48 protein-coding genes (1 of these 48 running past the window's edge) are annotated in these 57671 nt (G+C 38.8%); 29 read left to right on the top strand and 19 right to left on the bottom strand.

All coding sequences use genetic code 11. From position 1 onward, the window contains the following. The 4 genes from BVC88_RS17700 to BVC88_RS17685 all read right to left on the bottom strand — a co-directional run. A protein-coding gene (locus tag BVC88_RS17700; protein WP_075352058.1) for an ATP-grasp domain-containing protein crosses the window boundary here: on the bottom strand, positions 1-235 show its 5' end (the start). The gene continues 722 nt to the left of window position 1, outside the view; only the first 235 of its 957 coding nucleotides appear in the window; the start codon lies at positions 233-235; its stop codon lies beyond the left edge, outside the window. 21 nt (positions 236-256) lie between these two features. Beyond that, positions 257-970 carry an esterase family protein gene (locus BVC88_RS17695; RefSeq protein WP_075352135.1) on the bottom strand — a complete coding sequence of 238 codons (714 nt, stop codon included), beginning with the start codon at positions 968-970 and terminating at the stop codon, positions 257-259. Positions 971-1081: 111 nt separating this feature from the next. Beyond that, a complete protein-coding gene (locus BVC88_RS17690) occupies positions 1082-1585 on the bottom strand; it encodes a hypothetical protein (RefSeq protein WP_139316599.1) in 504 nt (167 codons plus the stop codon). 139 nt (positions 1586-1724) lie between these two features. Next, positions 1725-2234, bottom strand: a complete 510-nt coding sequence (locus tag BVC88_RS17685; RefSeq protein ID WP_075352056.1) for a gamma carbonic anhydrase family protein — start codon at positions 2232-2234, stop codon at positions 1725-1727. Positions 2235-2361: 127 nt separating this feature from the next. Between BVC88_RS17685 and BVC88_RS17680 the strand changes: the two genes are divergently transcribed. From BVC88_RS17680 to BVC88_RS17645, 8 genes are all read left to right on the top strand, one after another. Beyond that, positions 2362-3087, top strand: coding sequence for a YceI family protein (locus BVC88_RS17680; protein WP_075352055.1), 726 nt, complete (start codon positions 2362-2364; stop codon positions 3085-3087). A 131-nt stretch (positions 3088-3218) separates the two neighbouring features. Continuing rightward, positions 3219-4334 carry a DNA polymerase IV gene (gene dinB / locus BVC88_RS17675; RefSeq protein ID WP_075352054.1) on the top strand — a complete coding sequence of 372 codons (1116 nt, stop codon included), beginning with the start codon at positions 3219-3221 and terminating at the stop codon, positions 4332-4334. Positions 4335-4407: 73 nt separating this feature from the next. Continuing rightward, on the top strand, positions 4408-5886 hold the full coding sequence (miaB, locus tag BVC88_RS17670; RefSeq protein ID WP_075352053.1) for a tRNA (N6-isopentenyl adenosine(37)-C2)-methylthiotransferase MiaB: 1479 nt from the start codon (positions 4408-4410) through the stop codon (positions 5884-5886). Continuing rightward, a complete protein-coding gene (locus BVC88_RS17665) occupies positions 5883-7175 on the top strand; it encodes a sigma-54 interaction domain-containing protein (protein ID WP_075352052.1) in 1293 nt (430 codons plus the stop codon). The genes miaB and BVC88_RS17665 overlap by 4 nt, the downstream gene beginning before the upstream one ends. Continuing rightward, the gene (lptE, locus tag BVC88_RS17660; RefSeq protein WP_075352051.1) at positions 7159-7698 is read left to right on the top strand and encodes an LPS assembly lipoprotein LptE; all 540 of its coding nucleotides are present in this window, start codon (positions 7159-7161) and stop codon (positions 7696-7698) included. Before BVC88_RS17665 ends, lptE begins: the two co-directional genes overlap by 17 nt. 30 nt (positions 7699-7728) lie before the next feature. Continuing rightward, positions 7729-8475, top strand: coding sequence for a hypothetical protein (locus BVC88_RS17655; RefSeq protein WP_075352050.1), 747 nt, complete (start codon positions 7729-7731; stop codon positions 8473-8475). An 11-nt stretch (positions 8476-8486) separates the two neighbouring features. Next, complete coding sequence (secG, locus tag BVC88_RS17650) at positions 8487-8846, top strand: preprotein translocase subunit SecG (RefSeq protein WP_075352049.1); 360 nt, start codon at positions 8487-8489, stop codon at positions 8844-8846. A 117-nt stretch (positions 8847-8963) separates the two neighbouring features. After that, positions 8964-9893 (top strand): sterol desaturase family protein, encoded by a 930-nt coding sequence (locus BVC88_RS17645; protein WP_075352048.1) that lies wholly within the window; start codon positions 8964-8966, stop codon positions 9891-9893. Positions 9894-9897: 4 nt separating this feature from the next. On the opposite strand, the gene BVC88_RS17640 is transcribed toward BVC88_RS17645, so the two are convergent. Continuing rightward, entirely contained in the window at positions 9898-10605 is a 708-nt protein-coding gene (locus BVC88_RS17640) for a hypothetical protein (protein WP_075352047.1), read from the bottom strand. A gap of 215 nt (positions 10606-10820) precedes the next feature. On the opposite strand from BVC88_RS17640, the gene BVC88_RS17635 reads away from it, so the two are divergent. The 4 genes from BVC88_RS17635 (at position 10821) to BVC88_RS17620 (ending at position 18317) form a co-directional block, all read left to right on the top strand. Next, a complete protein-coding gene (locus BVC88_RS17635) occupies positions 10821-11099 on the top strand; it encodes a co-chaperone GroES (protein WP_075352046.1) in 279 nt (92 codons plus the stop codon). A gap of 37 nt (positions 11100-11136) precedes the next feature. Beyond that, positions 11137-12765, top strand: a complete 1629-nt coding sequence (gene groL / locus BVC88_RS17630; RefSeq protein ID WP_075352045.1) for a chaperonin GroEL — start codon at positions 11137-11139, stop codon at positions 12763-12765. 171 nt (positions 12766-12936) lie between these two features. Further along, positions 12937-13320, top strand: coding sequence for a response regulator (locus BVC88_RS17625; RefSeq protein WP_075352134.1), 384 nt, complete (start codon positions 12937-12939; stop codon positions 13318-13320). 443 nt (positions 13321-13763) lie between these two features. Continuing rightward, positions 13764-18317 (top strand): T9SS type A sorting domain-containing protein, encoded by a 4554-nt coding sequence (locus tag BVC88_RS17620; RefSeq protein WP_075352044.1) that lies wholly within the window; start codon positions 13764-13766, stop codon positions 18315-18317. On the opposite strand, the gene BVC88_RS17615 is transcribed toward BVC88_RS17620, so the two are convergent. The 3 genes from BVC88_RS17615 to BVC88_RS17605 form a co-directional block, all read right to left on the bottom strand. Next, complete coding sequence (locus BVC88_RS17615) at positions 18314-19444, bottom strand: serine hydrolase domain-containing protein (protein ID WP_245803675.1); 1131 nt, start codon at positions 19442-19444, stop codon at positions 18314-18316. The genes BVC88_RS17620 and BVC88_RS17615 overlap by 4 nt on opposite strands. 1 nt (position 19445) lies before the next feature. Then, entirely contained in the window at positions 19446-20942 is a 1497-nt protein-coding gene (locus tag BVC88_RS17610; RefSeq protein WP_075352132.1) for a S10 family peptidase, read from the bottom strand. A 337-nt stretch (positions 20943-21279) separates the two neighbouring features. Beyond that, positions 21280-21687 (bottom strand): GNAT family N-acetyltransferase, encoded by a 408-nt coding sequence (locus tag BVC88_RS17605; RefSeq protein ID WP_075352043.1) that lies wholly within the window; start codon positions 21685-21687, stop codon positions 21280-21282. 23 nt (positions 21688-21710) lie between these two features. On the opposite strand from BVC88_RS17605, the gene BVC88_RS17600 reads away from it, so the two are divergent. After that, positions 21711-21977 carry a hypothetical protein gene (locus BVC88_RS17600; RefSeq protein ID WP_075352042.1) on the top strand — a complete coding sequence of 89 codons (267 nt, stop codon included), beginning with the start codon at positions 21711-21713 and terminating at the stop codon, positions 21975-21977. A 99-nt stretch (positions 21978-22076) separates the two neighbouring features. Here the strand turns inward: BVC88_RS17600 and BVC88_RS17595 are convergent, their stop codons facing one another. The 6 genes from BVC88_RS17595 to BVC88_RS17570 all read right to left on the bottom strand — a co-directional run bounded on the left by BVC88_RS17595 (position 22077) and on the right by BVC88_RS17570 (position 33227). After that, the gene (locus BVC88_RS17595) at positions 22077-22496 is read right to left on the bottom strand and encodes a VOC family protein (protein ID WP_075352041.1); all 420 of its coding nucleotides are present in this window, start codon (positions 22494-22496) and stop codon (positions 22077-22079) included. A gap of 47 nt (positions 22497-22543) precedes the next feature. Then, complete coding sequence (locus tag BVC88_RS17590) at positions 22544-23869, bottom strand: DEAD/DEAH box helicase (protein WP_245803674.1); 1326 nt, start codon at positions 23867-23869, stop codon at positions 22544-22546. A 51-nt stretch (positions 23870-23920) separates the two neighbouring features. Beyond that, on the bottom strand, positions 23921-24289 hold the full coding sequence (locus BVC88_RS17585) for a DUF2116 family Zn-ribbon domain-containing protein (protein WP_075352040.1): 369 nt from the start codon (positions 24287-24289) through the stop codon (positions 23921-23923). 88 nt (positions 24290-24377) lie between these two features. Further along, positions 24378-27038, bottom strand: a complete 2661-nt coding sequence (locus tag BVC88_RS17580) for a PQQ-dependent sugar dehydrogenase (protein ID WP_075352039.1) — start codon at positions 27036-27038, stop codon at positions 24378-24380. Between the two features lie 113 nt (positions 27039-27151). Continuing rightward, on the bottom strand, positions 27152-30016 hold the full coding sequence (locus BVC88_RS17575; protein WP_075352038.1) for a PD-(D/E)XK nuclease family protein: 2865 nt from the start codon (positions 30014-30016) through the stop codon (positions 27152-27154). After that, entirely contained in the window at positions 30009-33227 is a 3219-nt protein-coding gene (locus tag BVC88_RS17570) for a UvrD-helicase domain-containing protein (RefSeq protein ID WP_075352037.1), read from the bottom strand. The genes BVC88_RS17575 and BVC88_RS17570 overlap by 8 nt, the downstream gene beginning before the upstream one ends. Positions 33228-33403: 176 nt before the next feature. Here BVC88_RS17570 and BVC88_RS17565 point away from each other — a divergent pair, with 176 nt between their 5' ends. Further along, complete coding sequence (locus tag BVC88_RS17565) at positions 33404-35563, top strand: alpha-glucuronidase family glycosyl hydrolase (protein ID WP_075352036.1); 2160 nt, start codon at positions 33404-33406, stop codon at positions 35561-35563. Between the two features lie 89 nt (positions 35564-35652). Then, positions 35653-36144, top strand: coding sequence for a VOC family protein (locus BVC88_RS17560; protein WP_075352035.1), 492 nt, complete (start codon positions 35653-35655; stop codon positions 36142-36144). Here the strand turns inward: BVC88_RS17560 and BVC88_RS17555 are convergent. Continuing rightward, on the bottom strand, positions 36141-36977 hold the full coding sequence (locus tag BVC88_RS17555; protein ID WP_075352034.1) for an alpha/beta hydrolase: 837 nt from the start codon (positions 36975-36977) through the stop codon (positions 36141-36143). The genes BVC88_RS17560 and BVC88_RS17555 overlap by 4 nt on opposite strands. Before the next feature lie 84 nt (positions 36978-37061). On the opposite strand from BVC88_RS17555, the gene BVC88_RS17550 reads away from it, so the two are divergent. Beyond that, the gene (locus BVC88_RS17550; protein ID WP_075352033.1) at positions 37062-38294 is read left to right on the top strand and encodes a serine hydrolase domain-containing protein; all 1233 of its coding nucleotides are present in this window, start codon (positions 37062-37064) and stop codon (positions 38292-38294) included. A 187-nt stretch (positions 38295-38481) separates the two neighbouring features. On the opposite strand, the gene BVC88_RS17545 is transcribed toward BVC88_RS17550, so the two are convergent. Next, complete coding sequence (locus tag BVC88_RS17545) at positions 38482-39315, bottom strand: 1,4-dihydroxy-2-naphthoyl-CoA synthase (protein WP_075352032.1); 834 nt, start codon at positions 39313-39315, stop codon at positions 38482-38484. Between the two features lie 108 nt (positions 39316-39423). Here BVC88_RS17545 and BVC88_RS17540 point away from each other — a divergent pair, with 108 nt between their 5' ends. The 4 genes from BVC88_RS17540 to BVC88_RS17525 all read left to right on the top strand — a co-directional run bounded on the left by BVC88_RS17540 (position 39424) and on the right by BVC88_RS17525 (position 42872). Continuing rightward, complete coding sequence (locus BVC88_RS17540) at positions 39424-40491, top strand: AMP-binding protein (protein ID WP_075352031.1); 1068 nt, start codon at positions 39424-39426, stop codon at positions 40489-40491. Next, positions 40488-40907: a DUF2141 domain-containing protein gene (locus BVC88_RS17535; RefSeq protein WP_075352030.1), complete on the top strand. Its 420-nt coding sequence runs from the start codon at positions 40488-40490 to the stop codon at positions 40905-40907. Before BVC88_RS17540 ends, BVC88_RS17535 begins: the two co-directional genes overlap by 4 nt. Before the next feature lie 77 nt (positions 40908-40984). Beyond that, positions 40985-41746 carry a hypothetical protein gene (locus BVC88_RS17530; protein WP_075352029.1) on the top strand — a complete coding sequence of 254 codons (762 nt, stop codon included), beginning with the start codon at positions 40985-40987 and terminating at the stop codon, positions 41744-41746. Positions 41747-41813: 67 nt separating this feature from the next. Then, positions 41814-42872: a toll/interleukin-1 receptor domain-containing protein gene (locus tag BVC88_RS17525; protein ID WP_075352028.1), complete on the top strand. Its 1059-nt coding sequence runs from the start codon at positions 41814-41816 to the stop codon at positions 42870-42872. Here the strand turns inward: BVC88_RS17525 and BVC88_RS17520 are convergent. Both BVC88_RS17520 and BVC88_RS17515 read right to left on the bottom strand, forming a co-directional pair. Then, the gene (locus BVC88_RS17520; RefSeq protein WP_075352027.1) at positions 42869-43642 is read right to left on the bottom strand and encodes an XRE family transcriptional regulator; all 774 of its coding nucleotides are present in this window, start codon (positions 43640-43642) and stop codon (positions 42869-42871) included. The two genes, BVC88_RS17525 and BVC88_RS17520, sit on opposite strands and share 4 nt — an antisense overlap. Continuing rightward, positions 43639-43896 (bottom strand): hypothetical protein, encoded by a 258-nt coding sequence (locus BVC88_RS17515; RefSeq protein ID WP_075352026.1) that lies wholly within the window; start codon positions 43894-43896, stop codon positions 43639-43641. The genes BVC88_RS17520 and BVC88_RS17515 overlap by 4 nt, the downstream gene beginning before the upstream one ends. Positions 43897-44241: 345 nt before the next feature. Between BVC88_RS17515 and BVC88_RS17510 the strand changes: the two genes are divergently transcribed. The 8 genes from BVC88_RS17510 to BVC88_RS17470 all read left to right on the top strand — a co-directional run bounded on the left by BVC88_RS17510 (position 44242) and on the right by BVC88_RS17470 (position 55936). After that, positions 44242-47001, top strand: coding sequence for an outer membrane beta-barrel protein (locus BVC88_RS17510; RefSeq protein ID WP_075352025.1), 2760 nt, complete (start codon positions 44242-44244; stop codon positions 46999-47001). 172 nt (positions 47002-47173) lie between these two features. Further along, on the top strand, positions 47174-48388 hold the full coding sequence (locus BVC88_RS17505) for a PQQ-dependent sugar dehydrogenase (protein WP_075352024.1): 1215 nt from the start codon (positions 47174-47176) through the stop codon (positions 48386-48388). Positions 48389-48767: 379 nt separating this feature from the next. Further along, positions 48768-50096, top strand: a complete 1329-nt coding sequence (locus BVC88_RS17495) for a tyrosine-type recombinase/integrase (RefSeq protein ID WP_245803673.1) — start codon at positions 48768-48770, stop codon at positions 50094-50096. Positions 50097-50234: 138 nt separating this feature from the next. Continuing rightward, positions 50235-51608: an AAA family ATPase gene (locus BVC88_RS17490; protein WP_083639143.1), complete on the top strand. Its 1374-nt coding sequence runs from the start codon at positions 50235-50237 to the stop codon at positions 51606-51608. Beyond that, positions 51601-52449 carry a DUF4435 domain-containing protein gene (locus BVC88_RS17485; RefSeq protein ID WP_075352021.1) on the top strand — a complete coding sequence of 283 codons (849 nt, stop codon included), beginning with the start codon at positions 51601-51603 and terminating at the stop codon, positions 52447-52449. Before BVC88_RS17490 ends, BVC88_RS17485 begins: the two co-directional genes overlap by 8 nt. A 169-nt stretch (positions 52450-52618) precedes the next feature. Continuing rightward, positions 52619-53341: a uracil-DNA glycosylase family protein gene (locus BVC88_RS17480; protein WP_075352020.1), complete on the top strand. Its 723-nt coding sequence runs from the start codon at positions 52619-52621 to the stop codon at positions 53339-53341. A gap of 176 nt (positions 53342-53517) precedes the next feature. After that, positions 53518-54663, top strand: coding sequence for a DUF6090 family protein (locus BVC88_RS17475; RefSeq protein WP_139316598.1), 1146 nt, complete (start codon positions 53518-53520; stop codon positions 54661-54663). Between the two features lie 184 nt (positions 54664-54847). After that, positions 54848-55936, top strand: a complete 1089-nt coding sequence (locus tag BVC88_RS17470) for a serine hydrolase domain-containing protein (RefSeq protein WP_175574443.1) — start codon at positions 54848-54850, stop codon at positions 55934-55936. A gap of 268 nt (positions 55937-56204) precedes the next feature. Here the strand turns inward: BVC88_RS17470 and BVC88_RS17465 are convergent, their stop codons facing one another. Then, positions 56205-56759, bottom strand: a complete 555-nt coding sequence (locus BVC88_RS17465; RefSeq protein WP_075352017.1) for a cupin domain-containing protein — start codon at positions 56757-56759, stop codon at positions 56205-56207. Positions 56760-56863: 104 nt separating this feature from the next. Between BVC88_RS17465 and BVC88_RS17460 the strand changes: the two genes are divergently transcribed. Continuing rightward, positions 56864-57502: a TetR/AcrR family transcriptional regulator gene (locus tag BVC88_RS17460; RefSeq protein ID WP_075352016.1), complete on the top strand. Its 639-nt coding sequence runs from the start codon at positions 56864-56866 to the stop codon at positions 57500-57502. Positions 57503-57671 lie beyond the last annotated feature (169 nt).

Here is a 57671-nt window from a genome sequence, read left to right as displayed (position 1 = left end):
TGTTGATAACTGCCGTACCAGTCAATGCTGCATTTTTCAAATATGCTCTGTAGAAAGGTACATCCTGAGAGATTCGGTCGATGATTACTGCATATTCAGAAAGTTTATTCTGAATAACCTTATCAATCTGAACAGCCTCGGCAATTATGCCTTTTTCAGCCTTCTGATTTACCCGGTCTATAAATGCTTGGGGAAATGTATCCTCCATGCCAAAAAGTATTCCAATTTTTTTCATAATAAATTGATATTTAATCGATTAATTAAATTTTATTCTACTTAAATAATGTGGAAACATTTCTTTCCAGACCGGCCAATCATGGTTTTTATTTTGTCGCACGTCCAACCAGTGCCCGACCTCTTTAGATTTCAAAGTTTCGTGTAATTTCAGATTTGCATCGAAGCAGATATCCCAGTTGGAAGTTCCCAAAACGATATCCATTTTCCAAAGCTCCTGATCATTTAATCCAGGAAGATATTCCAAAGGACTGTTGTAATAAATATCATCATGCTGATAGCCGTTCATAAAATCACGAATATCAAATGCTCCTGACATACTGAAGCAATGGCTTACATAGCCTGGATGTCTAAAAGCAAAATTCACGGCATGATACCCTCCAAAACTACATCCTGCCACTACCACTTTTGCAACTGAAGTGTTCAGACGAATTCGCTCTACAATCTCATGACAAATCATTTTATCATATGCGACGTGGTTCTGAATTCGTTGATGAGGATGAATATTTTTGTTGTAAAAACTATCAGCATCGTTACTTTCAGGACAATAAATCTGGATTAAACCCTGCTCAATATACCATCTGGCTGATTCTATTAATCCCATGTCACGGTTCTCATGAAAAGAGCCCTTTGAGGTGGGAAAAACCACTACCGGATAACCGGCATGGCCAAAACGAAGCATTTGAACATCCCGCTGAAGATGAGGGGAAAACCATTTGAAATACTCCTCTTTCATAAGAATATTGGGTGTAGTTATTAGTACCGTTGAATTAGGCATCAAAGGTCTTACTATTTTGCTTTAAAGCCAAAGAAGATAAGAAATACCTCCAATGATTCAATGGGTTTCCTAAAGCAAGCCCTGTCTTTCATGTGAAAAAATCTTTTTCAAAGCTCCTATCAGACTCAAGGCGACCATAATGCCCACAAAGACCCATTTTGTACTCGTGAAAAATGAGGCCCCAAACCCTAAAAAGGAAGAATAGTCAGGGAAAATTTGAATCATACTGTAAATCATTAAATTCTCAAAAAAATCAAAAACTAATACACCAACACAAACTAGTCGGACTTGAGAACCTTTCCATAAAAAATTAAAAAGCTGAATAAACAGAAGGGTATAAATTAACATATAAGGAATATCAAAAATCAAAAGACATTTTATATAATCTTTCCTCATCTCTTCCCCCATGATATCAAGCGCTTGATAAGCTTCGGAAGCAGAATAAGCAAATTTCAAATCCAATACCAAACTCGGAGGCATGGTTTGCTTCAACATCATGTTGAAAAAAATAAAAAGGCAAACTAATAAAACAATACTTCGCCCGCTTAAATTTAAACTAGAATTCTTAGCCATGATTTTACTCAAAAAATTATATAAAAAATTAAAATATTATTATTACAAATTTACTCGAAAAATCCTGTAATAAAAATGAAATGCAATAAAAAGCCTATACTGAACAAAAAACATAGTTCGAAAGTGTTTTTTTTACTTTCTACTCAAACCAAGTAGCATACATAGGATAATTTTTTGCAGTTCGAGAAATCACTTCCTCCATCTCTGGGCCGATCTCCTTCACCCTTTTTGCGGGCATCCCTGCATAAATGGAATTCGATTCAACTACAGTGTTAGCAAGCACTACCGCTCCTGCCGCAATAATGGAATTCGAATGAATAATAGCACCATCCATCACGATCGCACCCATCCCTATTAACACTCGATCATGAATGGTGCAACCATGCACTACCGCATTGTGCGCTATAGAAACCTGATTACCTATATACGTTCCAGCCTTTTTAAAGGTGCAGTGAATCACAACCCCATCCTGAATATTTGTTTCATGCCCGATTCGGATTTCGTTGACATCGCCCCGGATGACGGCATTAAACCATATAGTACAATTCTCTCCTAACTGGACATCTCCTACTATGGTAGCATTAGGTGCAGTCCAACAAGAAGATGGAATTAATGGACTTATTCCATTTACAGGAAGTATACAGCTCATGGGTTAATTTTTTTAAGAGGTTTAAAAGGATTTATTCGAAATTAATTTTTTTTCATAATCAGGTGAACTTTTATTTCTGATTTCAGTTGTGTGTATATACATCTAATGTTTAAACCAATAAAAGCACATGAAACTAGTAAAACATTCAGGATTTTTCATTGCAATTGCAATGATATTATTCTCTTGCAACAAACCTGGAGAAACAGTTGAAACAAGTGAGGCGGAAGTCGCAGCAGAAGCAGTAGGTAAAGCCTTGACTATTGATACCAATGCCACTCAGATTGTCTGGAGAGGATATAAGCCTACTGGTCAGCATTTCGGTCAAATTCCTCCTATCGAAGGAAATCTTGCTGTAATGGGAAACGAAATCACTGGAGGTAAATTCACCTTCGATATCACAAGACTTACAGTTGAAGATATGGAAGAAGGTACTGAATTCCATGGTAAGCTATGGGGACACTTACAATCCGAAGATTTTTTTGATGCAGGAAATCACCCAACTGCTACATTTGAAATCACATCAGTAGAACCTTTTGCAGCTGGTGATATGGTCTCAGACATGGATCAATTTGAAACTGAAAATACACCAAAATCAGCCACTTCCCTTTCTCCTTCCAATCCTACACATTGGATTAGCGGAAATCTAACGATGAGAGGCACTACCAAAAACATTAAATTTCCTGCTACAGTAGCTATGGAAAACGGTGTGGTAACGGCAAAAGCAGGCTTCAATATTGATAGAACTAACTGGGGTTTATCTTATAATGACGAAGCAAATGCAGTTGATAAAGCTAAAGACCAATTTATCTACAATACTGTTTCACTTGAATTAGACGTGAAAGCTTCTGAATAAGAAATCATAACATGAATAGCGAAAGAGGGACCCATTGGGATCCCTCTTTTTTTTGATTCAAAAAGCTTTTAAAATTATGAAGAAGATTTAATTAGATTTGATTAAGCTGAAATCAACCATTTGAAGCACTGATGCAAAGTCTTGAACAAGCTTCCTCTAATCCAATCATTCATCCTACCAAGAAAATCATCCATGTGGACATGGATGCTTTTTATGCCTCGGTGGAGCAGTTGGACCATCCACATTGGCGAGGTAAGCCACTTGCCGTAGGAGGAAGTGAAGTTAGAGGAGTCATCGCTGCAGCAAGCTATGAGGCTAGAAAATTTGGAGTTTATTCTGCAATGTCCTCCGTACTAGCGGTCAAAAAATGTCCACAATTGATTTTTGCAAAACCTAGATTTGACCGGTATAAGGAAATTAGTCTTCAGATACGCGAGATTTTTTATGAATATACCGATCTGGTTGAGCCTCTTTCTCTTGATGAAGCATTTCTTGATGTAACCGAAAATAAAAAAGAGCTTAAATCTGCTATTTTAATTGCAAGGCAGATTCGAGAAAAAATTAAAGAAAAAACAGGTTTAAATGCATCTGCGGGAGTTTCTTACAATAAATTTTTAGCTAAAACTGCCTCTGATCTTAATAAACCCAATGGGCAAGCTGTGATCTTGCCGGAAGATGCAGAGGACTTTTTAGAAAAGCTCCCAATTGGTAAGTTCTTTGGAATAGGAAAAGTGACTGCTGAAAAAATGAAATCTCTCGGAATTCATAACGGGGCAGACCTGAAGCAATTTTCACTGCAGTTTCTTATTAAAAAGTTTGGCAAATCAGGCCTTCATTACTTTAATATCGTCCGGGGAATTCATCTCTCAGAAGTACAACCACATCGAATTCGCAAATCAATTAGCGCAGAAAACACTTTTAACCAAGATTTGATCGAGATTGAAGATTTGAAAAAAGCGCTGGCAGATATTGCAAATGAATTGATTCGAAGAGTGGAGAAAAGCGGAATAAATGGTCGGACGATTACTCTAAAAATTAAATTCTCAGATTTCACCCAGCAAACCAGAAGCCGGACAGTTGAGCAGTATCTACAGCAAAAGGAAATTCAAAACATCGCTTTAGAACTTTTGGAACAGGAAAAGATGCCTTTAGCCGTTCGCCTTTTAGGACTTGGTCTTTCGAACCTAAACATTACAGAGGAGCAGCAGTTTTTTGGTGAGCAGCTAAAAATACCATTTGAACAATAGCGAAATAAAACAGAAAAACCTCTGCCATTTTGTCGCATTTTGTTAATTTCGCCACTCGAATTTGTAATTCCCCATGAATAACTTAATAAAGGATATCGATATCATCTCAGCAGAAGAAGCACAAGCCTGTGACTACAAAACCACCGTTGATGAAGTTACCGGAAAAACCAAAAAACTTTACATTGAAAGCTATGGCTGCGCAATGAATTTCTCGGATTCTGAGATTGTCGCTTCCATCATGAAAGAAAATGGTTTTGATACGACTTCGGATTTTGAGCAGGCAGATGTGATTTTTCTCAATACTTGTTCAATTCGCGAAAAAGCAGAGCAAACTGTCCGAAAAAGATTGACTGTCTTCAACAAAGCAAAAAAGAAAAAGCCGGAAATGACAATAGGCGTTCTGGGCTGCATGGCTGAGCGCTTGAAAGAAAAATTACTTGAAGAAGAAAAGGTCGTGGATATAGTAGTAGGGCCAGATGCCTATCGAGACCTTCCCAACCTCATCAATATCGCTGAAGATGGTCAGAAAGCAGTCAATACTTTTCTTTCACGTGAAGAGACCTATGCTGATATCGCTCCTGTCAGACTCAATTCGAATGGTGTCTCCGCATTTATCTCAATCATGAGAGGATGCGATAATATGTGCTCCTTTTGTGTGGTTCCTTTTACCCGGGGAAGAGAGCGCAGTCGTGATCCACACTCAATCGTAGCTGAAGCTCAGGATCTTTTTGACAAAGGCTACAAAGAAGTGACGCTGCTAGGACAAAATGTGGATAGCTACAAATGGTCAGCGGAGGAAAACAACAAAGCAAGGTTGAATAAAAAGGAAGAGGAAATCAGTGAAGTGGTAACCTTTGCTCATCTTTTGGAAATGGTTGCAAAAGTAAATCCTATGCTTAGAGTGAGGTTTTCTACTTCTCACCCTAAAGACATCACTGATGATGTTTTATATACCATCAAAGCCTACGATAATATCTGTAATTACATCCACCTTCCGGTTCAAAGTGGCAATTCTAGGATTTTAGAAATGATGAACAGAACCTATGATCGGGAGTGGTATCTGGAGCGGGTAGCAAAAATCCGGGAAATCCTTGGGGAGGAATGTGGTATTTCATCAGATATGATCACTGGATTTTGTTCCGAGACAGAAGAGGAGCATCAAGATACTTTAAGCCTGATGGATCTGGTGAAATATGATTTCTCTTACATGTTCTACTATTCTGAACGCCCTGGGACTTTGGCCGCCAAAAAATTTGAAGATGATATCCCTTTGGAAATCAAAAAAAGGCGGCTTGCTGAGGTGATCACCAAGCAAAGTGAGCTTTCCCACAAGCGAAATAAACTTGACATAGGAAAAGAGCAAGTCATTCTTTTAGAAGGTACTTCCAAAAAATCTCAGGATGAATTAAAGGGTAGAAACTCCGCCAATAAAGTAGTAATCGTACCTAATGGAGATTATCAAAAAGGAGATTACCTCAAAGTACGGATCACAGATTGTACTACTGCAACCCTCTTTGGAGAAGTGTTGGAAATAAACCCTGCTTCACTATGATAACTCCTTCAGAAATACAAACTGTCAAGCAGCGATTTGGAATTATCGGTAATAGCCCTCAACTGAATCACGCCATCCAAGTGGCCATGCAGGCCGCTCCTACTGATATGACTGTGTTGATCACAGGTGAAAGTGGAAGCGGTAAAGAAAGTTTTTCCAAAATTATTCATTCGCTCAGCTTGCGGAAGCATGGTAAATTCATTGCAATCAATTGTGGTGCAATTCCTGAAGGAACGATTGATTCTGAGCTTTTTGGCCATGAAAAGGGTTCATTTACAGGTGCTCATGAGGCAAGAAAAGGCTATTTTGAGGTAACTGACGGTGGTTCTATCTTTCTCGATGAGGTTGGGGAAATGCCACTAGGTACACAAGCCCGTCTTCTTCGTGTCCTTGAAAATGGTGAATTCATCAAGGTGGGTTCGTCCAAAGTTCAAAAAACCAATGTTCGTGTCATCACCGCTACCAACGTCAATTTGTTAAAAGCGGTAGAAAAGGGGAAATTCCGGGAGGATCTTTATTATAGATTGAATACGGTACCCATTTTCGTCCCTCCACTAAGAGAGCGTGGAGAAGATATAGCATTGCTATTTCGGAAATTCACATCAGATTTTTCTGAAAAATACCATGTCAAGCCAATCTCTTTAGATAGAGAGGCACAACGGCTCCTAATTGGATATTCTTTTCCCGGCAATATTCGACAGTTGAAAAACCTTGCTGAACAAATCTCCCTTTTGGAAGAAGAGCGAGAAGTTGATGCAACTACTTTGGCAAAATATCTACCAAGAGAAAGTTCAAAACTACCGATGACTCTTTCAGGGATAGCATCAGGCAAGGAAAACACAGATTTTTCGGAACGAGATATTCTCTACAGAGTACTTTTTGATATGAAGCGAGATATGAATGATTTGAAAAAGCTCGTACTTGAGACTTACAATGCAAACGGCTTAAGCGCTAATATTATGCAGAAGCATCAGAGTTTGTTTGAAGATTTGGACCCGAGCTTTTCTTCAAAAGAAAATTCTGAATCTCCATCAAGTTTTTCAGTTCCGCTCGTTATTGATCCAAAGAAAAACGCTTCAGCAAATGACGAAGATTATCAGGATGAGGCAATTGAAGACATTCTCCATGAAGAAGATGACAGCTCGCTTTCCTTGGAGAAAAAAGAAAAGGAAATGATCTTGAGAGCTTTAAGTAAACATAACAATAAGCGAAAATACGCTGCAAGCGATTTAGGAATATCCGAAAGAACACTCTATCGAAAAATAAAGCAATATGAAATCGACCAGTAAATTTCTGATTCCTTGTTTGGGTTTGGTGTTTTTGCTTTTCCAAAGCTGCTCTGTCAAGTACAGCTTCACTGGAACAAATATTAATTACGAGTTGGTAAAGACCTTTTCGGTAGATAATTTTTTTAATGATTCGGGGGGAGGGCCAGCCAACATGGAACAACGATTCACAGAAGCTATCAAGGAATATTATCAGCGAAACACTTCTCTTGAATTAGTTCGAACCAACGGTGACCTTCAATTCTTGGGAGCAATCAATCGATACACTCTTACCCCACAAGCAGTAGTCTCTAGCGGAGACCCTAACCTACCCGATCGAGCAGGCCAAATGCGATTGACCATAGGGATAGAGGTAGAATATATCAACTTGTCTAATGAGGAAGAAAACTTAAAACGTTCATTTTCCTTTTTTCAAGATTATGACCCTCGGACTACCACGCTTTTGGATGTTGAAAACGAACTTGTAGATATTATTTTTGAAAATATAATTCAGGATATCTTTACAGCAACAGTAGCAAACTGGTAATTTTCTTAACTTGAAACAAAACAACACGAAGTGAACGGAGCCCAATTTTTAGAATTAATCCATCGGTCAGATACTTTAGAGAAAAACGAGGTATTGCAATTAAAAAAAGTGCAACAAAATTTCCCTTACTTCCAGATTGCACATGTTTTGGTCGCCCGCTATGAATTTTTGAAACATGGGAATGGAGGTACTCCATCTTTGTCAAATGCGGCAATTACCAGCCCGGATCGAATTTGGCTAAAATCAATTATTGAAAAAGAAATAAAAGAATCTCCAGTTTCCGAAAGAAAACTAACGAAGGAGGATCTTCTTCCGGAAAGCGAAACTGAAATACCAACAGCTTCCAAACGTACTGAGACCCTGGTCAAACTAGAGGCAAGTTTAAAGGAAAAACAGGTAGAGGAACAAAAAATCGATCCACTTCAACGAACTCGCCGAAAGGCTCCAAAAGATGATTTGATTGAAACCATCAGGAGAAAAGAGAAGAAAGAAATTCTAGACGAAAAGAAGAAAGAGCAAATTGATCTGATTAAAGCTTTTAGCAAGAAGTCGATCAAGATGGCTACGATCAAAGAAATAGAAGCCAACCAAAATACTGAGAACCTTGCTGCTTCCAGTACTCAAATCAATGATAAATTGATTTCCGAATCATTTGCTAAAATCCTTGCTAACCAGGGTAAGTCAAAAATGGCTGAAGAAATTTATCAGAAGTTGATATTGAAGTTTCCGGATAAAAGGACTTACTTTGCGGACTTAATTGAAAAACTGAAAGAATAACACCCAATCATATGTTTACTTTATTGATTACAATCATCCTTATTTTAGCTGTATTGCTTATTTTGGTTATCCTTGGACAAAACTCCAAAGGCGGAGTAGGTGCAGCATTCGGAGGAAGTGCCTCTCAAATTATGGGAGTAACCAGAACTGGAAACGTTTTGGAAAAGGCTACTTGGGTACTCGCTATTGCAATTCTTGCTTTATGCCTTGCAACTTCGGCTTTCTATACTGATCCACAATCTAATCAGTTCGCATCTCCAAACATTGAAAGTGCTAAACAGCAAGTAGTAGCTCCTGCTTTTGGTGAGACAGAAAATTTACTTCCTGCAACTACCGAAGAGACAATCCCGGATTCTACCTCAGAAAACTAATTGATATTTATCTAAAGAAATTGAAGCCTGCCCACTCCGAGCAGGCTTTTTTTATTTATCTTCGACACTCTTGAGTTTTTAGAATTTAATTAAAAAGGTCAATACAAGATTTCGTTTATGAATGATAAACCGCTTCTTCTAGAAGATTTGAATTTAGGTCCTAATCTTATTCTCTGGGCTGCACCACTTATGTTTCTACTCGTTTTTATTGAGTGGGGAATTTCCTGGCGCCAAAAAAAGGATGCCTACGATACTAAAGACTTTTTAGCTGCTTCCACCATCGGTCTGGTCAATGCAGGTATTAGTGCCCTGATTAAAGTGACCATTTTCGGCTCCGCTTTATTCTTTTACAATATTTCTCCTTTCAGGATACCAGCAACTTGGTGGTCATTTATTCTTTGCTTTTTCGCTGTGGATTTTGCAAGGTATTGGGCGCATCGAATTGCACACGAGCAGCGTTTTTGGTGGGCCACCCATATTACCCATCATAATTCCTCCAAATACAATCTGTCAGTATCATTTCGATTAAGTTGGACCCAACATATTAAGATTATCTTTTTCTTTCCAGTGATGTTTATGGGTTTCGATCCATTTGTGTTTTTCATTTGTCACCAAATCGCAGTGTTGTACCAATTTTGGATTCATACAGAGTACATTAAAAAACTACCAGCACCTATTGAATTTTTCTTTACTACGCCATCACATCATCGAGTTCACCATGCTAGTGATGCACACTATTTGGATAAGAATTACGGTTCCACATTTATAATTTGGGATCGAATGTTCGGAACATTCATGCCAGAAGCAGAGCGGCCGACTTATGGCATCACAAAACCGGTTACTTCATACAATCCCATATACTTGGTATTCCACGAATGGGTAGATATCTTCAAAGATTTGGCAAAAGCCAAAAACTTTAAAGAATGTTGGCAAATTCTATTTGGAAAACCTGGCGATGATGTAATTGCAAAAAGGGAGCGCGCCACTCAACAAAAAGAATTACAAACTACCCTATCTGAAGCTAAAGCTGAGGAAGTTACAGTATAATTTCTTAAGAAACTGCTTTCAAAAGCAGCCTTTTTCCTATTGGGATAAGTGTTTGCTCAATGGGTAAATTTTGCCTGGAGTGAAGTCTCCAAGTAGCTGGATTTGGCAATTCCTTAATCTCCTTAACCAATTCCATTTTAATTCGCTCAAAGGTATTGGTAATTGATTTTGTAAAATATCTAATCATCCAAATAGCAATACTTCTGAATTTCTCTCCGGCATATTGCAGAAGGTCAGATTTATATCGAAAGGCATAAATATCTGAACTATACTCTTGAGACAAAAGGATAAAACCTTCCCGATTATAAATAGGCAAAATTCCTACAGGGTCAAATTCAATTTGTTCTTCAACAAAATCGTAAATAGCCATACCGTCTTCAATCTTAGAAGCAAAGCGCGATAAAGCAAAATCATTGATTTTACTTAATTCTTCCATCAAAGAATCTTCTTTAATTTTATTGGAATAGTTTAAGGAAAACTGCTTAAAATCAATTGAGTCCAACTGCTTTGGAAAAAGCTTTGAGAGTTCCAATTTTCCCGACTTGATTTCATCCGCTACTCGGTGATGATCGATCAGATCACTCAACATCGGATAAAGTTTTATATTTTTAAATTCTCTGTTTGCTTCCTTCAGATATGCCAAAAGCTGATACTTTTTGTATTCAAAATCAATCAGACCTTCCGTCATCCAGTTTTTCGATAGTGTTTTCATGCTTTTTCACTTTAGGAATAATTTAAACATTTCTGACATTTTTTACGACAGCAAGAGAAAAATTGGCAGATTTTATCGCTTTTTATGACTTAAGAATCATTTAATGATTAGCGAATCTCAGCCGATTTGTCAGCATTTGATAGATATTCCCCCTTGGCACAAGAACTGCTATTAGGCACATGCATTTTAATCTAAACTTTAAACAATTTCATACTATGTCAAACGTAAAAATCAAACCTCTTGCTGACAGAGTTTTGGTACAACCAGCCGAAGCAGAAGTAAAAACAGCTTCTGGACTCTATATCCCTGATTCGGCTAAAGAAAAGCCTCAGAAAGGAACAGTAGTAGCAGTCGGTAATGGCAAAAAAGATGAGCCATTGACTGTAAAAGTTGGTGACACGGTACTTTACGGTAAGTATTCAGGCACTGAACTAAGTGTAGAAGGAAATGAATACCTGATCATGAGAGAATCTGACATTTTTGCGATTCTTTAATCAATCAAACTCAATCATTAACTAAAAAATTATAAAAATGGCTAAAGAACTATTTTTCGACACAGATGCTAGAGATCGCCTTAAAAAAGGTGTTGATGCATTAGCTGATGCGGTAAAAGTAACATTAGGACCTAAGGGTAGAAATGTAATCATAGATAAGAAGTTTGGCGCTCCTACCATTACCAAAGATGGTGTATCCGTAGCTAAGGAGATCGAATTGACAGAACCGATCGAGAACATGGGCGCACAGCTTGTGAAAGAAGTTGCTTCAAAAACTGCAGACAATGCAGGTGATGGAACAACTACTGCTACCGTTCTAGCTCAATCTATCTTCAACGTAGGTATCAAAAACGTTGCGGCTGGCGCAAACCCAATGGATCTTAAGAGAGGTATTGACAAAGCTGTAGCTGCGGTCGTTGCTCGACTTAGAGAAAATTCCAAAGGAATTTCTACTTCAAAAGAAATCGCTCAAGTTGCCACAGTATCTGCTAACAACGATGAGGAAATCGGTAAAATGATTTCTGATGCAATGGATAAAGTGGGTAAAGACGGTGTAATCACTGTAGAAGAAGCGAAAGGAACTGAAACTGAAGTGAAAACTGTAGAAGGTATGCAGTTTGACAGAGGCTACCTTTCACCATACTTCGTGACCAATACTGAGAAAATGGAGGCAGAACTTGATCAGCCTTATGTATTGATCTACGACAAGAAGATTTCTTCAATGAAAGAATTACTTCCTGTACTTGAGCCAGTTGCTCAGACTGGTAAGCCTCTTTTGATCATTGCTGAAGATGTGGATGGCGAGGCACTTGCTACCTTGGTAGTGAATAAAATCAGAGGTGCTCTCAAAGTTGCTGCTGTAAAAGCTCCAGGTTTTGGAGATAGAAGAAAGGCAATGTTGGAAGACATCGCAATCTTGACTGGTGGTACTGTAATCTCTGAAGAGAGAGGATTCAAATTAGAGAACGCTACTCCAGACATGCTTGGAAGAGCTGAGAAGATCAATATCGATAAAGATAATTCTACAATTGTAAATGGTGCCGGTGATGCTGGCGCAATCAAAGGTAGAATCGCTGAGATTAAAGCTCAAATCGATAAGACTACTTCAGACTACGATAGAGAGAAACTTCAAGAAAGACTTGCAAAACTTTCTGGTGGAGTAGCCATCCTTTACATAGGAGCTGCGACAGAAGTTGAAATGAAAGAAAAGAAAGACCGAGTAGATGATGCATTACATGCTACTAGAGCTGCGGTTCAAGAAGGTGTAGTAGTTGGAGGTGGAGTTGCTCTTGTAAGAGCTGCTGATGCTCTTGCTACACTAAAAGGACTTAATGAAGATGAGGATACCGGTATCAATATCGTGAGACAGGCTATTGAATCTCCATTAAGAACAATCGTATCAAATGCAGGTGGTGAACCATCAGTAGTGATCAACAAAATCAGAGAAAACAAAGGCAACTACGGTTACAATGCTAGAACAGATGTTTACGAAGATCTATTCAAAGCTGGTGTAATTGATCCTACCAAAGTTACTCGCCTAGCTCTAGAAAATGCCGCTTCTATCGCTGCACTTCTATTGACTACCGAGTGTGTGGTTGCAGATAAGAAAGATGACTCTCCTGCTATGCCTCCTATGGGCGGCGGAGGAATGGGCGGAATGATGTAATCATAGCCCTCAAGAATCAAAGGAGACTCTATGAGTCTCCTTTTTTGTTTTGTAGAAAATTTAAAAGCTACCTAATTAAGTCAAAAAGCCAATTAAAATTTTTAATTCAATTAGGAATAATTGTATTTTGCCAGAGCAAAAAAATATTTTTGTGAAACCTTGACTATCCCAATGATCCAATTTGACACCATTTTTCTAGTGGATGATGATCCTATAAATAACCTTATTAATAAACGGTTATTGGGGAAATTTGGAATTTCTGAAAATATACATGAGTTTCTTGAAGCGGAGGATGCCCTTACAGAATTAAGCAAACTGCCAGAAGATCAGATAGTTGTTATTTTTCTGGATTTAAATATGCCTGTTTTAAACGGCTGGGAATTCCTTGATAAATATATTGAACTCTTTCAAGAGCGAAACGACAAAATCATAATTCTATCCAGTTCTATTGATTTCCTAGATCGTCAAAAGGCAAAACTATATGAGTTGGTTTCAGGCTTTTTAGAAAAACCATTAACGATGGATAAAATTTCTTTGACCTTCAAGAATTATTAGCCCTCAATGTTTTTTGACTCAGGACACGTTTCCGTGATGTAATTTCAGAATTTCGCTACTGAAACACACAATAGCTCATTAAACAATCCAAAATTGAATTTTATTAAAATTAGTGCCTCTTTTGTTGTGAAAGACTAGAATAGATTTAAATAAAATTTACTTTAGTTATAACTATATTCAAAAAGCATTATAAATCATATTTAGTACAATTTTATATATACAAAATAAATATTATAGGTTTATTCAAAATATAAAAATCAAAAAACTCGAAAGTGATTTAAATTAAGTATCATACAGATGATAGTTTTTGCTTTAAAAGGAATTAACCCATAATTGTTTTTAATAAAAAAGTAAGTCTCTTTACTGTTTTTTTTTAAAACCTTGAATTTTAATTTGACTAATTAGCATTACATTTGTTAATCCTTACATAATAATCTTTTGTTTTGTCAAGATTAATTCTAATTGGTTTATTTTTATTATTCCAACAAGTTTGTTTTGGACAAACGTGGATTGGCGTAACTAGCACCAACTGGAATACTGCATCAAATTGGAGCCCTGCCAACGTACCCGGGACTAATAGTGATGTAATTATCAATAATCCCACAGCCCCAAATCAACCAATCTTACCAGGTAATATTTCCATAAGAGATTTAACAATAACTAACGGAGCATTATCTCTTTCTGGTTTTACTTTGACGGTAACTAGGAACGGAACTATTTCAGGTGGTTCTATTTCCAATGGCACATTGAATGTAAGAGACTATAATGCACTCCAAAACACAACTTTCAATGGAAACATAACTCTAATTAAAACAGGCTCGAATAATGATGATACAGCCGGAGGGAATATTTACAATGGTCCTACAACAATTAGAAACAATGACAACAGTAGATGGAGGCATGCTAATTTGAATGGTGACACCTTCAATTCCACTGTTACTTTTATTAAAGCATCCAGCGGAGATTTACAAATTGCATTTAACGGATCAACAATTTTTAACGGTCAAGTAACCATCAATAACTTAAATGGAGGAGGAACTTTAAGTATAGGCTTGGGATCTGGTACAAGTACTCTTAATGCTGGAGGATTAATTACCTCGAGTTTTGCGCTGGGAAATTTAGATATTCGGAATTTAACTCAAACTACAAATACTCCAAATGGTACTTTCAGCCCTACCTTATTTACGATAGGCAATTCAACATTACTTGGAAATTTCAACCTTACTGCCGCAAATGGAATCACTGTTTTAGGAAATAATCGGTTTTGTACTGGGGCTGGATCCCTTTGTACTATTGTAAAGAATGGTGGTGGAAATAATGATTGGGTTGGTGGAAATACTTTTGGTACAGTTTCGATTACTAACAATTCTAATTCAAGATTAAGATTGGCAAATTCGGGAGGTGGAGATACTTTTAACTCATCTTCCACCTTCACCAATACTGGAACTAATTTTCTTGGAATTGCTTTTTCGGGAACAAATACATTTGCTCAGCAAATTACCATCAATAACTCCAATGCAAATGGAGAGGTCCGATTTGGTGAAGGAGGAGGAACATCAACTTTAGCAACTGGTGGCGTTGTGACTTCTGGATTCTCAGTAGGTACTCTTCTGGAATTCAATAATTTCACTCAAGTTCAAAATTCTCCCAATGGTAATTTTGGAGTTACTACATTTACTTCAATAAACTCTTCCTTTCAAGGAGACTTTGGGGTTACCGCAACAACTATCAACTTTACCCAAGCGAATACTTTTGCCAGAAACGGAACCTTCACGGCAGCAAATATCAACATGACCCAAGCAGGGAATTCTTTTGCGACAGCTGGTGGGTCAGTAACTTTTACAAAAACCGGAGGAGGTACTAATCAATGGAACGGAGGAAATACTTTTGGTATCGTAACAGTGATAAATAACTCTAACTTACTATTTAGGCTAGGAGCAAACACTGGTGATACCTTTAATTCAACAAGTACCTTTACTAATACAGGGACCAACTTTCTAGGAATAGCATTCAGAGGTACCAATACTTTTGCACAACAAATTACTATCAATAACTCCAGTGCAAATGGTGAGGTCCGATTTGGGGAAGGAGGAGGAACATCAACTTTAGCGACAGGAGGAGTTGTAACTTCAGGTTTTTCTGTAGGAAACATTCTTGAATTCAACAATTTCATTCAAGTTCAAAACTCCCCTAACGGTAATTTTGGAGTTACTACATTTACTTCAATAAACTCTTCATTTCAAGGCAGCATAGGGGTAAATGCCACTACCTTCACTTCAGATAACTCCGTTTTCCAAAGAGACATTACAGTCACTGCAACCACCATTAATTTTACGCGAGCTAACACTTTTGCACGCAATGGAACATTCACTGCTACAAATTTCACACAAACAATAGCAGGAAGTTCATTTGCAACAGCTGGAGGAGCTGTCACTTTTACCAAAAATGGCGGCGCTGCCAACACATGGTATGGCGGTAACACGTTTGGCACGTTCACTTTTATCAATAATTCTAATTCTACTTTAAGATTAGCTAATAATGTAGGTGATACTTTCATTTCAACTAGTGTATTCTCAAACAATGGGACAAATTTTATTGACATCGCATATCGAGGAGCCAATACTTTTGCTCAACAGATTTCACTGAACAATTCCAATGCTGCCGGAAGTATTCGTTTTGGGGAAGTCACTGCTTCCTCTACTTCTAACTTGATAACGGGTGGGATTGTGACAAGTGGGTTTACCACCGGCGCCTTACTGGAATTTAATAATTTCACGCAATCTCAAAATGCCCCTAACGGCAGTTTTGCTGTTACCACTTTTACTTCAGCGAGTTCATCGTTTCAGGGAGACTTTGAGGTTACTGCAACAACTATCAACTTCACCCAAGCGAATACTTTTGCCAGAAACGGAACCTTCACTGCAGCAAACATCAACATGACCCAAGCGGGGAATTCTTTTGCGACAGCGGGTGGGTCAGTTACTTTTACTAAAACCGGAGGAGGTACTAATCAATGGAATGGTGGAAATACTTTTGGGATTGTAACTGTGATAAACAACTCTAACACAATCCTTAGGTTAGGGACAAATGCTGGTGACACCTTTAATTCAACTAGTACTTTCACTAATACTGGGACCAACTTTCTAGGAATCGCCTATCGTGGAACCAATACTTTTGCACAACAAATTACTATCAATAACTCCAATGCAAATGGTGAGGTCCGATTTGGGGAAGGAGGAGGAACATCAACTTTAGCGACAGGAGGGGTTGTAACTTCAGGCTTTTCTGTGGGAAACATTCTTGAATTCAACAATTTTACTCAAGTTCAAAATTCCCCTAACGGTAATTTTGGAGTTACTACATTTACTTCAGTAAACTCTTCCTTTCAAGGAGACTTTGGGGTTACTGCAACAACTATCAACTTTACTCAAGCGAATACTTTTGCCAGAAATGGAACCTTCACTGCGGCAAACATCAACATGACCCAAGCGGGAAATTCTTTTGCGACTACTTCTGGAACTGCTAATTTTACAAAGACTGGAGGAGCTGCAAATAATTGGTTTGGAGGAAATAGCTTTGGGACAACAATTATTACAAATAACTCTAACTCAAACCTTAGACTAGCAAATAATAACGGAGATACTTTTAACAGGAACGCAACATTTATAAAATCAGGTTCAGGAAATATTGAACCGGCTTACAATGGAATAACCAGTTTTAGAGGGAACATTTCTACCGTGGGAAGTAATGCCAGTATATTCTTTGCGGAAGGAAATGGAACAGTACTCATAGATGGAAATACTTCCCAATTATGGGAAGGAAACTTAGCGCAACCCCCAATTGCAGAGTTGGTTCAAATGAATACTTCAGGAACACTAACTCTAAATGTCCCTTTACAAATAGATCAATCTCTTACCTTTAGCAGTGGCTTTATTAATACCACGAATACCAATACTCTTACATTTATAGATAATGCAACATCTGTTGGCGCATCTGATGTCAGCTATGTAGACGGACCTGTAACAAAAATCGGGAATGATAATTTCGAATTCCCCATTGGAAAAAGTGGATCCTACGCACCATCTACAGTTGGAGGAGGAGGAGGCACATCGGATTCATACAGTTCAGAGTACTTCGCTATTGCTCCGGTAAATATTCCAACTGATACTGTCGGAAAAGATCCAACGATTGGACTAATGAATCAATCCGAACATTGGAGTTTCACTCGGAATACAGGTACTGTTGCCCGGTCCTTAGCTTTGAGTTATAATTCAACACGTACATCACCTATTATAGATCATACCGAACTCCTCCTGATTAATTGGGATGGTTCAGCTTGGAAGGATTTAGGAGGGACAGTATCCGGAAGTGCTACTTCAGGAACTGTAACAAGAGGTTCAAATTCAACATTTGGACTTCTCTCAATCGCTAGTTCATTTAGGATATTGCCAATTGAATTATTGGAATTTAAAGCAGAAGAGACTTCAGATAAAAATATCAAAGTAATCTGGGTCACAGCTACCGAAAAAAACAATGCGTTTTTTACTTTGGAAAAATCTTTTGATGGCAAAACCTGGGAAACTATTGCCCTAATTCCAGGATCTGGTAATTCTTTGGAGCAGAGAACCTATGACTTTATAGATAAAGATGTTCGTTATGGTCGCCAGTTCTATAGATTAACTCAAACTGATTTCGATGGTCGATTTGAAACTTTTCAGGTTATAGGAATCAGTTTAATTGAAGATCAAAGTATTTCCCCTGTGTATACTGTGTATCCTAATCCGAGTACAGGCAGATTCACTCTTCAAGGCGAAAGCATGAACCTTGATAAAACTGCATTAGAAATCTTTGACTTAAACGGTAATCTAGTTTTAAAGAATTCCGATATGAAAAATAAGAGACAGGAGTTTGATTTGTCTTCCTTACCTAAAGGAATTTATGTTTTGAAACTTTTCTCTCTCCAGGGATTGGTTACCAAAAAGCTGATCATCCATTAATTCCCTAGCACCGGATTCAATCGCTCCCAAATATCCCTGATCAGAAGAAAAGGCACGAGAGAATTATCTCCAGATCCACCCATTCTCACAATTACAATCCCTTCAGAAGGAACCACCATCAGAAACTGACCGTTTTTTCCCATGGCCTGATACATATCTGCTGGACCTTGAGGAATAAGCATTCCTGGAAAAACAGTTTGACTTTGAGGGAGCATATAGGAAGATTTACCATTTAGCCAAGTGAGGTAACCGTAGGCTCGATTTATATCAGTCGAACTTTCTGAAAGTGCATCAAAATATTTGCTTGACCAGATTTTATCTCCGTTCCAGTTTCCTTTTGCCTGGAGAAGTAAACCAAATCTAGCAAATGACCTCGCATTGCTAAAAAAGACATTATTAAAACCTGACTTTTGCCAAAATCCAGCCATGCCTATTCTATTCCCAATCTGTTCTTCAAAATAAGTTTGATAGCTCTTGCCTGATGCATTTTCCACTACTTTTTCCAAAAGAGTATATGGTGCGTTATGATAGCTCCAGCGTTGTCCGGGTTCAGCTAGGTAAGTAAGACTTGCTGGGTCAGTATTATCCAAATTTACATTTTGGTCATTAAGACCTGTTGTCATCGTCAGTTGATGAATAATCTTAATTTCCTGCTCCTGGTCATTGGACATTGCTGTCCAACCCTCCCCTAAATAATCTTGAGTTCTATCGGATATTTTGAGCAATTTTTGCTCTTCTGCGATTCCCACCAGAGCAGCAGTAAGAGTTTTTCCAGCTGATGCCCAATACCAAAAAGAATCTTGAGTCATTTCTCCTAACCCCGTCAAATTATCCCCCCAATATTCTTCCACAACTATTTTACCATCTTTCAAAATAATAAATGCCCGGGTATCCTGAGTTGGCAGCCAGGCCAAAAGCTCAGCTAGCTTAACAGCGTCCCAACCTAGTTCATTTAAGGGCTGGGATTCCCAGGACTTAGAATCATTTGGAGGAAAGTATAAATTTTGATTTTGGGGTTTCTGTGCCTCGGCACAGGAAAAAATTAAAAAGACCCAACCGAATAAACCCAAAATTTTCACTTTATGAACCATAAATTTTTTAGGATACGCTCGGTTGGGCTTTCTCATTTTACTTACGTAGGGTATCTTGAATGAATCCTTTCAGGTCTTCTCTGAAAAGTTTTGCAGAAGGCAAATGAGTATACATCATATGACCTGCTTCATAATAAGTCATAATGATTCGGTCACTTGCAGATTTTGGCAGGTTCAAATGGGCTATCGAATGCTCCACCCCATAAAATACTGTGGCTAAATCATAATATCCATTCATGATTAGAATCTTAACATTTGGATCCTTGGACAATGCATCTTCCATATCTGGGAGCGTAGTTACAGATGCATTAGCACCCCAAGAAGCAGTTCCTTCATGCTTCCAATCCCAATTAAAACCTGGTTTAGAATAGGCCGAAGTGGAATAATTCAGGTCCTTACTCACTTTCAAATCTTCGTGAAAATAATCCAAGAATCCCATGGTATATGCAGATGAAATCGCATCAGACTGTGGATCAGTAAATGAATCCATGGACATTGGGTCGAGATTAATCCCCTTATATCTTGAATCTAATCGACCGACAGTCATAGCTTCATCGCGTAGGAGTTCTTGAAAATATTCCCCGGCATTAATTCGCAAGTCAGCACGAAGCCAGATTTTAGCATCAATCCCTGTAAAGGCCTGAAGCTTATTTGCAATCATCGCTTTATCTTCTTGGGAGATATTGTTTCCCTTAAATAGCGCTGGCGCATATTCCATTTCTGTGAATTGGCGAACCTCCTCCACAAAAGTCGGAAGATCAGTTCCCTTATTTGCTACCCGATCATGATACCAAGAAGTCGCTGCCATTGTAGGAAGATAAACGACATAAGACATATCCTCATTTGGTGCGAAAAATAAGGTTCGAAGGTCAAAAACTGCTGACACCATAATTACTCCATTCAGTGCATATCCTTTTCCCAGTAAATAACTCATCACTCCGGCATTTCTAAATGTACCATAGCTTTCTCCCAAAATGTATTTAGGAGAATTTAATCGACCATGCTCTTTTAAGAACTGCATGATAAATAGACTTACGCTTCGAATATCCTGATCTACTCCCCAAAAATCCTTTCCTGTAGCCTCTCCTATTGGCACGCTTAGACCTGTTCCGACTGGATCCATCATCACTACGTCCGCCATATCCAGAATCGAAAACTCATTGTTTACCAGCTCATATGGAGCAGCTTGGTTGTAATTAGGATCATCAACGACGATTCGCTTCGGTCCCATTATTCCCATGTGAAGCCAATAGGAAGACGAGCCCGGTCCACCATTATATGCAAAAACAATAGGTCTATTTTTCTCAGGATTTTCTTTAAAATATGCCGTAAAACCGAATAAGGCTATAGGCTTATTATTCTCGTCTTTCAGCTCCATGGTTCCAGCCTTTGCATTAAGGTTGATTGTTTTACCATCAATCGTCACTGCCTGTTTGGATTCAAAAACTTGAGCTTTGGGAATAGAGTCTTCTTTTTGTTGTGCAAAACTGAAACTAGAAACTAGAAATACAGCAATTAAAATTCTGATTTTCATATGATTATATTTTGTTTTTTTAAGGCCATATGGAATCTTGTTTGGTAATCCCGAACACTTTCGGGACATTCCAATGTGTGACTTTTTGGTCATGCTCGATTTCATATAGGGTTAGATTTATTAAGATATAAATGGTTTAAGTTTTATAAGAAATTTGAAAAAGCGCCCAACTATTTCACGAGGAATATTCAGAAGACAGATGACAGTTAAACCTCTGGAAATAATAGCTGGCTAAGCTGTCCTACCGAATAATCCAATACAATCGCAATTAGTGAAATATTCTTCAATCGAACTTATTTGGATTGGTTAAGAAGGAAGTTAACCATTTTATAGAAAATCATCGCAAATGCTCTTCAGGCTTGAGTTGATAACATCGTTGATGGAGTTGAAAACCCAATTTTTGATAAAAAGCCTCGGCATTTTCTGCAGCAAAAAGAATCAACCTGGCCTCAGGTCCAGCTTTTCGAGCTTCCTCCAATAGCCTTCGGCCAATTCCTTGATTTTGATAAGTCTCAACTACTGCCAAGTCAGCAATAAAAGTCCTATAACTGAAATCACTTAAAGCTCTTATAAATCCAACTAACTTCCCTTCCACCCTTGCAGAAATCATCAGATTGGAATTACAAAGCATTCGATTCAAGAGATCCGGATTCTCCATAGGTCTTCGTTTTGATAAACCTGATTCAATAAGGATATCTATGAATTCTCTTAGTTCTAAACTATCTTCAATTTTATATTCAATCATCTACTAGAATAAATAAAAAGAGTATGTCAGGCGGAGCAGGGTTTATGAAGGATTCCAACAACAAATTAAAAGACAACCATAATTTGGGGAAAATCCGTGAAAAGCTGAGTTATTCCTCCGGAAAAAATGATCCAGACTATCGTAGTCAAGCAGACCTTAAATCAATTCAGGAAAGTATAATTCATCGATTTGCAAGGCGAAAAGAAATGAATAAAATAGGTTGGGTCTCCTTGATTGGAATCTTAATTGTGGTGACAGCTTTTCTAGTTTTTATGCTTCCTTCAAATTAGCACATCATAGACCCCCCCCCGCTTTTGCAAGGTTGTTTTTGCAAAAGGAAAAATTGGAACCACTTTAATACTTTGTAAATGATGATTTCAATAAGGAGTTTAACTTTTTGTCCTCCCTTCAACTAAAGAGTCGTAAACCGAATCTATCGGCTCCCAAAGCTCTACACTATGCCCATCAGCATCTAGGATATGGACAAATTTTCCATACTCAGTGACTTCAATTTCATCCAAAACCGTCACTCCTTCTACTTGGAGCTCTTTGATCAATTCAACCAAGTTTTCAACCCGATAATTGATCATAAAATCTTTTTCTGATGGCTGAAAATAATTCGTATCTTCTTTCATCGGTGACCATTGGGTAAATCCCTTCTGATCTGGATCCTCTGATTTTCTCCATTCAAATGCGGTACCGTATTGATCAATATTTAGTCCGAGATGTTTTTGATACCAAGACTTGGTTCTATCTGGATCCTTTACCTTGAAAAAGATCCCTCCAATGCCAGTTACTCGATTTTTCATTTGAAATTATGGTTTATTGATACCTGAAGGTAAAAAAATGAATTAATTCAATTCGCCTCTTCGACTTTTACCTTGGTTTTTTTAACGCGCTCATTTTTCAATTTTGGAAGCAGCTTCTGAACTAAATTACTTTTCACAGCCACATAGGATGCAAAATCCATGATTGTAATCAAGCCAATTTCATCAGATTTCAGTTCTCCTTTTTTTGTCAATAAGCCTACTAAGTCTCCTTTGCTGACTTTATCTTTTTTACCTACACTAAAATAAAGGCACACCCACTCCTGTCTGATTGGAGGATTTAGTTTTTCACTTACCTTCTCCTCTTCCACAAATCGATTGATGTACTCAGGCAGTGATTCGTCATTTGCCAAGATCAAATAAGCCTTTCCTTCCGCATGCATTCTTGCTGTGCGCCCGTTCCGATGAATAAAGGCATCCTCCTTAGGTGGCAATTGATAATGAATGATCTGTTTGATCTCAGGAATATCCAAGCCACGAGAAGCCAAATCTGTCGCGATTAGAAGATTCGTCACCTTACTTCGAAATCTAATTAGATTCTTCTCCCGATCTATTTGCTCCAATCCACCATGTAGGACACTGTGAGAATAATCGTAGTCGGTCAAGAGTGTACTGAGTCGATCAACCGCATCTCGGTGATTGCAAAAAACTATACCTGATTCATCCTGAAACCCTGCTACTAATCGCATTAATGTCTCACCTTTTTCTTTGCTTGAGCTATGGATTAGTCTAAGTTCCAATTTAGATTCTACCTCATCCCTAAGAAAATTAACAGTTCTATAGTCTGAAAAAGGAATAAAATCCGGCATTCGCTTCAAAGCAGTCGCAGAAGTCAACAGGAACCTTGGTTCTCCAGTCATTGACTTAAAGATGGCTTTCAATTGGTCCTGAAAACCCATTTCAAGTGATTTGTCAAATTCATCCAAGATAATAGTCCGAACTGAAGAGGGATCAAATGAACCTCGCTCCAGATGATCCGCAAGTCGGCCAGGCGTCCCGATGATCACGTCCGGAGCTTCACCGATACTTTGTGATTCGAGTTTGGAAGAATGTCCCCCGTAAACTGTACTTACCCTAAAAGGGGATTTTAATCCTTTAAAGACCTGCTCAATCTGAATAGCCAATTCTCTTGTAGGCACAATGATTAAAGCTTGTACCGCACGAATATTTTCCTGTAGGGAACTGATCAATGGGATCAAAAAAGCTATTGTTTTTCCGGATCCAGTTGGAGCTAAAAGTACAAGATGGGCGTTTTTTGCGGCCCTGGAGATAAACTCCGATTGCATTTCATTCAAACTTTCGATTGAAAGATTGCTAAGATATTGGGCAATGGGATTCTTTGTAGTTTCTGACACCCTCAAAAGTACCAAATTAGAATGAGGGTTTTCCGGGTTTCTTTACTCTAGCTATCTTTCTTTACCTTTTACTACCAAATACCAATCACCTTCCAGTTTCAAATACCCAAAATCGTAACAAAACATATATTGACTTCCTTTTTTGGTCTCGTAACTGTGGGTAAAATATTTGAATTGAAAGCCCTGAAACAACAATTTATCTTTTGTGGTCTTTCCAAGCTCCTCGCCTGACGGAATGATAGATTCTAGAATATTCCGGTTCTTTTTGAGCGCGTGATTGATATTACGGATTAAATTGTTGCTGGTCGAATTTTGCTGATTGTTGTAGGCATTTCGGCAGGAATCATCACAAAACTTCTTATCAACTCTTCCCCGAATGGAATTTCCGCATTGTAGACAGGTTCTTTGTTCTGTTGGCATATTCAAAAAAAATTTAAATGAATTTAGGGAATTAGTTTGAAATTAAATATTCCAAACCAATTCCCTAGTCATTTTTTTTAAAAATTTCCTACCTATTGAATTTCAGACTATTCAGCTGGAAAGTATTCCAAATCGAAACTTCCTGATCAGCTTTGAATACCAAATAAATATCACCCACAGAATCTGTCGACTCAATTGGCATTTCTACCGTAAACCAGCCACCTTTTGCGCCATTAGGCCTGCTTGCTTTGCTGAGTTTTTCGGTTGTTCCAAGAAGTTTTCCATTTGGGCTTCCCGACCTAAGCTCCAATTTCCCTCCAGTGTTCGTTGGGTCAATTTCTAAAGATATTCGGGTGATCTGATTCAAATCTATATTCTGCAGCATCAGCCAAGCATTATCAGCAGTGTATTTCACAAAGCTGACGTTCTCTCCGTTAGCTCTGGCTGCATCTTTCAATTGATCTGCGTTGGAAGCCATCACTTTTGGATTTCGAATCATGAGTTGACTAGTCGTAGTCAATGGACTAATGCCATTTGCTCCTTTATCCGTGTAGTTCGCCTGTACCAAATAATATCCTTCTGAGGATTTCGGATTTTCCAGTTGGTACGTCCCTCTCGCTGAAAGTTTTCCTCCACGATTAGGATCAGCAATACTGAGGATAAAGTCCACCATTTCGGAAATTTGTTGGTCTTCCAGATGGGTATGTCCAGGCATAACCCGCTCACCCCATATACCTCCACCGCCATTTTTGATTTTATTGGCCAGATAAGCTTTTGCTTTAACATCGCCTTTATATTTCTCAGAAACGGCAGTATAGTCTGGTCCTACAGATTCATTGGCGATGGCATGGCAAGCTTTGCAACCTGCTTGATTGATATATGTTTCTCCAATACTTAAGACTTCCTCTTCGTGACCTGCTTTGATCAAATCATACCCTTCGATGTAGGTAATAGTCAGGTCTATATCTGATTCGGCTATAGTCCCATCTTCTGCATCAGCAACATTTACAGCATAGTCAATTGCTTCGTTTCCAAAGAAAAAGCTTCGATTTCCTTTCCAGTCGATCTGAACACTCGGTGGCTGATTTCCTACTTTGATTTCCAAAGTCGCAAAACTGCTTTCCCCGCTTTTATCCTTTGCTGTTAGCTTGACCTGATAGGTCCCTGCTTTTTCGAAGGTAAATGATGGGTTTGCATCATTTGATTTTCCTCCTTCAACTCCAAAGTCCCATTCGTAAGTAATTCCATCTTCCAGATCCGGATCAAAAGTTCCCTCGGATGAAAACCCAACTGTCAATGGCGCTGCACCTACTTTCTTATCTGCCGCTATTTTTACTTGTGGCGCTCGATTACCTTCGGAAAAAACAATTCTATATAAACCCGAATCATCATTTTGAGCTCTCCAGTAGGTACCGTACTCAAGCATATATAAGGAACCATCCTTAGCAAATTGCATGTCAATCGGCTTATCAAATACCGTTGAAGGCATGAATCGCTCCATCGTGTCGTACTCATAATTCTCCGTCAGACTGACTGTGAAAATCCAATTTCGCATCCAGTCGAAAATGAAAACTTTCTCATTATAATAACCGGGAAATCTTACAGCTGATTTCTCATAATCCTCTCGGTAATATACAGGACCAGCCATAGCATTTCTCCCTCCTTCTCCCAGCATCGGAAATTCTTCGGAAGGACCATAGGGATACCAAATCAAGGCAGAGGTAGCTGGAGGAAGTATTTCCACCCCGGTATTATTAGGAGAAGTATTCTTTGGCGCTTTTGGGTCAAATTCATACAAGCTCTCCTGCTTTTCAAAATCGTATTTCCAATAAGGCTTGTTATTCCCCACAAAATATGGCCAGCCAAAATATCCTGCTTTAGTAGCCAAATTGATTTCGTCATGTCCTTTCGGGCCACGCCGCATCGAATCCATAGCTGCATCGGGTCCAACTTCTCCCCAAAACAAATTGCCATTTCGCTGGTCCAATGAAATTCGATAGGGATTTCGATTTCCTTTGACATAGATTTCCGGACGAGTATTTGGAGTGCCTACCGGCCAAAGGTTTCCGTCAGGAATGGAGTAAGTCCCGTCTGGCTCAGGTTTGATTCGGATGATCGAACCACGCAAATCATTGGAATTTCCTGAGCTACGTTGCGCATCAACATTCTCAGGTCTTCCGCTTCGCTCATCAATCGGATTGTAATTGTCTGATTCGAAAGGTGTGGAATCATCTCCAAGAGATAAGTAAAGATTTCCCTTTCCATCAAATTCTAATGATCCCCCAGAGTGACAACAGCCTCGGAATACGGGAACTTCAAACATGATCTTCTCCGAATTTACATCCAGCAGATTTTCCTTGAAATCAAATCTGGAAAGTCGATTGATAGATGGCCCACCGGCAGGTGCATAATAAAGGTAGATCCAATTATTTGTCGAGAAATTCGGATCCTTCGCTAATCCCAACAAGCCATCTTCTCCATCAGGATAAACATCCAGTTCCCCTACCTCAATTGTTTCAGTAGAAGCTGCCTGATAAAGTTTCAATTTCCCATTTCGCTCAATAAAAAGTACATCTCCATTATCGAGCACTTCAAGTTCCATAGGCTCATTTAGCCCTTCTACCAATGGGATTTTGGTAAACCTACTTTCTTCAGGTTTTATTGTTGCAAAGGGATCGATTGATTCTTGTTTGGTACAACTCCATAAACTCACACAGCACAATACTATCAACAGAAGCGATTTTCTCATTGGGTTATCAGGTTATTTTGAAACCATTAATATAAAGAAAGGCACTTGCTTATAAATCACATTGGTATGAATGGTCGTATTCCATCAACCAATGTACATTTCATCAAATCAACTTACCTCCCACAGATCTCTCGGTAGGCACAGTATTCACATTTTTTCAAATCATCGGTTTGGTCAAAAGGAACATCCGGATTGTAGATATCCTCCAAAAGTAATTTCAAACCAGCTTGATACTCTTCTTCAAATTGTCTGTAATCAGTTACCTCAACACCTGTTTTATAAGGTAATTTCAGTTGCAAGTAAGGATTGAAATCATCCCCGAACATTTCCCTAAGATTAAAAATCGCAGGTTTCAGAGGTAAGGTATTTCCTGAGTTAGTAGCCTGATAGATCAAGCCATAAAACATGGTTTGCATGGCGGCTTTATTTCTAGACTTATGGTCCCGATCAAAAAGCGATTCCACATCAGGAAAAGTCTTATTGTCCTGACCGGATTTATAATCGATCAACCTCACCGAACCATTATGCTCATCCACCCGATCAATAATACCTTTTAGAGAAACAACTTTCTCTCCCGATGGCGTATTGATCTTCAAGCCTGCCGTGTACTTTTTTTCTTTTTCTAGTGAAATCAATTTAAATGGAGCCGAAGCCTCGTCTATTTTCAAAATCTGATGCAGGTATTTCTGAAGCACATCTCTGGCAATCGCCATTTGACCATTCAACTTCGTATCTGCTTCACCTTCCAAGTGGTAAAACTTACGAATGGCTTTTTCAATTGCTGGAAACACCCAGTTCTTACTCAAATCCTCAAAATCTGATTTTTCCAGTAAGCTTCTTTTCTTTCTAATCGCGAAATCCTGGTATAAAAACTCCATGCTGTAGTGCGCAAGATTCCCAAAAACCGCAGCATCTATTTCCTCACTGACTTCTTCCTTTTCCTGAATATTTGCAAGATACTGTAGGTAAAATTTCAGCCTACAATCCAAGAACACACTTAAAGCAGAAGGCGAAAAGGAAGTTTCCGATTTGCCATGCTCATCTATCAAATACTTTTCGAGCAAGTTCAAAACTTCAGGTTCCTTTTGGATCGAGATGGCTTCGGGAGATTTCTGATCTATTGGAATAAAAATCACCTCCTCTTCCATCTCTCTTCCAAGCTCAACCCCCATCTGCTGCATATATCGGCTCTTTTCTCCAGCTTTCCCCTGATCCGAAGCTGTGGTATAAATCATATGAACTTCCTCTGCACTGTGCAAAAGCCGATAAAATGTATAGGCATAGATCGAGTCGTTTTGCTCTTGCACCGGCAATCCAAAGGCTTTCCGGATATTAAATGGGATCATCGAATTCAGACCCGCGGAAGGCGGAAAGCTATCCTCATTCATATTGCAAATGATCACTCGCTTAAAGTCAAGATTTCTGGATTCCAACACACCCATGATCTGCAAACCCTGAAGCGGCTCTCCTTCAAAAGGCAATTTGACCTCTCGGAAAATCTGACGAAAAAGCCGGATGAAAAATTCACGGTTGATGGTAAGAATATCCTGACCCGTAAAAATCTCTCGCAATCGGGTTAACTGCTTAAAGCATTGATAAAGATAGGAACGCTGCAAAGGCTCGTCCTCCAATCGATCCGCCAAAGCTTCCATCAAATTGGCCAGATAAGGAAAAAGGGAATCATTTTCCAACTTCTGGAAGATCAGCTGATAGAGCTCTCCACCTTGATGTAGCTTTTCTGCCGAAATGTAAATCTTATTCAAGAGTTGCATTTCAGCCATCAATTTCGCTGCAAAGTCTGGATTGACACTTTTTAGATAAATCGAACTCAATAGATTTTTAACGGCCGTATGATAGAACAAAAGTTTTCCGTCTTCCACTTTGAGGTAACGCTGCATTTCAAGCACTGCTTCCAAAAAGGAGTACACAGGTGCATTTTTCACCGGATATCCCATGGTAACATTCACCTTGTTCACCTGCTCGGGTAAGGTATGAAGGATAGGAAAAAGCATCTGCTCATCTGGCAAGATCACTACGGTTTCTTCCCAAGCTTCTCCGGCTGTGATTTTCTCCAAAATCGAACCTACCAAATTTGCCTGATTGGTCTTCAGAGGTGTAGCATAGGTCTTAATCTTTGCCTTTCGGTCCTCAATCTGAGTAGGAATATTTTCCGGAAAAGTTGGCCCAAAGATCTTGTCTTTTTGATAATCACGGAAAAACAAACCTGCCTCCTGAACTTTATCTTCTAAATAATAGGCATCTATATCCCAATAGATTTTTGCTCCAAACTCAGTGATGTAATGTTTGATCAATGCCTCTTCTGTGCCAGTGAAAGCATTGAATCCAATGAAATGATGTACTTTCTCTGGGCGGGAAATAGTATCTAGAGATTCCGCAACTTTCCGATATAACATGCCAGAATAGGCTAAGCCAGATACTGCCAATGAAGCCTGAAAACTGGTATAAAGCGGACTTAGCAATTGCCAAAACTTCAAAAACTTCTCTTGATGATCGCGATCCTGATTTACAAATGATGCCCAAAATTGCCTGATTAATGCGATTTGACTCTCGGTCAAAAAACTTAAATCCGACTCCAATTCTTTGATTTCAGAAAGGTGATGATAGAGTTTACTTGCATTTGCCATGAATTGATCCACATCATTGAAATCCTTCAAGATCATTTCTCCCCAGAAATAAAACCGATCAAAGGTCTCGGCTTCGGGGTTGAGATCCTGATAAACGCTATACAATTCAAATATCAGGGTCAAGTCATCTGCGGGGCGATTTCCTGCCAAGTCATAGAAAATCTCCTCAATCGTTTTCACTTCCGGCATCCAGGTAGGTTCGCTGATCAAACTCCCTAGGTGTTGAGTAAAAAACAACCCAGCTCTTCTATTGGGCAAAACCACGGTGAGCTTTTGAAGATCAACTCCACTTTCGAGGATCTCTTTGGCAGTATTTCTTAAAAAACTATGCATAAACTTCTTCGATAACTCCCGTTTCTAAATAACATAAGTAGCCCTTGCTTGGCTTTTGGGCTAGTTTTGAAACCAATCCCATATATTCCCGAACTTGATCGGCGTAGCGACTATGCGCTTCACCAGTTTTAAAATCCACGATCAGCGCTTCCTTTTCATGGAGTATTATTCGATCCGGTCTTTTCTGCTTTCCTCCTGGAAGAAGAATTCCCTGTTCGGCCAAGAGAATTCCTTTGGTTCCAAACCATGAAGCAAAAAGCGGATTCGTAAACAGATGGTCTAATTGTCGCTCCACTAGCTGCTTTTCTTCCTCATTCAGCCTTCCATCAAAGTAAAATGCTTGCAAATTCTGCAAGGCAGTGTCTTTGTCGGCTGATAACTCCAAGATCTCATGCACGATCAAGCCAAACTTCTGCTTTTTCCGCTGCTCCATTCCTTCCATAGAAAAATCAACTGCATACTTTTTAAGCGTCAGTACTTCAGACCAATTTTTATAAGCCCAGCGAAGTTCTGGAGATTTCTTAGGCTGAAGTTTTTTTTCCTGATTATCAGGCCAATCTCCAAATTCAAATATTTTTGACTCTGGGTCATAAAGTGACATCAGACTAAGTTTAGATTCAGGATCGGTATGAGACTGAATCAATTGCTGGAGCTGTACTTCCATGGAGTTTTGCGAACCAATTTTCTCTTTGTAAGGAATAAAACCAAAAAATACATCCTCCGCCCTAGTGAGCGCCACATAAAGCATATTCAAACTGTCCAGATAAGCCATCGTTGCTTCTTCTGCATAAGCCTCACGGAAGTCAGAATTCGCTAAATCTCCAGATAGGTTCAGGGGAATAATAGCCGAAAGTCCTTTCTCATGGTCTTCAAATGGAGACCAGACTACATTTCCTTTGTTGGTATCAAATATCGTCCACTTCAGATACGGCATCACTACCACCTTAAATTGTAGCCCTTTTGATTTGTGAATCGTCAGAATTCGCATGGCATTATGCCCTTCAGGAATTTTGACGGTTCGCTTGGTCTGATTGATTTCCCACCATTCCAAGAATCCACTCAGATCTGCCCGATTATTGGCAGTAAAGTCATATACAGCTTCCTTGAATCCGGAGATATAAGCTTTCTCTAAACCTAATTCCATCAGACCCAGCACCTGAATCAACTCCTCCAAAGCCTCCATTAGTGGCAACTGGAGCATCAGAATCTCTTTTTCTTTGAAAGCTTTCACTTGCTCTTCCAAATAGGCTGGCATTTTATCCAATGCAAAAAGCTCGTGCTCAACAGGAGCATCCATCAAAACGGCTAAGTAGTACCACATCGTTTTGTACTGAACTTTATCAGCAGGATTGTGCAAGTAATTGAAGCCAGAAATCAAAGCTTTCACCGAAGCTGCTTTGTTCAGATACATGGATTCATCCGAAAGCACGTCGAAGCTATAAGCAGAGTCTGGATGTTCGGCAGCATAGCTCATCAGACAATCTGCGATCGCCTCGCCCTCTGATTTTCTTCTTACCAGAAAAGCGATGTCCTCGAGCTCATACCCATGATCCTGTAACTCCATAACCAGATCAGGTAATTTTGATAAGACTACCTCATCGAAATTACCTTCTTCCTCCTCACTTTTTGGATCGATGAATTCAAGCTTAACCTTTCCTTTGAAGTCAGACTTTTCCTTTTTTGGAGAAATTTTCTGGAAGGAGTCCGAATAGGCCTGAGATAGGATCTGAGGATTTTCAACACCATAACTCGAGCTCAAAACCTGCTCCATTGCCTGTGGTAAAGCCTTAAAGACCGCATTATTGAAATTGATGATGTTTGGAAGGCTTCGGAAATTCGTGTCCAGATTTTCCAATTGAATAATTTCCTTCCCCATATCATCCTCCACCTGCGAAAGCAATAATTTCATCTCTCCTCCCCTCCAGCGATAGATGGACTGCTTCACATCCCCCACCAGCAAATTGGTTTGACCTTGCCCAAGCGAGTTTTCTAGCAATGGCTTGAAACTATCCCACTGAAAACCTGAAGTATCCTGAAATTCATCGATCAGGTAGTTTTTATACTGATTACCGACTTTTTCATAGATGAAAGGCGTATCATTTCCTTTGGTGATTTCTTTCAAAAATTCATTGGCATCCGAAATTAACAAGATATTCTCCTCGTCTTTGATCAGTGTAAGTTCATCGAGAAGATTTCTAAAAACCCCATAGACATAGCTGTTTTTTGCAATCGCCTGCAGCGTATTCCACTTGCCAGTTAATGCCAAAATCTGATGCAAAATCTGATTCAAGCCTTGATCATAAGCAGCTAAAATCGCATCGATTTGTTTACTCGTCTTGGTAAACCAGGCATCCGGTTGATCAATTTTACTGATCTGCGAATCCGAAAGAACTGGAAAAGGCTGATTTCGATCGCCAAATTTCTCAAACAGCCTTACAAAGGATCTGGAACCTCCAGCAAAATCCGTCCATTCCAAACCATTTGCAATTCTTATCAAATCAGCTTGATTCCCTAATTCCTTTGAGATTTTAACTAGCTCATTTTTCCGCTCTCGAACAAAAGACTGCAGCAACGTAATATTTTCCTTATCCTTCAGAAACTCCTTGATTTCGGGAGCATATTTCTTGAAATCTTCCTGAAAAATCTGCTGTCCAAGACCTCGGATATTTCGTCTGATATCCCAGGACTTTCCATTTTGAATCTGATCGTAAGCATAATCTACCAGCCATTTGTGTAGAAATTCATCTTCCATGACAAGCATCACTACTCGATCCACAACCCGCTCCAAAACTGCCAATTGATCCAATTCTACATCAAATTTGGCATTTAGATCAATTTCTCTGGCAAAAGCCCGAACCACTTTTTGGAAAAAGCTATCAATCGTACTTACCGAAAACCGACCATAATCATGAAGAATTGCAGTAAGTGTCTGCTGGGCCAAAACCTTCAATCCAGACTCATCCACGCCAAGAGAAGACATTAACTCTCGATCCATTTTTTCGGAGGGATCAACTTGATTTCGCAGTCTTTTCAACTCAGAAATAATCCGCTCCTTCATCTCCTGAGTAGCCTTATTGGTAAAAGTGACAGCAAGAATTTGCTTGAAAGCATGCGGGCTTTGCAATGCTAGTTTGAGGTACTCCAATGTAAGGGTATAGGTTTTTCCTGAGCCTGCGGAGGATTTGTAAATGATGAAAGGTCTTTGATTCATAGAGAAAAAGTAAGGCAACTAAGATAAGGAAGCAGATTTATTTAAGACTCAAGAATAATTTGGATTGACAAAAAATGTCGGATTTAAAGCCACATATCTCCCTAAGTTTCCTTTGGACTAGTGCTTATTTGAAATACTGAAAATTCTTTTCCAACTTCCTTCCAAAATCAATTTCAATGAAAATCTTATTCTCGTTTTTACTCTGGATAGCAATTTTCTTTCCCTCATTTTCAAATGATGGCTATAAGCTTTGGCTCGATTATCAGCCTATAACTAATCCAACAATCAAAAAAGATATGGCTGATTTGATGTCAGGTGTATTCATTTTTGGGGAAGATCCCACCTATCAAGTCATCCGAAATGAGCTGAATTTAGCCTGTCAAAAAATGATCCTGGAGGCTCCGACCTTCAATACTTCAGATAAAACGAAAGCACAATTTTGGTTGGGTACCAGAACACAAATGAGCCAGTTTCTTTCAATGACTGAGCAAGTCGAAATCAAAGCCTTAGGAGAAGACGGATACTGGATGGGACCTGTTGAAGTAAATGGAAAAACACACTATGCAATCATAGGTAATAGACCAGTAGGAGTTTTGTATGGAGTGTATAATTTGATGAAAAGCATTCAAACTGAAACTTTTGATAAAAGTCTTTTAATATCTGATTATCCGAAGGTTAAACTTCGTATGCTCAACCACTGGGACAACTTAGATAAGACTGTCGAACGAGGCTATGCCGGTGCTTCCATTTGGGATTGGCACAAGCTTCCGGGCTACGTCGATCCGCGCTACATTGAGTATGCTAGGGCAAATGCATCGCTAGGAATCAATGCCGTTTCAGTCACAAATGTCAATGCAAAAGCTATTGTCTTGACCACTGACTTTATGAAAAAAGTAAAGGTTTTGGCAGACCTTTTTCGGCCTTATGGGATCAAGGTTTTTCTTACTGCGAGATTCTCTGCTCCTATGGAAATTGGCGGTTTGGAGACTGCCGACCCACTCGATCCGAAGGTCAAGGATTTCTGGCAAAAGAAAACAGATGAGATTTATTCCTACATCCCGGACTTTGGTGGATTCTTAGTCAAGGCCAATTCCGAAGGCCAGCCCGGACCTCATGAATATGGAAGAAATCACGCCGATGGTGCCAACATGCTTGCAGCTGCTTTGGCTTCGCATCAGGGGCTTTTGATCTGGCGCGCATTTGTTTATTCCCATGAAGTGGACGAAGACCGTCACAAGCAGGCCAATATTGAATTCGAACCCTTGGATGGGAAATTCATGAATAATGTGATCCTTCAAGTGAAAAATGGAGCAATCGATTTTCAGCCAAGAGAACCCTTCCATCCGCTTTTTGGAGCATTGAAAAAAACTCAAGTAGGAATGGAATTCCAAATCACACAGGAATACCTTGGACAAGCCACGCAATTAGTGTTTCTAGCGCCTATGTGGGAGGAAGTACTGAAATCTCAAACCTTCACCCCAAAAGCCAATTCAACAGTTTCATCAGTCATTGAAAGCCCTGTAAGTGAAAAAGCAATCACCTTGATGGCCGGGGTTTCTAATATCGGGACAGATCGCAATTGGACTGGACATCTGTTTGGTCAAGCCAATTGGTATGCCTTCGGAAGACAAGCCTGGAATCCGGAAATCAATTCTGCAGAAATCGCCAACGAATGGATTAAATTGACCTTCGGTCAAAACCAAGTTATGGTGGAGAAAATCAGCCAAATAATGCTTCAATCGCATGAGGCAGCCGTTGATTACATGACTCCGCTTGGCTTGCACCATATCATGGGCAGAAGTCACCACTATGGCCCTGCGCCTTGGGTGACAGGCGGAAGAGCGGATTGGACCTCGCTCTATTATCATCGGGCAGATAGCTTAGGAATTGGTTTTGACAGAACGAGTTCAGGTACTGATGCGCTAGCCCAATATGCTTCTGAAATAGAAAATGAATGGTCAGATCCTCATCAAATTCCGGAGAAGTACTTGCTTTGGTTCCATCATGTGCCTTGGGATTTTAAATTAAAAGACGGCAATACGCTTTGGAATGGCTTAGCTAATCATTACGATCGAGGGGTAAAGTCTGTCCGGGAAATGCAACAAACTTGGAAGAGTTTGGAATCTGTAATTGATCCAGAACGCTGGGATCACGTCAATCAACTGCTGGCAATCCAAGAAACGGAAGCAGTCTGGTGGAGAAATGCCTGCTTGCTTTACTTTCAGACCTTTTCCAAACTTCCATTTCCAAGTGAAATTGAGCAGCCTAGCGGTGATTTAGAGTATTACAAAAGCTTACAGTTTCCTTATGCGCCTGGAATAAAGCCGAACTGGTAAATTGAATTTGAGCGATTAAAAAATTTAATTAGTGGACAAAAATTTCTATGTAGTTCTATGGTAGCTGCATCACTCAATACCTTCTGATTATGGAATTACCCAGTTATACTATCCCTTCCGCCACTAGGATTGGTCACATTCATTTGAAAGTCACAGACATCCAAAAATCATTGGATTTTTATCTGGGCTTATTGGGGTTTGAGTTGGTTACCATGTATGGAAAAGACGCCGCATTTATTTCTGCAGGGGGATATCATCATCATATTGGATTGAATACCTGGCAAAGCAAAGGAGGTAAACCTGCCCCAAAGAACACTGCAGGATTATTTCATACCGCCATCTTACTTCCAACAAGAAGAGACTTGGCAGTTTTGCTGCAAAGATTGATTGACGCAAAATATCCACTTACTGGCGCTGCAGATCACGGAGTTTCCGAAGCAATCTATTTAGATGATCCAGATGAAAATGGCGTTGAATTGTATTGGGATAGACCAAAAGCAGAATGGCCTGTGAATTCGGACGGAAGCATCATGATGTACACTAGGCAATTGGATGTGGAAGGTCTTTTAGCCGAAATTTAAATTCTATCCTTTATCCAATCCACTATCAAATCCATCACCTCTTCTCGATCCGAATCATTGATCAATTCATGGTAGCCCCCTGGAAAAATCTTGATTGTTTTATCCTTAGATCTCGCTTTTTCAGCCAACATTTCGGAGCCTTTGGGATTAGTTAAGCCATCAGCAGAACCGTGGATTAGCAGCATTGGAAGCTCAAATTCTCTTCCATTCTCTTGAATGCTTTGCATCATGACTAATAATTCGTTTCCTGTTCTAGCGGGAATCGGATCGGTGTAAATTAAGGGGTCACTCAGGTATTTTTCTACTTCAGCCGGAATTCTTGAAATTTTTGAGGCATCTAATTTCAAGGCTTTGAATCGGGGGAAAAACTTACTGATTATCCCTCCTACTGCAATCAAAATTTTTGAGGTGCCTTCCGCTTCCTTGATTGCCGGCGAACTCAAAATCACCCCAGCAGCCTCAGGTTTAAAATCTAATACATAAGCAGCTACCAATCCTCCTCCCATACTGTGCCCATATAAAAATGCTGGCACCCCCGGCACATAGCTTTTCACTTTTCCAAAGAGCGCATCAATATCCTTGAGGTAATCTTGATACGATTCAAAAAACGCATCTGGCTTCCCATTCGCTGACTTTCCATGACCTCTCCCATCGAAGGTAAAGACTGAAACCCCCAATTCGACTAGCTTTTCAACCAAGTGCATGTAGCGACTGCTATGCTCTCCCAGGCCATGAACCAGGAGTAGGCTAGCTTTTGGAGATTCTGTCATCCAAGCTTGGAGGTAGAGTTTCTTACCATCATGGGTTTGGTAGGAGGTTTCGAGATGTTTCATCTTATCAAATTAGGAAAAAGAACCAAAAGGGAATTAAATTCAGGCAAAATGACCAATTTTTGATTAAACAATAATCCCAAAATAATGATCAAATCGTACTTCAAAGTTTTATTTATTTCCCTTTTTCTGCTCAATACTGGCGCTTTTGCCCAGACTATGGCAGAAAAACATCATGCCACCTCGGCTATTTCCCAAGAAAGAATAGCTCGGTATGATACCTACCTCCAAAATGAAGTGGATCAAGGAAGGCTTGCCGGAGCGGTAACCCTGATCTATAAAAATGGCGAAAAAGCACATGAGAAAACGATAGGTTACTCAGATCTTGAATCTAAGTCAAATATGAAATCTGATCAGATTTTCTATATCCAATCCATGACCAAGCCAATCGTCACTGCTGCATTCATGATGCTTTATGAAGAAGGGCATTTCTTCCTCAATGATCCTGTAGAGAAGTATTTACCTTGGTTTAAAGACCTGAAAGTGGCTGTAGATCCAAGCAAAGGCATAGCCGGAGGAACTGTTCCTGCAGAATCCAAAATAACTATGGCTATGCTCTTAAGTCATACTTCCGGACTTTCTCATGGCATAGCTGCCGGAAAACTGGAGGAAGAAATCAGAAATGCTATTTATAGTCCCACGCATGAGAATATTGAAAGTAGAATAAAAACAATGGTAACCATGCCCCTGATCGGTCAACCAGGGAAGCAATGGTACTACTCTGCTTCTCCTGATGTACTTTCTCTACTGATTGAAAGATTTTCAGGAATGACTACAGCAGCCTTTTTACAGCAAAGGTTATTTGATCCACTGGGTATGAAAGACACGGGATATAATCTCAATGAAGCACAAGCAAGTAGAATGGCAACGCTGCATACCTACAATGAAGATGGCAAACTGATCAAAGCCCCGAATCAAACTCCTACTTCAGGAAATAAAGTTTTTGCCGGTGCAAATGCGCTATTCAGTACTGCGGCCGATTATGCCAAATTTGCGCAAATGCTCCTCAATGGAGGCGAATGGAATGGAAAGCAATACCTCAGCCCAAAGACCGTCGAAATCATGACTATGGATCAGACCAATGGGCTTTATAAGGCACCCGGTCAAGGTTTCGGGTTTGGTTTTGGAGTGATGACCGATGTGGCAGATGCAAAATCATTAGGATCTGAGGGTACTTATTATTGGAGTGGTGCTTATTGTACCTACTTCTTTATAGACCCTAAAGAAAATCTGATCTCTATCATGATGACTCAAACCGCCCCTTTTAGCGGATTTTACGATCAAAAAATGAGGCAAATGGTTTATCAGGCGATTGAGTAGAAAAAAGTATTAAGACGTTAGTAGTTAGATTTAAGATCTTAGAAAATAGATTTTGGATGCCAGAACGAGAGTGATTACTTTCTCAGTATTTTTCTCGTAAACCACAATCCTTTATTTTTAGCGCAAAACCTCCTATTCTCCCATCTTTTAGTATCTAGCTACTAACGTCTCTCTACTAAGATCTTCCCTACGGAATCCACTTATTCGCTCCGAAATTCGGCTTTCGCTTTTCCAAAAAGGCATTCCTACCTTCTTTAGCTTCTTCGGTGCCATAGGCTAAACGAGTTGCTTCTCCCGCAAATACCTGCTGACCAACCATTCCGTCATCCGTCAGGTTCATCGCAAACTTCAACATCTTGATGGAAGTTGGGGACTTGGCCAAAATCTCCTGAGCCCATTCATAAGCCGTGGCTTCCAATTCATCATGAGGAATTACGGCGTTTACCATTCCCATTTCATAGGCATCCTGTGCGGAATAATTTCTTCCCAAGAAGAATATCTCACGAGCTTTCTTCTGTCCGACCATCTTTGCTAAATAGGCCGAACCATATCCTCCATCGAAGCTGGTCACATCAGCATCCGTTTGCTTGAAGATCGCATGCTCCTTGCTCGCCAGCGTCAAATCGCAAACTACATGAAGGGAATGTCCTCCTCCTACTGCCCAACCTGGAACTACCGCAATCACCACTTTGGGCATAAAGCGAATCAAGCGCTGTACTTCCAGGATATTCAATCGGTGGTACCCATCTTCTCCCACGTAACCTTGATCTCCTCTTGCTTTCTGATCACCGCCTGAGCAAAAAGCCCAACCCCCATCTTTTTTGGAAGGTCCCTCACCGGAAAGCAAAACCACTCCAATAGAAGTGTCTTCCTGAGCATCGTAAAAAGCGTCGTAAAGTTCTGAAGTGGTCTTTGGGCGAAATGCATTGCGAACCTCTGGTCGGTTGAAAGCAATCCGGGCTACTCCGTTGCATTTTTTGTAAGTGATATCTTCGTATTCTTTTGCAGTGATCCAGTCCATAATAGTAAAATTGATAGCAAATGGTAATTTTTGGCAAGATAACAGCCTTCGCTGGAATTTGTTGATTGACTAGTACCTTTGAAAAAGGATTAAGACTTTTACTCCCCCATGTTCCAACTCAAATTTCAAAATCAGACCTTTTCTACCGTTGCTGACTTTAAGCATCAGCCATCGGATCTACCTGATTTTGCCAGATCTGCATTTGAATTTTGCAGAGATTGGTTGGAAGGAAAAGATTTTTTTCAACAAAAAACCTCTGGTTCAACCGGAACTCCAAAAATCATCCGCTTAGAGCGAAGTCAAATGATCGCAAGTGCCTTGGCTACAAAAGGTTTTTTCGGGACCGGGGAAAACACAAAAATGGGTTGTTGTCTCAATCCCGAATACATCGCCGGAAAGATGATGCTTGTCAGAGCCATGGTCTGGGAAAGTGAAATCGAATTAGTCGAAGCCAGTTCAAATCCTATGTCTGAAATATCTGAAACTCCAGATTTTCTGGCAATGGTCCCTTTGCAAGTGGAGCAAAGTTTAAGTGAGAAAGGATCGCTTGAACAACTTCAAAAAGTAAAAAATCTCATCATAGGAGGTGCTCCGCTTTCGGAAAATTTAAAAGCCCGAATTGTTAAAAGCGGAATTCATGCCTTTCAGACTTACGGAATGACCGAAACAGTCTCCCACATCGCCCTAGCTAAAATTACGGCAGAACACATGACCTACCGGACTTTGCCGGGAGTTGTGATCGGAGTGGATGAAAGAGAAGCCCTCTGGATCAAGTCACCGATGTCGGGCCCTTTGCCAGTCCAAACAAATGATCAGGTGATTTTACTTTCCAAAAACACTTTCCAGTGGCTTGGGAGAGTGGATTTTGTGATCAACTCAGGAGGAGTGAAAATTCATCCGGAAATTCTGGAAGCCAAAGCTTCAGGAATTATTGAAAAGTTTCTGCCAGATTCTCAATTTTTCTTTGCGGGAATCAAAGATGAAAAACTTGGTGAAAAAGTAATATTGCTCATTGAGGGAACGGAATTGGATAGTAACTCATTAGGCGATTTAAAAGATAAATTGAAGGCTGAGTTGAACCGATTTGAAAATCCAAAGGAGATATTTTTCGTAAACCGTTTTACCCGAACTCCAAGCGGAAAGCTTGACCGAAATAAAACAGTTCAAAGCCTATGAAACTCTTGTTAATAACATGTTTTGCATCTATCCTTTTTTTGAATAATGCACAGGCACAGCTTAATTTAAATGTTGTGAATATCAACGCTAACAAGGGAATTATTCAGGTTTTGATTTTCAAAAGTCCGGATGGTTTCCCCGAAGAAATCAAGAAAGCGGTAAAATCATTGAGCATTCCGGTTAAAAACTTTTCAGCTTCTGTAGTTATTGAGGATCTTTCTCCCGGAAAATACGCAATCTCACTTTTTCATGACGAGGATGGAGACGGGAAACTCAAAAAAAACTCAGTTGGACTTCCAATCGAACGATACGGTTTCTCAAATAATCCAACACTTTTCTTTGGCCCACCAAGTTTTTCGAAGTGCGCTTTTTCAGTAAACTCGAGCCCGGTTTTGATAGAAATAGCATTGAAATAGGGAAAGACTTAAAACTGCCTTTTCGCTTTAAAAATTAAATTGCTTCAAAAAACTTACTTTTGCGGAAAGAATCAGGCATGACTAAGAACAATACTCCCACCAACGGCATAGTAATCGAATACGATTCAGGAATCATCCCTCCTCCTCATAGCCACGTTTTCAGAATCGCTGTAGACTTGAATTCCAAGCCTCTAAAAATCGAATTGGACTTGCATTATACTGATCGGGAAGAACTTAGTGATGAAGAAATCTTTGATGAGGGTTTCACCATGGATGATGATTTTTCATTTAAAGGTGAAATTGACGCAGTCTGGACGGATGTGATTTCCAAGTTTTACTCCTCTGCTAAGTGGTCCGGCAAATCCCTTTCGGAAGCAGGAATCACCATTTCGCCTATTGAATCCGGAAAAACAGGGAAAGCCAAGGTGCCTGCAGATCAGGAAGGTTGGCTGATACTCGCTCAAAATCTTATTCAGGCAATCTATGAGACGAATAAAAAGGAATTGCCATTGACTGTAAAATACCGATGGGTAGAAAATGACTCTGTCAAGGATTGCTCCCTCACCGTACATTTCAGCAATCGGGAGGTGATTTTTACCACAGGAAATGAATCACGAAATCTTAACTGGGACTATGCTATTCAGCTAGTCAAAACAATTTATACTCCGGATTATCATTATGATCTGGCAAAAGAGGAACCGGGTAAAAAGCGTGGCAGCTATATCAATTGTGGAGATGGCTATTGGCATGAACTTGGAAAAGGAGTAGAAAACATTGATTCTTCATACGATGCCGTTGGCAAGATCAAGGAAGGATTTGAAATACTTTTGAAGGAATAAAAGCACTGCATTTGCAAATCTTAACCTGATTTTTTTAACTTTAACTAGTTTAAAATCAGGTTTTTTTATGGGTAAGAATAAAATTTTTATTAGTTATCGCCAAAGTGATACGCAAAGCGAAGCTAGTCGTCTCAAGGAAAATCTGGAAGATGTTTTCGGCGAAGAAAATGTCTTCTTTGATATCGAAACACTTGAGCCCGGGTTGAATTTTGCAAAGGCGATTGAAAAAACAATCCGTCAAAGTGCGGTCGTTTTGGTTTTGATTGGAGAGACTTGGACTGAGGTAAAAGATGAAGAAGGAAATCTCCGCCTTTTCAAGGAAGATGACTGGGTGAGAAAAGAAGTCGCTTTGGCACTCGAAATGGAAGACACCCGCGTCATCCCTGTGCTGGTAAAGGATGCAAAGAAGCTTACAGCAAGTCAACTCCCCGATAATATCAAGTCCCTTGCTGATTATCAATGGGCAGAACTTACTATCCCTAGATGGAGAAGTGATGTGGAAAAGTTGATTGCTTCCCTGGAAAAGATCATCCCTCCAGTCAAAAAAGAGCCAGAAAAGAAGAAAGTTATTTTACCTCCTCCTCAACCAAAAAGTTGGTGGGCGAAAAACTACCTATGGGTACTTGGGATTTTTGTGGTGATTATTATCATTGCTTCCCTGCCTGATAACAACAATCAGGAGAATCTGCCCATAGAATCAAACATAACGGCTGTAGAAGAAGATGAACAATTCAACCAAGAGGAAATCCAACGGCTAAGAGAAAGTAATCCTACAGGAACAGAAATCTACAATAGTCTGGAATTAGAAGAAGAAGTTCCTCCAATCAGCGCAGAATTTAATTACTCCGGCAAATGGTGGGTTTGGGAAAACGGTATTCGATCTGGATATTTTTTGATTAGCCAAAACGGTAATTACTTCAATTTCGAGTACTATTACTTTGACCAAAAAGTAGGTGAAGGCACTGGGGAATATAATGGCACTTACCTGTACAGCACTGCTTTCAATGTTTATGGTGATACCAATCAATACGGATTTACCTTCGGATCATATGACCAAGGCCAAAGTTGGGAAGGACAGACTTTTGTAAATGGGATAGCGACAAATGCAAGCCTGATTCATGATTAACCTTTAATCCGTCTCAAATCCGCTTTAATATCTTGGATCATATCGCCTAAATCTTCCAGAGTAAGGGCTTTTTTCTTGTCGCCCGGATTAGGGAAATCACTGCTTATAAAAGCCTTTGCTTCCCAAACTTCCAGCACATCTTCTCCTTTTACTTCATAAGGCTTGTAGTGTTCATTATCTGAAGCTAAAAATAGCTTGCCATTATCTGCCAGATAGTTGAACACACGCTTATACACCACTCCTTCAGTTTGAGTGACTAGGATATAGGTTCTGCCACTTTTGATTTGGTTTAACTGCTCCACATAGGAACCAATGACAATCGTACCCGGTATCAATGGCAACATAGAGTCCCCGGCCAATTCAAAAGCTCTATAGGTGCTTTGTCGGGATAAACTGGGAAGATTAAACTGGGGCAGTTGCTCCATATACTCCGGATCGGCATACCCGTTTAGATATCCTGCAGAGGCTTTTTGGCCTACCAGCGTAATATTTTCCTTGTCGTCTTCATTCGTAGCGATCGTAAGAATATTTATCCCCCGCTTTTGAATGGCTTTCCTTCCCTTGTTTTCAATATCATGGTACATCAACTCCTCCAAACCTACCTCCAGGATATCGCAAAGCTTTTGAAGCGTAGCCAATTTTGGCTCAGACCGCCCATCTTCGTAAGCCGAAATCATGGTGCGTTGTACATCCAATTGATCTGCAAGATCATTTTGGGTTATTGACTTTTGCTTTCGCAAAAAACGGAGGTTGGAAGCTAGATAGTTCATGCTGAAAAAAGATAAAAATTATGATCCTCCTGAACTTGAGGAATAGGCAAGTAAGGATTCATGCTCAATGTACTGGATTTTCGACGTTCCATTCGCTGTTTGATTTCATCGATAATCTCACCAACTGGTTTGGGCTCGCTGACAAGAAGATAGCCGTATTGGGGCTTCGCTTCGTTCTCGATAAAAAATTTCACTTGACAGTTTCCCGATGCCAAAGTTTTAGTCGTAATACTGATTTTCTCTTGATTTTCCATAGCCTTTTCTTTTACGTCAGCTAAGATATAAATGTTGCTTTAATAAACATTAGTATGATCTAAAAATTAACACTTTGACTGACAGAGCTTGTCGGAAAATTGAAAACAAAGCATTAAACACAGAATTTCAAGGCTTTGCACCAAAAGCTAAACTCACATTGGATTAAAGTATTCTGTATGAATTAAAAGCAGCAAAAAAGATTCATGTAGCATATTTCCTTTTCAATGCTCGAAATAACCGCTTAGCCAATTCTCATTCAATTCAGAAACAATTCATCGTTCCTTTGTCTTGAAAGGGTAAAAATAACTTTCTAAACCAACGATCGACTAGCCAACACCACTAAAATGAAGTATTATCTTTTTCTTTTCATATTTTTTAGTGCTTTTCTTACTGCTCAAGCCCAAAACTTTTCCATCAAAGGGAGAATCATGGATGCAGCCTCAAAAGAAAGCATTCCTAATGCCACAATCTTATTGTTGAATTTTTCTGACTCCCTACAAGTAGATGGCATGATCTCAGATTTGGATGGAAATTTCATCCTTGAAAACATCAAAGAAGGTGAATACTTGATGAAAGTCCAGTATTTGGGCTATGAAAACCTATTCCGAAATATCCAGCTTCAAGGAGATCTTGACTTGGGAAATGTCATGATCCGTGAGACCGCTACTGATCTCAATGAAGTCACTATCTCAGCCCGAAGATCGACCGGAACACAGAAAAGTGACACGACGATGTATAATGCTGACGCTTTCAAAACGATGAAAGATGCCAGTGCGCAAATATTGGTAGAAAAGCTTCCCGGTGTTTTGATGGTGGATGGAGCACTCCAAGCCCAAGGTGAAAACATCACCCAAATATTAGTAGATGGAAAGCCATTTTTTGGAGGAGATGTGAAAACAGCCTTGCAAAACCTGCCGGCCGAAGTAATTCTAAGTATTGAAATATTTGATCAGAAAAGTGATCAAGCGCTATTGAGTGGATTTGATGATGGTCAGCGACAAAAAACGATCAACATCATCACCAAACCCAATCGCCGCAAAGGCCAATTTGGAAGGATTACTGCTGGCTACGGATCAGATGAGCGCTACCTGGCCGGAGCAAGTATCAATGCATTTAATGAAGATCAGCGGATCACATTTACAGGTCTGACTAACAATATCAACTTGCTGGACTTCTCTGCCGACCCAAATGCACAGGACAATTCCAATCCTCAAAATGGAGTCATTGACACCAATATCCTAGGATTGAATTTTTCAGATGAATGGGGAGAAAAAGTAAAGGTCTCAGGTAGCTACTTATTCAGAAACCGAAAAAATGTAGGCATCGAGTCCCTCTACCGGGAATTTGTGACGAGCACACAGGAAGGACAAACTTATACCGAAGATAGTCGTGAAACTCGAACCAATCAGGATCACCGCTTTGATATGCGATTGGAATATCAAATCGATGCGAAAAACAGAATCATTTTTCGTCCGAGATTCTCAGCGGCCTTTGATAAGGAAAACTCCTCATTTATCGGTGAAAGTGTCAACCTTGACGGCCCTCTAAACCGAACTGAAAATACCCGGGCTGCAAACAATAAGGACTACGATATTTTCAATCGTATCTATTACGGTCATAAGTTTGACAAGGAAGGCCGAAGCTTGACCGTAAGGTTGAGAACCTCAAATAGCTGGAATCGCGATGTTGCCATTCGAAGAGCAGATAATACCTTTTTCCAACCCACGGAGCGAGTGGAGGTTATCAATCAACAAATTACGCGTGATCGGGATGGGAATTCTTGGGAGACCGGAATTTCCTACACGGAGCCTTTGGGAAAGAACGGACAAATGGAATTGGAGTATCAAATCGGAAATCGTCTTGATAATTCAGACCAGTTGACTTTTGATATCCAAAGCGAGGATCTGACCAATGTAGAATTAGACACCGCCCTGAGTAACTCCTTTGGAAGTAAATACCTGACTCAAGAAATTGAACTGGGCTATCAGTACAAGTTGGAAAAAATGCAATTTCAAGTAGAAGGTCAATTCCAGCACGCCAGACTGGATAACAGTCAGATCTTCCCTGCACCATTTGAATTAGAGCGGACTTTCAAAAGCTTCTTGCCTACCGTTCGATTTGATTATCAGTTTTCTGAGTTTACCAATTTGGAAATCGACTACGATACGAATGTAGACGCCCCTTCTGTACAACAGTTGCAAACTGCGATTGACAACTCGAATCCGCTCCAACTTCGAACCGGTAACCCAAACTTGGATCAGTCCTATTCCAACCGAATTCGATTCAGATTCAGAACCAGAAATCCAGATACCGATAGATCTTGGTTTGTTTTTGCTCAATCAAGAATTGTGGCAAATACCATTGCCAACAGCTCATTTATCGCAGAAGAACCAACTGAGCTTCCGGGAGGAATAATCTTAGAAAAAGGCTCGCAACTTTTCCGTCCTGTGAATTTGGATGGATTTCAGGATTTCAGATCTTGGGTGAGTTATGGAATGCCACTTGGCTTTATCAAATCCAACCTGAATGTCTACGGTGGATTAAGCTATAACAAGCGCCCTGGACAAGTCAATAATGAATTGAGCTTCAACAATTCCAACCGGATCAGCACTGGTCTCTCCATTGGCAGCAACATCAGCGATCAAATCGACTTCAATATTTCGACGCGATTTTCTTGGAACAATGTGACGAATACCCTGAATCCAGCTTTGGACAATAAATTTTTCAACCAACGAACCCGACTTAATCTGAGCTGGATCATCTGGGAAGGATTAATCTATCGTTTGGATCTGAATCATCAAATCAATAGCGGATTATCTGCAGGATTTGACAACGATTTTCTCTTGATGAATATGAGTATCGGAAAGAAAATATTCAAAAATCAGCGTGGTGAAATCTCCTTGAATGTCTATGATCTCTTGGGACAAAATGCCAACGTGCGAAGAAATATTACCGATATCTATATCGAGGATACGCAGACCAATGTACTCAGCAGGTACTTTATGCTGAGCTTTTCCTACAACCTTCGTCGATTCAGCAAAGGAATGGATATGGAAGATTACAATGAGCTAGTGAATACCGGCGGCGGGGATGAACGAAACTAATTGAATCAAAATCGGGAGAAAAAAATCACTATTCAATTACAAATCCTTCTTAAATCGACGAGCTAAGGAATTATTTTATTCTGAAAAACCTGAAGCACAAAAGACCTGAATTGCAATTTTATCAGGATCATTGTAAATTCTAAAAATTGGTTTTCGTCAAAATAAGGTGAGCATGCTGAATTTTTTATTGATTCATTTACGAAAAAAGGGATTGGGATTTTTAGGTTTCCTGATGATCTTTTTCGTGATCAGCTGTCAAAATCAGCAACTTATGCCTGTGGACTCTCCCTATCCAATGAGTGATGACCAGTTTTCATCAGATACCCTAGTCAGGGGATTTAAAATCCCTTTTGGGCTGGCAATTTTAAACGACAACGAATATTTAATTACCGATAGAGTAGGCATTTTATACCATTTCAAAAATGGGGTTTTAGCTGAAATCAAAGGACTACCGGCAGTTCAGACTTTCGGAGATCCTGGATTGCCCTTCATCATTAATGGTGGATTGATGGATATCAGTTTTCATCCAAGCTACCCTCATATCCCTTGGGTCTATGTCGCCTATTTTTCAGAAAACTCCAGACTCAAGCTGATCCGATTTAAATTCGAGAATGAAAACATCACAGAAATAGAACCACTTTTTGAAACCCGTACTTCAGGGTATTATGGAAATGGAACTAGAATCGCCTGGCAGGATGACAAGCACTTATTTTTAAATATCGGAAACTCCAATATCAGCACTGTATCAAACCCTGTTCTGGTTTCTCAGGATTTAAAGGAAGATTGGGGAAAGATTCATAGGCTGATGGATGATGGAAGTATTCCTGCGGACAATCCTATTTTGGAAGGATACAGTGAACCGATCTCGATTTGGAGCTATGGTCATCGAGATGCACAAGGTCTAGTTTATGACCAAGACACTCAAACTTTATTCGCTGCCGAGCACGGTCCCAAAGGAGGAGACGAGTTTAATATTATCCAAAAAGGAGGAAATTATGGCTGGCCTTTATTTACCTATGGCATTGATTACAGTGGATTACCCGTATCGATGATCTCAAAAGATTCTGCAGCCACCTTTACTATTTTACCTGAACACTACTGGACTGTGCCCACCAATGACGGAGGAAGGGCAATCGCTCCCTCTAGTTTATTATTGGTTAAAAACAGCTCAATTCCTGCATGGAACGATCAATTTCTGGTTCCGTCCTTGGCTTTCCGAAGATTATTAAAATTCAACCGGGAAACAGGTATTACTGAGGGATTACCTATTACAGGAAGAATCCGGACTTTGAAACAATTGCCGAGTGGAGATATTCTCGCTTTGATTGAAAAAGACAACATCAACAATTCCAATGGGTACATTTTACGAATAGGAAAGTCTAACTAAGCCTTATCCCCTTTCCTCTTAAGACTTGAATCAGTAAAAGTGAATCCTTGACCGATTTAGCAAAGGAATGGATTCGGCTGACTACAATAAGCTGGTCAATACAGTCGGGGACGATCGGAACAAATTAGGTCCTGTTTTATGCTTAATTTTTTCCAAGTTTGTCTTTAATGATAATCCTGCAAGCCGGGTTAAAGCGAACAATTTGCAGCAATTCTTTAGAACAAAAGTTTTTACTATTTTTTTAACTAATTAAACCTTACATTTAGTAGAGTTGCGGATACCCTTTAAATAGAGCGATATCCGCATGTTTAATTTTTTTAGAAATATGGGCGAAAACTTGATTTCAATCCAGGTCATTGGTAGAAAAATTCTACTCAAAATGCCGAAAAATGAGGAGGACATTTCTCTAGTTAGAACTATTCCCTATGTAAGATGGAATAAACAAAACTTTCTTTGGGAGATTCCCCATTATCCAGGGAATTTAGAAAGGCTCATCGCCTATTTTGGAGATCGTGTGCATTCCATCACCAAATCCGAGGAAATTCCAATCAATCTATCAGGTCATCCCACAATTCAAAAAGATCAAGTATTGATGATCCGAACCAATTCAGGTAGGATTAAATTGATTTTTGGATACCTGACGGAGCTGATCAAGCATATCAAGACTATTCCCTATCACCACTGGGACAGTAAAAATAAATGGTGGACGATACCCTATTCGGAGCAGTTTGAGGAAGAAATAAAAAAGAAAATTGTGGAACTTGGGCTAAGGTGGAAATTTGAGCAAGAGGAGAAAAGCGGAGTGGTACCCAAAGCCAGCACTAAGCTATTTGATACCTATAAAAAATGTCCCGAAGAATATATTCACAAGTTAGAAGAGCGAAGATATAGCCCACAGACGATCAAAACTTACACTGCATTATTTACCGAATTTATAAATTACTTCCCACATCAAGATCTAGATGAACTCACAGATAAGGAGGTGATGGATTTTTCGAGGTATTTGGTAACACTCCGTAAAGTGTCAGCCTCCTACCAAAACCAGGCAATCAATGCAATCAAGTTTTATTTTGAAAAAGTAAAAGGGGGTTCAAGAAAATTTTATAACATTGATAGACCTCAGCGGGAAAAAATTCTACCTCAGGTATGTAGTGAAGAAGAAATAGTTAGTATATTCAGATCCACCGAAAACCTAAAACATCGGACGATTTTAATGACGATCTATTCAGCAGGATTACGAATCAGTGAATTAATCAATCTAAAGATCGCACACATCGATTCCCAACGCATGCAGATTCGTGTGGTGCAGTCGAAAGGAAAAAAAGATCGGTACACGCTGCTATCTCATAAAAACCTTAAGCTACTCAGGGAATATATGCGGGCTTATAAACCTCATGAGTATTTGTTTGAAGGGCAGACAAGCACACGCCAACTACCCGTACCCTATACATCCAGGAGCATTCAGTCCTTTCTCAAAGAGTCAGTTAAAAAAGCTGGGATATCCAAAAATGTTACAGCACATACCTTACGCCACTCCTTTGCGACCCATCTCTTGGAGCATGGAACAGATTTGAGATATATCCAAAGTCTGCTTGGCCATGAGAGTAGTAAAACAACTGTCCCGATAGCTATCGGGATAACTCATATTACAACTAAGGGATTTGATCAAATCGTAAGTCCCTTGGATCAGTTGAACTTGGATGACTAAAGATAAATCAAATATACCCGCAACTACCTTCGCAATGCATGCTTATATGGATGCCTTACGAATGTTGTTGCAGAAACACAAACGTTACCAGTAATTGCAACATAGACACATAAACAGACATCAAATAAAAAAAACAAAATGAGAATATTAAGATTTGAAGGAAATAAAGTTCACGACTATTTGAATATAAACGTTGAATTTAATAACGATTTGTCAATTGTGACAGGAGTTAATGGTTCCGGAAAGACTACCGCAATCATTTTGCTTCAAGCAATCCTTTGCCCTAACATTAAGGACTTAATTTCAATTCCCTTCGAAAAACTTGAACTTGACATTCTTTATTCTAATATCGAGTATAAAATTGTTGTAAAAACCGAGAAAAGTATAATTTCTGTAAGTGTAAGCAATATTGACGAACCTTTAAAAATCGACAAGAGAAAACTAGAAGAGTTTGAATATATTCAGTTTAAACAAAAAGAAGGCATTGAAACTAACGATTACATTCTTAAAAGCATATCGCCACATCCAGTAATGGACTTTATTCAAGAGCTACCTTCACCTATTTTTATTGGCCTTGAAAGGCGAATAGATGAATCACAATCTGACAAAGATGATTTCCTGATGGAGAGAAGAATGTTTATGAACAAATCTAGACACGAAATCTCTCAATATAGAAGGCAATATAAAGGCACTCTTGGGGTGAGCCTTTTGGAAACAGAATTTCTTGTTCAAGCAATGTATAAAAGGATTAAGAAAATTGAAGATGGATATACTTCTGCAATCCAAAAACAAATATTATTGAGTTATTTTGACTATATAACATTTGACCCCAAAAAGGATATTGCCAATTTGGATAACTACAACGAAAAGCGCAATCTGCTTTCAAGACAGCAGGAAATAGAAGATACTTTGAGAAAGATTGGGTATGATAATAATGCTTTTGTCCAAAAATTAAAACCCTTTTTTGAGAAACTTGAAACCTTAATTGATAGTATCAAACCATTAGAAACTGAAAAAACTGGTATTAGTATTGAGTGGCTTATAAATCGATCACAAGTAGATAAATTAGCTGCATTAGTTGAAATTATTGATGATTACAATAATAAAACCAGCAAGGCATTTAGACCAATTACCAAGTTTGTTGACATCATAAATTCCTTCATAAAAGATACTGGCAAGAAAATTTATATTGATCAAGTTGGTCATTTGTTTATTAAGAGACCAAATGGTCGAGATGTTTCAATAGACGCTTTATCCTCTGGAGAAAGACAAATTGTAATTCTTTTTGCAAATGTTATGTTTAATCGATTTACATCAGAATCTCAAGAAAATATATTAATTATTGACGAACCCGAATTATCACTTCATATAAAGTGGCAAGAAATATTTATTGAAAAATTATTAACTGCTAGTGAGAAAACACAGTTTATTCTTGCAACTCATTCACCAGACATAGTTGGTGATTTTAAAAATAAAGGTGTAAAAATCAATAAACTTAAAGGAAATGCATAACAGAGGAATCGCAGCTAAATCAGCATCGTCTCTCTTTTATGAAGAATATAATGATGTCGATATTTATATAGAGGATACAGCAGAGGGGTATCGTAAAATTTTCAAGGAACTCCTAAATAAAGCTTTGGGAACAAAGTTCAATATTGAGCAAGTTTTTCCACTAGGTGATAGAGGGCAAGTAATTGAAGAATGTAGGAAAAATCAGGAAAGTAATGGTCGTAAAAAAGTCTTTATCGTTGATGGAGATTTACATATTTTGAATGATTTTGCGACACCTGAACTTAAGGGACTTTATGTTTTACCAAGATATTGTGTTGAGAATTATCTTTTCTGTGAAAATGCTATAAGTCAAACTGCTGATGAAGAGGAATGTGAAATGGAATTGGATCAAATAAAAGATAAAATTGATTTTAATTCTTGGCTTAATGAAAATGAAAACTTATTATTAGACCTATTTATTATTTACGCAATTTGCTTTAAACACATCCCACAAGAACAGACAGTAGGTTTTAAAGTTTCTAAATTATGCATTTCAAATTCAGGTATAGTTAACACTGAAAAAGTAACCGCAAGAAAAGATGAATTATCATCAAAACTAATTGCCTTTTTTGGCGAGGAAAGACTTAATACGGAAATTGAAATTATAAAAGAGCGAATTAAAGAAAAGGATAAAAAACTCCTACGCTTTGTTTCTGGAAAAGACTATTTGTTACCTCTTCTCATTACAAGATTACAATCGTTTTTACGTTTTCCATCAAACAGTATTGCCGTCCGACTTAGACTAGCAAAAAAAGCAAATGCTGATGAATTGAAAGAAATTGAAACATATATCTATGAATAAAGCAACTACTGGTAACAGGAGTTTGGCTCAATAGCGGGTGACGAGGTTAATTAAACATTCTACCTCGCATCAACTTTTGTGGTGTATTGACAGTTTTGTGCTCCGAAATCCGCCACTGCGCCAAGCGCCAAAACGTTGGCAGTCAGCCTAAAAGACACACCCAGACAATATGCCAATAGGAGAAATAGAAATACACCCTTATCTGCAACAAGGACAAATTAACGGAGCGTCCAAACTAATTTTAGGTAGCTTCCCTGTATACGAGTGCACCGACCAAGACAATCCTTTAAAGCAACAAAACAGACAGAATGAAGGAACAATCCGTTTTTTCTATGGAAGCATTGACAGCGGACTTTGGGGTTTATACCGAGACAATATTGACGACACAATTTTATTGCCACCGAATCCAAACTTTATATTACCAAGTTTAGCTCACAGACAAATTGCAGTTTCTGACACAATCTCTTCTTGTGAAAGACACGGAATTAGTTCGGAAGACAGTAAATTAATTAGGAGAACATATAATAGACAAGGCATTCAAACTCTTATTCAAAATGGAGTAAGAAAAATTATTTGCACTTCCAAAGGTGTTCTTAAAGACCTTGAAAGACAAATTATCCTTCAAGGCAATTTACCATTTGGGCAAATTGACAACTTAGCAGGTTGCACTTTTCAAGACAACTTTATTACGGGACTAGGTGGAAACAATAATCAAATAACAAGTCCTATTGCAAAGGTTTTCATAGTGGACAATTTCCAAGTAACAGCATTAGCAATTCCCTCTCCAGGCTCACCGCAAAGACAACTGGCTCAATTTGGCTTCAACGGACATGACTGGAGAAATTATGCAGACAATTATTTTTCAAACGCATTTAATTGGCTAAACGAATGATGAAAAAAGAAGGCCTAACTGCTAACACGGGTTTGGCAAAAGTGGCGGTTCAGTGCTCCTAAGACACATTTGTGGTTAATCAAAGTTTGGTTCTCCTCATCAACATTTGTGGTGAAAATCGCCACCTTCGCCAAGCCCGATAACGTTAGCCTTCATTATGACCAACCACTAAATAAATGATAAAATTCCTCAGAAAAATTAGACAAAACATGCTTTCAGAAGGTAAAACTGGAAAGTACTTTAAATATGCCATTGGTGAAATTGTACTTGTTGTGATTGGTATTCTGATTGCACTGCAGATTAATACTTGGAATGAATCTAGGAAACAAAAGCAAGTAGAAAAACAGGTTTTAAAAAGCCTATTTCAAGAAATTGAAAAAGACAAAACTGCACTCAAGCAAATTGATTATCAATATAAAAAAGACTTACTTAAAATATCTTATTTTAGAAAACTCTATTGGAAAGAGCAGCTTAGTATGGCAGAGGCATTAGATCTAAAAAATTTTTTCGGCTTCGTTAACCGTGATGTAAACCCAAATCGAATTACTTATGATGAAATGATAAATACTGGCAAGCTGTATTATTTATCAAATCAAAACTTAGTAAACAAGATTATTGATTATTACGAACTCATAGATGGTCATATATATCTATCAAGACAAGATAGAATTGAATTTAGAGCAAATTTTTTTGATGTAAGTGATATGAAAGAATTCTGGTTAACGGTTTACGATAGTAATAATAAAGAACTAGCATATAATTTCGCAAATAATCAAAATACTGAAATATATGAAACGATGAAGGTGCTAGCAGAATACAGTCATGCTTTAACTAAAACTTCGAAAGAATCTGTAGTTAATTTATATGAAAAAGCTCAAGAGCTTCAATTATTAATTAATGAAGAACTTGATGGTTCCTTAATCTTAGTAAATGATATGAACCTGTCTGAAGAAAAAGCATTAAGAGTTGATGAAACCTTACCAAAAAACTTATCAGTATTAGTATCATCTGGCAAATCTACTGACGAAATTATTGAAATAATTAAAAATCAGGATAATGACAAAGCCAACTATGATATCTCAGAAAATCAAATCAACAGATTAGGATATTTGCTTATGGAACAAGAAAAAAATCAGGATGCCTTAAAAATATTTAAACTAAATACAGAATTATATCCAAATGGATTTAATACTTATGATAGTTATGGTGAATGCCTTTTGAAATTAGGTGATACTGAAAATGGAATAAGAGCTTATCAAAAGTCTTTGGAGTTAAATCCAGACAATACCGATGCTAGAATAATGCTTTCTCAATTCGAGTAAAATAACGAAAGGTTAACAATGTATATAAAAAATAGGTGAAATAGGCGTGTAATCAAGGCTTTTGGTTCGTTTCAAACTTTGTGTTTACCGAAAGTTTTGTGCTTTGAAATCGCCTACTTTTCATATACTAAACGTTGGCAATAATTTGGCAAAATGAACAATGACCACAAGCCGTAACCAATTTATGAATTTTCACAAACTCATATACTTCTCTCTAATCATTACAATATCCTGTTCTTGTAATGTTAGTGATAAGCAAAAACCTCCTAATAGAGATTATCAAGAATTTGACGTTTTTTTTCAAAGCATTCAAAATTTTAGCGGTAATGCACTAGTTGCTATTGATGGGGAAAGTATTTATTCCAAATCTTTTGGATATGCAAGTAGAGAGCTATTAGTAGAAAATACTATAGACACAAAATTTCGTATTGGCTCTATTTCCAAACCTATCACTGCCATTGCAGTCATGATTCTTGTCGAGAAAAGACTTATCGATGTTAACGAGCATTTAGCTACATACATCTCTGATATTCCAATTACTTGGAAAGATATAACAATACATCAATTATTGACTCACACATCAGGCCTTGCATTCCAGCCGGAAGATTGGGAGCCAAAACATGACCTTACACTTGAAGAAATATTTGAAATATATAAAAACCATCCACTAGCATATGTATCTGGCACCACTATGAATTATAGTAATATGGGATATTTCGTTCTTTCAATACTCATAGAAAAAGTTAGTAATATGCCATTTGAATCTTTTATTCAAGAAGAGATATTTGAAAAATTGGGCATGATAAATTCTGGCGGAGATTACCCCAATCGAATATTGATGCAGAGAGCGAAAGGATACGAAGTTAAAGGTGATGGAAAGGTAGAGAATGCTGATTTTGATAATATGCTACTAAAAAGAGGTGCAGGAAACATGTATTCAACAGTTGAGGATCTTTTGAAACTTGACAAAGCATTCTCATCGAATATATTACTGAAAGAAGAGACTTTGGCTCAAATGATGACACCTTATACTACTGACATAGACATGGGAAAGGATATTAACTATGGCTACGGTTTGGATATTGTTAAAAACGATTCAATAAATATGATTTTTCATACGGGAGGAGTTTTGGGCTTTGATTCAATGTTTTATGTATTTCCAGATGAAGGAATAGTTATTATTGCTTGCGCTAATACTACTAAACTAAATCGTGATTGGAGAACTGATTTTCAGAAGCTGGTTTACAAGACAATTACCACAACTGATAATTAATAAGCATTAGTACCTATAAGTCTAAAAGATGATTGCTGAGAACAATAAAAGGAAGTTGAATAAAATAGAAAGTGAAACTATTGCCAACTCTGTATATGAAATCATAGCACCCTGCGGGATGCCACGCTTCATAGACTAAACGTAGCTAATGACAGATAAAAAGGCCTGAAAATTAATAGTCCGAAATTCCAACAATAAAAACCTATGTTTTTTATTTTAGTTACTGCGACAAAACTAAGAATTTAGCATAAAGAAAATTTTTCCAACATTAATTTTTCGGAAAGGGAATAAAACCTTTATATCCAATTAGTTTCGCGAATCCACCTACTACTTTTGCCATAATCTTTTGAGCAGCTATTGGTGGCCCAACCACAAACAACTCGCCATAATATTCGTTCAAAATTGCAAAAAACTGCAAGGTGCCTGGTAATCCGGTTTTCTTATTGCATTTGCCTTGTACGTCTAAGGCGTATAACGTTTCCAGAAAATCCTCTGTTCTTAGTGCCGGTCTAAATTCAAAAATGGCTACTACCTCTTCACTACCCTCATTCGCCCATTTATGAGCAGAATTTGCCTTGGCAGTAAATTTTTCCCCCTTCTTCAAAAGTCTCTTTTCTCCATCACAGGTTACACTCAATTCACCACTCACGACTTCGAAACTCTCACTTTGGACCGGATGATAATGTAAAGGTGGTCCTTCTCCACCTGGCCTACACCAAAATTTAAATTTCATTAATTCACCTTTTGAGTCTTCTGATGTAATTAAGAATTGACACTTATCACCAAAGGTTTTGTTTTCGATTACCTGATTTGTTTTTGCCATGATTCGCTTTTTTTAAATTTTACAATTAGGTCAGTGACCCAAAGCTAGTACTTTATTTGAAAAAATAGTACAATGACCTATTTATTTTTATCTTTACATTCATTATGAGCAATAGAAGAGCAGATATATTGGAAACAGCCCTCAAATTATTTAATGAAAAGGGTATTGATGGTGTTACCACACGGGATATAGCAAAAAAAATAAAAATCAGTTTGGGAAATCTGACATACTATTTCCCCGCCAAAAGTGATATAGTAAATGCATTAGTGGAAGAATGGGGAAAGGCGGTTGATGACGCACTTACCGACCATACAGATACAAATATGAATGCTTTGACCGATTATTTTTACCAGGTTAAAATTGTTTTCGAAACTCAACTAAAATATAATTTTATTCTGCAAAAACGCTATGGCGAAATAATTAACTCATTTCCGGATGCGCAAAAATATTTGAGTGATTTTTTAAAAATCCGATTTGATTCGTGGGAGCAACTCAACAAACAACTGGTAAATGAAGAATTGGCAAGAAAGGAATTGGTTATAGAATCACATGCGCTAAGTGCCATGTTAAATATTCTGGCCATATTCTGGCAACAAGAATTTTTAATTTACTTCCCTGAGCTAACTGACAAGCAAAAGGTAGAAAAAGCGCTGGCTATATTTTTTCAAGCATACAAGCCTTATCTTACAAAGAAAGGACTTGACGAGTTGACACCATTGTTAAAAGAGTTGAAGCATTACTGACAAAATGAATAAGAAAATTAACCTTGACAAAAGAACCACTGGCTTCAACACGGGTTTGGTAAAAGTGGCGGTCCTCCCGATAGCTACCTTAGGTTTGTTTGATTGAAAAAGGGAAGATTTTAGAGTATAATTGAAGCCCTGTCAGCGACCCAGCGATAGTTTTAGATGT

The sequence above is a fragment of the Algoriphagus marinus genome, assembly GCF_001936475.1.
GTDB classification, from domain to species: Bacteria; Bacteroidota; Bacteroidia; order Cytophagales; family Cyclobacteriaceae; genus Algoriphagus; species Algoriphagus marinus.
Note: the sequence above shows the minus strand (reverse complement) of the source record. Positions and strands in the feature narration are given on the sequence as shown.

Bases quoted from the DNA above. Each gene is read 5' to 3' on its own strand.
- BVC88_RS17565 (WP_075352036.1), top strand. From the start codon at position 33,404: ATGAAAATCTTATTCTCGTTTTTACTCTGGATAGCAATTTTCTTTCCC.
- miaB (WP_075352053.1), top strand. From the start codon at position 4,408: ATGAATAACTTAATAAAGGATATCGATATCATCTCAGCAGAAGAAGCA.
- BVC88_RS17680 (WP_075352055.1), top strand. From the start codon at position 2,362: ATGAAACTAGTAAAACATTCAGGATTTTTCATTGCAATTGCAATGATA.
- BVC88_RS17505 (WP_075352024.1), top strand. From the start codon at position 47,174: ATGCTGAATTTTTTATTGATTCATTTACGAAAAAAGGGATTGGGATTT.
- BVC88_RS17640 (WP_075352047.1), bottom strand. From the start codon at position 10,605: ATGAAAACACTATCGAAAAACTGGATGACGGAAGGTCTGATTGATTTT.
- BVC88_RS17665 (WP_075352052.1), top strand. From the start codon at position 5,883: ATGATAACTCCTTCAGAAATACAAACTGTCAAGCAGCGATTTGGAATT.
- BVC88_RS17475 (WP_139316598.1), top strand. From the start codon at position 53,518: ATGATAAAATTCCTCAGAAAAATTAGACAAAACATGCTTTCAGAAGGT.
- BVC88_RS17605 (WP_075352043.1), bottom strand. From the start codon at position 21,687: ATGATTGAATATAAAATTGAAGATAGTTTAGAACTAAGAGAATTCATA.
- BVC88_RS17595 (WP_075352041.1), bottom strand. From the start codon at position 22,496: ATGAAAAATCGAGTAACTGGCATTGGAGGGATCTTTTTCAAGGTAAAG.
- BVC88_RS17480 (WP_075352020.1), top strand. From the start codon at position 52,619: ATGCCAATAGGAGAAATAGAAATACACCCTTATCTGCAACAAGGACAA.
- groL (WP_075352045.1), top strand. From the start codon at position 11,137: ATGGCTAAAGAACTATTTTTCGACACAGATGCTAGAGATCGCCTTAAA.
- BVC88_RS17575 (WP_075352038.1), bottom strand. From the start codon at position 30,016: ATGCATAGTTTTTTAAGAAATACTGCCAAAGAGATCCTCGAAAGTGGA.
- BVC88_RS17550 (WP_075352033.1), top strand. From the start codon at position 37,062: ATGATCAAATCGTACTTCAAAGTTTTATTTATTTCCCTTTTTCTGCTC.
- BVC88_RS17540 (WP_075352031.1), top strand. From the start codon at position 39,424: ATGTTCCAACTCAAATTTCAAAATCAGACCTTTTCTACCGTTGCTGAC.
- secG (WP_075352049.1), top strand. From the start codon at position 8,487: ATGTTTACTTTATTGATTACAATCATCCTTATTTTAGCTGTATTGCTT.
- BVC88_RS17570 (WP_075352037.1), bottom strand. From the start codon at position 33,227: ATGAATCAAAGACCTTTCATCATTTACAAATCCTCCGCAGGCTCAGGA.
- BVC88_RS17530 (WP_075352029.1), top strand. From the start codon at position 40,985: ATGACTAAGAACAATACTCCCACCAACGGCATAGTAATCGAATACGAT.
- BVC88_RS17510 (WP_075352025.1), top strand. From the start codon at position 44,242: ATGAAGTATTATCTTTTTCTTTTCATATTTTTTAGTGCTTTTCTTACT.
- BVC88_RS17555 (WP_075352034.1), bottom strand. From the start codon at position 36,977: ATGAAACATCTCGAAACCTCCTACCAAACCCATGATGGTAAGAAACTC.
- BVC88_RS17645 (WP_075352048.1), top strand. From the start codon at position 8,964: ATGAATGATAAACCGCTTCTTCTAGAAGATTTGAATTTAGGTCCTAAT.
- BVC88_RS17545 (WP_075352032.1), bottom strand. From the start codon at position 39,315: ATGGACTGGATCACTGCAAAAGAATACGAAGATATCACTTACAAAAAA.
- BVC88_RS17515 (WP_075352026.1), bottom strand. From the start codon at position 43,896: ATGGAAAATCAAGAGAAAATCAGTATTACGACTAAAACTTTGGCATCG.
- BVC88_RS17580 (WP_075352039.1), bottom strand. From the start codon at position 27,038: ATGAGAAAATCGCTTCTGTTGATAGTATTGTGCTGTGTGAGTTTATGG.
- BVC88_RS17535 (WP_075352030.1), top strand. From the start codon at position 40,488: ATGAAACTCTTGTTAATAACATGTTTTGCATCTATCCTTTTTTTGAAT.
- BVC88_RS17610 (WP_075352132.1), bottom strand. From the start codon at position 20,942: ATGAAAATCAGAATTTTAATTGCTGTATTTCTAGTTTCTAGTTTCAGT.
- BVC88_RS17585 (WP_075352040.1), bottom strand. From the start codon at position 24,289: ATGCCAACAGAACAAAGAACCTGTCTACAATGCGGAAATTCCATTCGG.
- BVC88_RS17460 (WP_075352016.1), top strand. From the start codon at position 56,864: ATGAGCAATAGAAGAGCAGATATATTGGAAACAGCCCTCAAATTATTT.
- lptE (WP_075352051.1), top strand. From the start codon at position 7,159: ATGAAATCGACCAGTAAATTTCTGATTCCTTGTTTGGGTTTGGTGTTT.
- BVC88_RS17465 (WP_075352017.1), bottom strand. From the start codon at position 56,759: ATGGCAAAAACAAATCAGGTAATCGAAAACAAAACCTTTGGTGATAAG.
- BVC88_RS17615 (WP_245803675.1), bottom strand. From the start codon at position 19,444: ATGAGAAAGCCCAACCGAGCGTATCCTAAAAAATTTATGGTTCATAAA.
- BVC88_RS17520 (WP_075352027.1), bottom strand. From the start codon at position 43,642: ATGAACTATCTAGCTTCCAACCTCCGTTTTTTGCGAAAGCAAAAGTCA.
- BVC88_RS17635 (WP_075352046.1), top strand. From the start codon at position 10,821: ATGTCAAACGTAAAAATCAAACCTCTTGCTGACAGAGTTTTGGTACAA.
- BVC88_RS17485 (WP_075352021.1), top strand. From the start codon at position 51,601: ATGCATAACAGAGGAATCGCAGCTAAATCAGCATCGTCTCTCTTTTAT.
- BVC88_RS17525 (WP_075352028.1), top strand. From the start codon at position 41,814: ATGGGTAAGAATAAAATTTTTATTAGTTATCGCCAAAGTGATACGCAA.
- dinB (WP_075352054.1), top strand. From the start codon at position 3,219: ATGCAAAGTCTTGAACAAGCTTCCTCTAATCCAATCATTCATCCTACC.
- BVC88_RS17490 (WP_083639143.1), top strand. From the start codon at position 50,235: ATGAGAATATTAAGATTTGAAGGAAATAAAGTTCACGACTATTTGAAT.
- BVC88_RS17685 (WP_075352056.1), bottom strand. From the start codon at position 2,234: ATGAGCTGTATACTTCCTGTAAATGGAATAAGTCCATTAATTCCATCT.
- BVC88_RS17495 (WP_245803673.1), top strand. From the start codon at position 48,768: ATGCCGAAAAATGAGGAGGACATTTCTCTAGTTAGAACTATTCCCTAT.
- BVC88_RS17600 (WP_075352042.1), top strand. From the start codon at position 21,711: ATGTCAGGCGGAGCAGGGTTTATGAAGGATTCCAACAACAAATTAAAA.
- BVC88_RS17695 (WP_075352135.1), bottom strand. From the start codon at position 970: ATGAAAGAGGAGTATTTCAAATGGTTTTCCCCTCATCTTCAGCGGGAT.
- BVC88_RS17470 (WP_175574443.1), top strand. From the start codon at position 54,848: ATGAATTTTCACAAACTCATATACTTCTCTCTAATCATTACAATATCC.
- BVC88_RS17625 (WP_075352134.1), top strand. From the start codon at position 12,937: ATGATCCAATTTGACACCATTTTTCTAGTGGATGATGATCCTATAAAT.
- BVC88_RS17560 (WP_075352035.1), top strand. From the start codon at position 35,653: ATGGAATTACCCAGTTATACTATCCCTTCCGCCACTAGGATTGGTCAC.
- BVC88_RS17690 (WP_139316599.1), bottom strand. From the start codon at position 1,585: ATGGCTAAGAATTCTAGTTTAAATTTAAGCGGGCGAAGTATTGTTTTA.